This window comes from Streptomyces sp. CC0208, assembly GCF_003443735.1.
In the GTDB taxonomy this organism is placed as follows: domain Bacteria; phylum Actinomycetota; class Actinomycetes; order Streptomycetales; family Streptomycetaceae; genus Streptomyces; species Streptomyces sviceus.
The window spans coordinates 457,151-514,145 of the sequence record NZ_CP031969.1; the positions used below are offsets into that span (position 1 = coordinate 457,151).

Genomic DNA, 56,995 nt, shown 5'->3' on the forward strand with positions numbered 1-56,995 from the left:
CCGCGCCAGTCGTTCTCCCTGGTAGCGGATGGCCCCGGCGATCCGGTGGAGGACGCGGCCACGGTCGGCGGCACGCATCCCGGCCCACTCGGGGCTGGTGAAGGCCACGCGGGCGGCAGCCACCGCCTGGTCCACGTCCGCCTTCCCCGCCAGGGCCACCTGCGCGAGGGCCGTGCCGTTCGACGGGTCGAGGACGGTGAAGGACCGGCCGTCGGCGGCGGGGACCTGCTTGCCGTCGATCAGCAGCTCGGTCAGCTGCGGTTCGCCGCTCATGGCCGGATCTCCCCGAGCACCTCGCCGAAGATGACGACCTCGTCGCCCGGCCGGACCGTGCGGATCCGGCGGACCCAGAGCACGATGCCGTCCTGCGGGGCGCTGACCTCTTCCAGCGTGTTGCCGTAGTGGTCGGTGATGGTGGCGATCAGGTCGCCTTCCTTGCAGGTCTCCCCCGGCTCGGCGCGGGCGACGAAGAAGCCGCCGGCGGCGGAGCGGGCGAAGGTGCCGGCGACGGTCGTGTAGGTGTCGCGCAGCTCCACCTCGCCGTCGGTCATGCCGAGGCTGCGCAGGATGTTGCGGATCGAGTTCATGTGATGCGCGACGTTGGTCTCGCGGTACGTGGCGCCACCGCACTCGATGGTGATGGCGGGCTTGCCGGCCGCGAGCACGGGGTGGCGGACCGTGCCGCCCCACTTGCCGCCCTTCCAGACCAGCTCGTGTCCGGCGGCGAGCGCCAGGTCCGTCGCCAGGTCCTCGTATCCGCCCTGGAGGATGACCAGCGGGGCGATCTCGCCGTAGGCGCCGCCGGTGTGCAGGTCGACGACAGCGTCGACGGCGGGGACGACCTGTTCGACGAAGGTGGCGGCCAGCCGTTGCGAGTACGAGCCCTCCGCGTCGCCCGGGAAGATGCGGTTGAGGTTGAGGTGGTCGATGCCGCTCGCGCGGGCTGCCGCCTCGAAGGCCGGGGTGTTCATGCAGGGGATGCCGACGACGGTGCCGCGCAGCGTGGCCGGGTCGATCTCGGCGAGGACGCGCCGGATGGCCTCCTGGCCGTCGTACTCGTCGCCGTGCACGCCGGCGTCCACACACAGGACGGGGCCGTCCTGGGCGCCGTTGACGACGATCAGCGGAATGCCGAGTTCCACGCCGTAGGTGCTGGTGCCGACCGGGATGAGTCCCTGGGCGCGCTCGCCGGGGGCGACGGTCAGCGAACCGATGGAGTACATGTCGTTCCTTTCAGTGCATGGGGCGTGGTTCAGAGGCGGGCGGAGGCCTCGGCGAGGGTGCCCGCGATGATCGCGGCGATACGGTCGAGGAGCGCGCGGTCGCTGACCAGCGGGGGCGCGATCTGGACCAGCGGCGCGGAGCGGTTGTAGACGCGGGCCAGCAGGCCGGCCTCGCGCAGTCGACGGGGGATCAGGTCGGTGACGAGTTCCGTGCGGGCCCTGTCGCTGAAGCCGCCGCCGTCGAGGTCGCCCACGAGTTCGCAGGCGTAGAAGAACCCCGCGCCGCGGACGTCGCCGACGATCGGCAGGTCGGTGAGGGCTGTCATGCCTCTGGCCAGGTCGTCCTGGAGGGTGCGGACGTTGTCCAGGATCCGGTCCCGCTCCATGATCTCCAGGTTGCGCAGGGCGATGGCCGCGCTCAGCGGGTGCCCTGCGAAGGTGTAGCCGTGGTTGAGGACCGCGCCGGGCCGGTTGATGACGTCGGTGACCTTGGTGCCGACCAGGGTTGCCCCGAGGGGGGCGTATCCCGACGTGATGCCCTTGGCGACGGTGACCATGTCCGGGCGGGCGCCGTAGCGGCCGCCGCCGAACCACTCCCCCACCCTGCCGAAACCCGTGATCACCTCGTCGGCGACCAGCAGGAAGCCGTAGCGGTCGGCCAGCACCCGCAGACCCTGCCAGTAGCCCTTCGGCGGGGTGATGCAGCCGCCCCGGTTCTGCACCGGCTCGGCGATGAGCAGGGCGACGGTCTCCGGGCCTTCGGCCAGGATCGCGGCCTCCAGCTCGGCGAGCAGCCATGCCGTGTACACCTCGTCGTCCGCGAACTCCGGGGCCAGGCCGAAGCGGTTGGTGTTCGACACGAACCGGGTGCCGATCGCCGGCGGCCCGTACGGTTCCGTCAGACCGGGATCGTCGGTGAACGACATGGCCCCGACGGTCAGACCGTGGTAGGCGCCGCGCCGGGAGATCGCCTTGACCCGGCCCGGTTCGCCGCGCAGGCAGTGGTAGCGGCGGGCGATCTTCCAGGCCGTCTCCACGGCTTCGGCGCCGCCGCCGCAGAAGAAGGTGTGCTCGATGTCGACGGGGGCGATCCGGGACAGCCGCTCGGCGAGCTCGATCGCCGTGGGGTGCGCGGAGCCGGTCCACAACGGGCTGTAGCAGAGCTCGCGCAGTTGCTTGTCCGCCGCCTCGGCGAACTCGGGGCCGTAGGAGTAGCCGAGTTGGCAGCAGTACAGGCCGGAGAGGCCGTCGATGTAGCGCCTGCCGTCCGCGTCGTCGACGTAGGGGCCCTCCCCTCGCCGGACGACGAGGAGGTTCTCTCCCTCGGGGCCGAGCGAACCGTTGGGGGTCATGTGGAGCAGCAGGTGTCTGGCCGCCGTGGCGGACAGTTCACCGGCCGGACTGCGGGTGCCGGTGGTCATGACGCGGTCTCACTTCCGGCGGCAAGGCCCACGGCGGGCTCGGTGGGCAGCAGGCCGGCCTGCTGGCCGGAGCCGCTCAGCCTGCGCACCACGGCGACCAGGGTGAGGGCCAGGACGGCCACCCCGATGAGGATCGCGCTGATGGCGGTCACGGACGGGTCGACGTCGTACTGAAGGACGTTGAACACCTGGACCGGCAGGGTCACGGTCTCCACGGAGGACAGGAACTGGGAGATGAAGAACTCGTCGAAGCTGGTGATGAAGGAGAAGATCGCGGCGGCGATCAGGCCGGGCATGGCCAGTGGGAAGGTGATGCGCCGCGCGACGGTCAGACGGCTCGCGCCCATGCTGGCGGCCGCGTCCTCCAGCCGTTCGTCGATGCCCTTCAGCGTGGCCATGAGGATCATCACCGCGATCGGCGAGGCCAGCACGGTGTGGCCGAGGGCGATGGCGACGGGACTGCCGAGCATCGCGGCCGGTTCGAAGAACAGGAACAGGCCGAGCGCGATGACGACCTGGGGGATCACCAGGGGGGCGAGGACCAGGCCGTAGACCGCCGTCCGTAGCGGCAGCTCGCTGCGGACCAGGGCCGTGGCCGCCGTCATGCCCAGGATGAGGGAGAAGACGGTGGTCAGGCAGGCGACGAGGACGCTGAGCGAGAGTGCGGCCGGCCACTTGCTGCCGTCGGCGAACAGCACCTTGTACCAGTTGAGCGTCCAGGAGCTGGGCGGGAAGGAACCGAAAGCGTCCTTGCCGAAGGAGGTGACGACGATGACGAGGATCGGCAGCACCAGGAACAGCAGGATCAGCGTGGACAGGACGGCCAGGGTGGTGCGTCCGGCCAGGGTGGAACGGAGTTCGGTCATGACGCCGTACCTCGATTCCGGTACCTCTCGACTGCGGACTGCAGCAGCTTGAGCAGCAGCAGTCCGGCGAAGGTGAGCAGCAGCAGGACGATGCCGAGCGCGGAGGCGCCGTTCCACTGGTCCTGCTTCATGACCTGTGTGTCGATCAGCGAGGCGACCATGGTCTGCTTCGGCCCGCCCATGAGGGCGGGGGTGATGTAGTAGCCGAGGCAGAGGATGAAGCAGAGGATGCCCGCGTTGACCAGGCCGGGAGCCACCAGCGGGACGTAGACCCGGCGGAAGATGGTGATCCGTCCCGCGCCCATGCTGGCCGCGGCGGCCATCAGCCGTCGGTCGATGCCCTTCATGACCGCGTACAGCAGCAGCACGGTGTACGGCAGCATCACGGAGGTGGTGCCGATGACGACTCCCAGCTCGTTGTAGAGCAACTGGAAGGGAGCACCCGGGAAGTGAAGACCGGTCAGGGCGTTGTTCACGACGCCGTGTTCGCCCAGCAGGATGATCCAGCCGTAGGTGCGTACCAGAGCGCTGATGAAGTGCGGGACGACCACAATGACCATCACCAGTCCCGCCCACAGGGGCTTGAGCCGGGACACCGCGGCGGCCAGGACGAAGCCGACGACCAGGGCGAGCAGGGAGGTCTCGGCGGAGATCCGCAGGGTGGTGAGGAGGATCTCCAGGTTGGCGCCCTGGAAGGCGTCGGTGTACCAGTGGAGGGTGAAGCCTCCGCTCTCGCCTTTGAGGCTGAGCATCAGGATGCTGAAGATCGGATAGATGAAGAGGACCAGCAGGTACACGACGACGGGCGCGGCGTTGAGCAGTCCGAAGCGGGTGCGCCGGTCGGACAGCGCGCGGCTCAGTCGCTTCTTGCCTGGCGCCGTTGCTGGGGAGACCGGTGCGGGAGCGAGCACGGCCATCGTCCTCACCCCTCGTTTTCCGCGTCGGGGAACACGCTGACGTCGGCGGGGTCCGCGGTCAGGCCGACGTTTTCGCCGAGTGCGGGGGCGCGGCCGGCGGGCAGTTCCAGGCGTACGAGGTCGGTGTCCGTGGCGCCGAGGGGGCGGACGGTGACCCGGACCAGGGTGCCGACGTAGGTGACCGTCTCGACGGTGCCGGTACAGAACCCGTCGCCGGCGGGACACAGCAGGAGCCGGCCGGGCTGGACCGCGGCCCGTACCCGTGCGCCGTCCGGAGCGGCCTGCGGGCGTGCCTTGATCAGACCGCCGGTGTCCAGCCGCACGAGCGTGTGCTCCGCACTCTGTTCCTCGACGTGGCCGGGGAGGAAGTTGGCGGCGCCGAGGAAGTCGGCGACGAAGGGGGTGCGGGGGCGCTCGAAGAGCTCCTGCGGGGTGTCGAACTGGTCGATCAGCCCGTCCCGCATGACCGCGATCCGGTCGGAGAGGACGAGGGCCTCCTCCTGGTCGTGGGTCACGTAGATGACGGTGAGGCCGAGTTCCTGCTGGATGCGCTTGATCTCGGTCTGGAGCTGGTCGCGCAGCTTCTTGTCGAGGGCGCCGAGCGGTTCGTCCATGAGGATGACCGGCGGGCGGTAGACCAGGGCCCGGCACAGGGCGACGCGCTGCTGCTGGCCGCCGGACAGCTCACGCGGCCGGCGGCGGGCCATCTTGGACAGCCCGGCCATCTCCAGGGTCTCGCCGACCCTGCGGCGCTGCTCCGCCTTGGACACGCCGCGCAGGTGCAGGGGGAAGGCCACGTTCTCCCACACCGTCATGTGCGGGAAGAGCAGATACTGCTGGAAGACGAAGCCCAGTCCGCGCTTCTGCGGGGCCAGCCGGGTCACGTCGTTGCCGCCGACGACGATGCTGCCGGAGTCGGGCTCGCAGAACCCGGCGATCATCATCAGGGTGGTGGTCTTGCCGGAGCCGGAGGACCCCAGGAAGGTGACGAACTCGCCCGCCGCGATCTCCATGGAGACCTCGTCGACGGCCGTCACTCCCGCGTACGTCTTGCGCAGTCGCCGCACGGACAGGGCTTTGCCGCTGCCGGCCAGCGCCGCGGGAGCGGCGAGCGACGGCTCGGGCATCACGTGGATGTCAGGCATGCGTCCACTCCTGCCAGCGCTTGGCCACCACGTCGTCGTTCTCGTCCCACCACTCGACATCCATGTCGAAGCCGGTCTTCAGGTGCTCCGGGGAACTGCCCAGGTTCGCGGCCGTGGTGGTGGAGAGCTTCTTGTAGGCGGCGGGCACCGACGGGGCCATCGGGTACAGCTCGGCGTAGGCCGCCTGTACGTCGGGGCGCAGCGCGAAGTCGATGAGCTGGTAGGCGGCGTCCAGATTGGCGGCGCCCTTGGCGATACCGAGGGCGTTGCTCTGCCGGCGAGCACCGTTCCACTGGTAGGCGAGCGGCGAGCCCTGCTTGATCAGGGCGTCGAGGCGGCCATGCCAGACGTCGGTGGCGACGACCTCCTTGCGGCCCAGCAGTACCCCGGGCAGGGCCCCGGTGTCCCAGAACTTCTTGACCGAACCCTTGATGTGGTCCAGGGACTTGAAGGCACGGTCCAGGTCCAGGGGGTACAGCTTGTCCAGGGGCACCCCGTCGGCGAGAAGGGCGAACTCCAGCACGGGCCGGTCCGCGTCCAGGCCCTGGAGGGCACGGGATCCGGGGAACGCGTCGGTGTCCCAGAAGTCGGCCCAGGAGGAAGGTTTCTTCCCGCCGAAGGCGTCGGTGCGGTACGCCATCACGCTGGCCCAGTAGTTCTTGCCCACGGCGTTGGAGGTGACCAGGGCCTTGGCGATGCCGGCGTTCTTGAAGTTCTTCAGCCGGTCGTAGTCCAGGCTCTCGGTCGCGCCCGCCTTCTTGAAGCGCAGGAAGTCGGACATGGAATCGTCGATGACGTCGAACTGCGGGCGGCCCTGCTGGATCTGGGCGAGCATCTGCGCGTACTGGATGTTCACCACCTCGATCCGGATGCCGGTCTCCTTGGTGAACGCGTCGTAGATCGCGGTCTTGTTGGCGTCGCCGTACGTGCCGCCGCTGTCGCGGACGACCAGCGTCTTGGAACTCTTGCCACTACTGCCGGCGACGGACCGACTGGTGCCGGTGCCGCAGCCGCTGAGGGCGGTCGCAGCGGCGACACCCGCTGTGGCCCCGCCTATTGCGCGCAGGAACAGTCTGCGGTCGATCCGGGCGTCTTTCATCGTGTGCCTCCTGGTGCTGCCAAGCTGGGAAGGGGAGTAGCCGGGGGACGTGAGGGAAGAGCTGCTGAGGTGGGGGGCCAGGGGGGCGGGGTTCTAGGGACGGGGGTCCGCCTCGTCGGATCCGACGCCCGTACCGGGAGTGCGGAGAGTGCCGGATCGCGTGACCGTGTCGGGGTCCCACGGGACGGCCAGGGCGGCCAGTTCGGCTCCGGGGGCGACGGTCAGACCGTGCATTGCGTAGAAGATCCGCCCGTCGGCCGGGGCGTGGACCAGATGTTCCCGGCCGTCGGCCGGGTCGACGATGCGGCCGAGCACGTCACCTTCCGCCACTTCGCCGATGACATCGCCGTCGAAGGAGAACTCCGGGTACCAGAGGCCGGTGGCCTCGGCCGTGACACCTGCGGACCAGACCCACTCGCGGATCGGCGCCGGGGCCGAGTCGTTCGGGTCCAGCACGCCGAGGTGGCGCAGTGCCCGGCAGAGTCCGTCGACGCGGCGGCGGGCCGTGGCCGCGTCGCGCTGCCCGAGTGAGCCCACCTCGACCAGGACCGCCGAGATGCCCCGGCGGGCGGCGGCCGCGTGGCTGTTGCCCCCGTCGGGCTTCAGTCCGAGGATGACGTCCTCGATGCCGAAGGACCCCGCCAGCGCGGCCGTCGCCTTGTCGAGGTCCGGGTCGCCGGTGAGGCGGTAGCCGACGAAGTCGCGCAGGACCTGGTCGATGCCGCCGCAGTGCAGGTCGACGTAGACGTCGGCGCCGTCGACGAGGTGGCTGAAGAGCCAGGCGGCCAGCCGCTCGGTGGGGCTGCCGTCGGGGTCGCCGGGGAAGACCCGGTTGATGTTCACGCCGTCGACCGGGGAAATGTTGAGCCGGCCCTGGTACACGGCGTTGGGGTTGGCGACCGGGCAGATGATCACCTGCCCGTGCACCTCGGCGGGTTCCAGCAGCGCGATGAGACGTGCGGCCGCGTCGATGGGCGTGAACTCGCCGCCGTGCACTCCGGCGGTGATCACGACGCGGGGGCCGGGACGGACGCCGTTGATCAGAGTCACCGGGATCTCGACGGTGAGCGTGCCGAGCTCGGCACGGACGGTGCCGCGGGTCTTGGTGCCCGGGTCGGCCTGCAGGGGACCGACGGACAGGGTGGTGTCGTTCATGGTCACGCCTCCGTACGGCCGACGGTGGAGATGAAGTCGATGGGCTGGGAGGAGGTGCCGTCCAGCGCCAGGTCGGCGGCGATGTCCCCGAAGGCGGGCGAGAGCTTGAAGCCGTGGCCGGAGAATCCGGCGAGCAGGATCACGTTCTCGGCGCCGGGCAGGGGGCCGACCAGAGGACGGCTGCTCTCGGTGTAGCCCTCCATGTAGACGGAGAGCCGGGTCGGGTCGGGGTGCAGGTCCGGCATGTGACGCCCGATCAGCTCGGAGAAGATGTCCAGCTCTTCCGGCCGCACCGTCCGGTCCAGCTGGTTCGGGTCGCCCGCGGGCTGGTGCAGGGCACGGGAGAGGCCGAGCTTGACGGAGATGCCGTCCGGGGACGGCAGGCCGTAGCAGTGGGTGGGCGCCGTACGGATGAACGCCGGGCGCTCCTCACCGAACCAGGCCTCGGGAGTGGTGGGCACGTACCAGGCGCTCACGAGGCGGCGGATGTCCACCTCCCACGGCAGGTCCGGGAGCAGGTCGTTCACCCACGGGCCGGGCGTGACGACTGCGGTGTCGAAGTGCTCGGTGCCCGCGTCGGTGCGGATCTCGACGCCGCCCGCGACGGGGACGATCTCGCGGACCGTGCTGTAGCGGTGGATCAGCGCGCCCAACCGCTCGGCGCGGCGGGCGGCGGTCTGGATGGTCAGCTCAGGGCGGATGAAACCGGCGCGGCGGTCGAGCACGGCCGCGTCGCCGTCCTCGATGCGGTACTGGGGGAATCGTTTCGCCAGAAGCTCCGCATCGAGCACCTCATGGTCGAGACCGTGCTCCGCGATCGATTCGAGGACCGTGGCCATCTGCTGGTGCCCGGTCGGCCCCATCAGCAGACATCCGGTCAGTCGGCGCAGCTCACGGCCGGTCTCCTGCTGAAGCCGCTCCCACAGGGCGTCCGCGTGCTTGAGCAGCGGCACATAGCGGGAGTCCTCGAAGTGCGCGCTGCGAAAGATCCGGGTCTCGCCGCCGGCGGCACTGCGATCGTGGCCCGGGGCGAAGCGGTCGTAGCCGACGACCTCGGCGCCACGGGCCGCCAGCCGCCAGGCGGCCTGGCTGCCCATCGTTCCGACGCCGACGACGGCGACGCGCTTCCTGGCAGCTGACACAGGACTGTCCTTTCGTATCGTCGGGGCGCATGCTGGGCGCCCGACGTAGGGCTGGTCGATTCGAGGCGGTTCGGGCGGGGGCCGGGCCCCGGTTCGGGCCTACGGCTCACAGCCGCCGGGTCTCGCGATGCCGGCCACTTTTTCGGGATCTCTCCGCCGGGCCGTGCCACATTGTGGAATGCAGTGCTAGAATCTGGCACGAGAATGACAGCGGCCCAGAGGGGAGTCAAGAGGGTGTCCAGCAGAAATTCCGAGGATTAACGGGGGGAAACCGGATGGAAATGAAGAGCGTCACCAGGTCGCTGCGCATTCTGGAGGCGGTCGCCCAGCATCAGCCGGTCACCGTCGGGGAGTTGACGAAACTCTTCGGCCTGCCGAAGTCGACCGTCCAGCGCACCCTGGTCACCCTGGCCGAGGCAGGCTGGCTGCGCGCGAACCGCAAGGACACCACTCGGTGGGAGATCGGCGCCCGGGTACTGGCCGTACGACCCGCCGCCCTCCAGGGCTCCAGCCTGTTCGCCGCCGCCCGCGAACCCATGATCCGCCTCCGGGACACGGTGAACGAGACCATCCACCTCTCCGTACCCGACGCACTGCACAGCATGGTCGTCGTCGACCGCGTCGACTGCGACCACCCCGTACGGACCTTCCACACCGTCGGCGACACCTCACCGCTGCACGCCACGGCCGTGGGGCGGGCGATCCTCGCCCAGCTTCCGAAGCGGGACGTCGAGGAACTCATCGACCAGGGCCTGGAGCGCTTCAGCGACACAACCCCCGCCGACCCCGACGAACTGCGCGCCGAACTGGACCGGGTCCGCGCCGACGGCTACGCGGTCAACCGGAACCAGTACCGACCGGGCGTCTGCGCCCTCGCCGCATCCGTGCTGGACGAGAACGGGACACCGCTGGCCGCCGTGGCCGTCTCGATGCCCGACTCCCGGTACGACGCGGACCGGGAGCCCGAGTGGGGCCGCTTGGTCGTCGGCACGGCAGCGGAGATCAGCGGGCGCCTTCTGGGCCCCTGACCAAGGGGTGGTGACCCGAGAGGGCTCCGGACCGAGCGATGGCCGGCCCGCACGCGTCGGAGCGTGCGGGCCGGCCGTCGCCGTATGTCAGGACGGCTTCGCGCGGCCGCGACCGGGGGTGGCGAGCTGGGGAACACCTGATCATGCCAGATGGTGGAACGCCATGCTAAAGTCCGGCACGGCAAGGTGCGTGCATCGGAGGGGAGTCAACAAGTGCGCACGACGAAGACACACGACTGACGGGGGCACGAGATGGAGATGAAGAGCGTCACCAGGTCGCTGCGCATCCTGGAGGCGGTCGCCCAGCATCAGCCGGTCACCGTCGGGGAGTTGACGAAACTCTTCGGCCTGCCGAAGTCGACCGTCCAGCGCACCCTGGTCACCCTCAACGAGGCGGGGTGGCTGCGCGCGAACCGCAAGGACACCACCCGGTGGGAGATCGGCGCCCGGGTACTGGCCGTACGACCCGCCGCCCTCCAGGGCTCCAGCCTGTTCGCCGCCGCCCGCGAACCCATGATCCGCCTCCGGGACACGGTGAACGAGACCATCCACCTCTCCGTACCCGACGCACTGCACAGCATGGTCGTCGTCGACCGCGTCGACTGCGACCACCCCGTACGGACCTTCCATCCCATCGGCGACACCTCACCGCTGCACGCCACAGCCGCCGGGCACGCGATCCTCGCCCATCTCCCGCGTCCCGCGGTCGACGAGTTCGCGTCGGGCACGTTCGAGGGGTACGGCGAGCAGACCATCACCGATCCCAAGGAGCTGCGCACGGAGCTCCAGCGGGTCCGCGAGCGCGGCTACGCCGTCAACCACAACCAGTACCTCCAGGGGATCTGCGCCATCGCGGCCCCCGTCCTGGACGGTGACGACGCCCCACTGGCCGCCGTGGCGATCTCCCTGCCCGACTCCCGCTTCGAGCCCCGCCGACTCGCCGAGTTGGGGCGACTCGTGACGGAGACGGCGGCAGAGATCACCGCCCGCCACCTGCGCTGAAGGCGGAACTCCTGGCACAGGGTGGCCGTCGGCCGCGCGTCGGCCACTCCACGGGAACCGCGCCCGGATCACACGCCGGTTCCTGGAGCCGCTTCCGTGTTCCACCCCGGGGCTCGGCCACGCGCAATCGTGTCGCATCCATTGACTCCCTTCCTACCTCACCCTTACCTTCTGGTCGAAGTTCCGCACAACGTTCGCCATATCGAACACCCCTTTTCGTGTTCCCTCCTCTCTTGATCCGCCCCCGAAGGGACTTGTCGTTGGTCCGCATCCGAGTCCGTCACTGGGTGACGACAGGGGCCGCGCTGCTGGCCCTCTTCGCGTCACTCCTCACCGTCCAGTCGGCGTCACCCGCCGCCGCGGCCGACGGCAAGCCGTTCACCAACCCGGTCAAGTCCGAGAAGGGCGCCGACCCATGGCTGGAGTACTACAACGGCAACTACTACCTGGTGACGACGTCTTTCACCGGTGAACTGACCATGCGGAAGTCGCCCACGCTGGCCGGGCTGAGCACTGCGCCCAGCGTGCAGGTGTGGTCGGACACCACTTCCACCCGCAACTGGAACATGTGGGCCCCGGAGATCCACTTCTTCGACGGCAAGTGGTACCTCTACTACTCCGCCGGGCCGCGCAACACCGCCTGCTGCGACAGCCAGCGCACCCATGTGCTGGAGAGCGCCGGGGCCGACCCCATGGGGCCGTACACCTTCAAGAACACCTTGACCGGGGCCAACCTCGACCCTGGCGGCTGGCTCATCGACGCCGGCGTGCTCAAGCACAACAACAAGCTGTACCTGGTCGGCAGCGGTTCGGCCGGCGGCAGCAAGCAGAGCCTCGTCATCGCCCCGCTCAGCAACCCGTACACCCTCGCCAGTTCCACGTTCACCGTCATCTCCAGCCCGACGCTCAGCTGGGAGACCCAGAGCGATGAGGTGAACGAGGGCCCCGAGCCGCTGTACAAGAACGGGCGTACGTTCCTCGTCTACTCCGCGAGCGCCTGCTGGGGCCCCGACTACAAGCTCGGGCAACTGGAGTTGACCGGTTCCGACCCGCTGCTCGCCTCCTCCTGGACGAAGAAGCAGACTCCCGTGTTCCAGCGGAACGACGCCAACGGCGTCTACGCGCCCGGCCACAACGGGTTCTTCACCTCGCCCGACGGGACCGAGAACTGGATCGTCTACCACGCCAACGACGCGGCCGGCGACGGGTGCGACAACGGCCGTACGACCCGCGCCCAGAAGTTCACCTGGAACGCCGACGGCACACCGGACTTCGGGACCCCGGTCGCTCTCGGGACCACCATCGCCGGCCCCTCCGGTGAGACCGCGACCACGCCTACCGCGTACACGATCGTCAACCGCAACAGCGGCAAGTGCCTGGACGTCACCGGCGGCAGCACGGCCGACGGCGCCAACATCCTTCAGTGGACGTGCAACGGCGGGACCAACCAGAAGTGGCGGATCGAGGACCGCGCCGACGACACCAGCCGCCTGGTGAACGTGGCCACCGGCAAGGTCGCCGACGTCGCCGAGTGCGCGAGCGCCGACGGCACCGACATCCGGCAGTGGTCCTGGCTGAACAACAACTGCCAGAAGTTCCGCATGGTCTACCTCGGCGGCGACTACGTCCGGATCGTCAACGCCTCCACCGGCAAGGTCATGGACGTCGCCGACTGCGGCACCGCCAACGGAACCGACGTACGCCAGTGGTCCTGGCTCAACAACAACTGCCAGCAGTGGCGGCTCGTCCCCACGTCCGCCTGAACCAGGAGGCAACACCCATGACACGACTCGTCAGACGGGTCATCGTGGCCGCGGCGGCCGCGCTCGCCGTGCTCACCGGCGTGACCACCCCCGCCCAGGCCGCCGCCCCGGCGTCCCCGGCCGTCACCTTCACCAACCCGATAGCCGAACAGCGGGCCGACCCGCACATCTTCAAGCACACCGACGGCTACTACTACTTCACGGCCACCGTCCCGGCGTACGACAAGATCGTGATGCGCCGGGCCACCACCCTCCAGGGGCTGTCCACGGCCGCGGAGACCACCGTCTGGACCAAGCACGCCAGTGGTGAGATGGGCGCCCACATCTGGGCGCCGGAGATCCACTTCATCGACGGCAAGTGGTACATCTACTTCACAGCCGGCTCCTCCAACGACATCTGGAAGATCCGCCCGTACGTCCTGGAGTCCAGCTCCGCCAACCCGATCACCGGCACCTGGACCGAGAAGGGCCGCATCGCCCTGCCGCTCGACACCTTCTCGCTCGACGCGACGACCTTCACCGTCGGCAGCACCCGCTACCTGAGCTGGGCGCAGAACGACCCGGCGGTCGGGGACGGCACCAACATCTACCTGGCGAAGATGTCCAACCCCTGGACGATCAGCGGCACTCCGGTCATGATCTCCCAGCCCACCAACGCCTGGGAGAAGGTCGGCCACACCGTCAACGAGGGCCCGGCGGTCATCCAGCGCAACGGCAAGGTCTTCATGACCTTCTCGGCCAGCGCCACCGACGCCAACTACTGCCTCGGCCTGTTGACCGCCTCCGCCTCCGCGGACCTGATGAACACGGCCTCCTGGGTCAAGACCCCGAACCCGGTCTTCACCAGCAACGCCGCCACCGGGCAGTACGGCCCCGGCCACAACACCTTCACCACGTCCGAGGACGGAAAGTCCGACATCCTCGTCTACCACGACCGCAACTACAAGGACATCAGCGGCGACCCGCTCAACGACCCCAACCGTCGTACCCGCTACCAGAAGCTGTACTGGAACGCCGACGGCACGCCCAACTTCGGCATCCCCGTCGCCGACGGCGCGACCCCGGTCCGTCTCTCCTCGTACAACTACCCGGACAGGTTCATCCGGCACTGGGAGTACCGCGCGAAGCTGGAGGGCAACGTCGCCAACCTCGCCGACTCGCAGTTCCGGATCGTCACCGGGCTGACGGGCAGCGGCACGGTCTCGCTGGAGTCGGCGAACTTCCCCGGCTACTACCTCCGCCACAGGAACAACGAAGTGTGGGTGGAGAAGGACGACGGCACGGCCCTCTTCGACGCCGACGCCTCGTTCTTCCAGCGGGCCGGACTCGCCGACACCGCGGCCGGGGTCTCGTACGAGTCGTACAACTTCCCGGGCCGGTACATCCGGCACTACAACAACCTGCTCTACACCCAGCCGGTCAGCACGACCCTCGACCGGCAGGACGCGACCTTCTACAAGCAGTAAGCAGGCCCGAAGGAGCACGCCCCAAGGTGCTGGACCCAGGGGCCGGGCTGTTCGACGAACGCGCCTGCGCGTCGCCCGTGAGGCGGCGCGCAGGCGTGTTACCGGCGTCCGGTGTTGCGTCGGTGCAATGAGGAGCCGCCGTCACCTCACGGGCACCGCCAGGTACTGGTACTCCAGGAACTCGTCGATCCCGACCCGGCCACCCTCGCGGCCCAGCCCTGACTGCTTGACGCCGCCGAAGGGGGCCGCCGGGTTGGAGACGAGGCCGGTGTTGAGACCGACCATGCCGACGTCCAGGCGCTCGCTGACGCGCAGGGCACGGTCCAGGCCCTCGGTGAAGACGTACCCGACCAGGCCCCACGGGGTGTCGTTGGCCCGGCGGACCACCTCGTCCTCGTCGTCGAAGGTGAGGATCGCGGCAACCGGGCCGAAGATCTCCGTGTCCATGAGGCGGCTCTCGGGAGACACCTCCGTGAGCACGGTCGGCGGGTAGAAGCAGCCGGGCCCCTCCGGCGTACGGCCCCCGACGAGGACGCGTGCACCACGCTCCACCGCGTCGGCGACCAGCGCCTCCACCTTGGCACGCCCCGTCCTGTCGATCAGGGGTCCGACATCGACGCCGTCCCGGGTGCCGGGGCCCACGACGAGCGCGCCCATCCGCTCGGCCAGACGCCGCCCGAACTCCTCCGCCACCGACCGGTGCACGAAGAAACGGTTGGCGGCCGTGCACGCCTCGCCCATGTTGCGCATCTTGGCGACCATCGCCCCGTCCACCGCCTTGTCCAGGTCGGCGTCCTCGAACACGACGAACGGCGCGTTGCCGCCCAGCTCCATCGAGGTCCGTACGACCGCTTCCGCGCTCTGGGCGAGCAGCAGCCGCCCGACGGCCGTGGAACCGGTGAACGAGAGCTTGCGCATCCGCCCGCCGCGCAGGAGCGGTTCGCACACCTCCCCCGCACGGGAGGTGGTGACGACGTTCAGCACGCCGTCCGGCAGCCCGGCCTCCTTGAGGATCGCGGCGAGAGCCAGGCTGGACAGCGGGGTCTGCGGGGCGGGCTTGAGCACCATGGTGCAGCCGGCCGCGATGGCCGGGCCGATCTTGCGGGTGCCCATGGCGAGCGGGAAGTTCCAGGGGGTGATCAGCAGACAGGGACCGACGGGGCGACGTGAGAGCAGCATGCGGTTGCGGCCGTCGGGCAGGACGCCGGCGCCGCCCTCGATACGGACGGCCTCCTCGGAGAACCAGCGGAAGAACTCGGCCGCGTACGCCACCTCTCCCCTTGCCTCGGCGAGCGGCTTGCCCATCTCGGACGTCATCAGCCGGGCGAGCGCGTCGGTGCGCTCGATGACGATCTCGTAGGCCCGGCGCAGGATCTCGCTGCGCACCCGGGGTGCCGTACGGGCCCACTCCTCCTGCGCCCGCACGGCAGCTTCCTCGGCGAGCTTGGCGTCCTTGGGACCGGCGTCGGCGACATGGCAGAGGAGCTCACCGGTCGCGGGGTCCTCGACGGGCAGGGTGGCGCCGTCCGCGGCGTCCACCCAGGCGCCGCCGATGAACAACTGCGTGGGTGTGTCGGTCATGACGTCTCTCCTGGTTGATCGGGTCGATCGGCGGCGGGGTCGAGCAGTTCCGCGAGGTGCAGGGCACGGACGCCCTGGGCTCCGGCGAGGTGGTCGATCTGGGTCGCACAGCTGAAGCCGTCGGCGACGACCACGGTCGGGGTGTCCTGGTCGATGCCGTCGAGGCGGGGTTTCAGGGCCAGGTCGGCGACGGCCATGGAGGTGTCGTAGTGCTGTTCCTCGAAGCCGAAGTTGCCGGCGAGTCCGCAGCAGCCCTCGGCCTCGTCGACCTTGCGGACACCGAGGCGGGTGAGCAGGTCGCGGGGGTGGCGGCCCTTGAAGGTGGCGTACTCGTGGCAGTGGGTCTGCAGCACGACGTCGTCCGGAAGCGCGGGCGGGCGCCAGCCGGGTGCGGCCAGGTCGGTCAGGGCTCCGGTGAGGGTGTGGACGCGGGCCGCGACGCGCCGGGCGGCGTCGGTTCCGAGGAGTTCGGGCACATCACGCTTGAGGGCTGCGGCGCAGCTGGGTTCGGCCACGACGATGGGCCGGTCGTCGCCGTTGTCCAGGCGGGCGACCGTACGGGCCATGATGCGGCGCGCGAGGGACAGCTGCCCGGTGCTCACCCAGGTCAGGCCACAGCACAGGCCGTCCTGCGCCGTGCAGGGCAGGCCGGCGTCGGCCAGGACGCGGCTCGTCGCCCCGGCCACCTCGGGGCGGAAGGCGCGGGTGAAGCTGTCCACGAACAGCAGCGTCTTCGCCGGTTCGCCGCTCCTCGCCTCGCGCAGAGCCCGGCGCAGTGCCGGCCGGGAGGCGAAGGCGGGGATACGACGCCTCGTGGTCACTCCGCCGAGACGCGCGAGCAGCTTCCCGAGGGGACCGCGCAGCAGGGCGTTCACCGGCCGGGCCGCGTAGCCGGCGAGCCTGGACGTCAGAGGCAGCCAGCCCAGGGAGTAGTGGGAGCGCGGTCTGACTCTGCCCTGGTAGTGCTGGTGCAGGAACTCCGCCTTGTACGTGGCCATGTCGACGCCGACCGGACAGTCGCTGGAGCAGGCCTTGCAGGACAGGCACAGGTCGAGGGCGTCCCGGACCTCCGTGGAGCGCCAGCCGTCCTGGACGGTTCCGCCGCGCACCATCTCCTGGAGCAGGCGGGCCCGGCCCCGGGTGGAGTCGTTCTCCTCCCCCGTGGCCCGGTAGCTGGGGCACATCACGCCGCCGGCGTCGCTGCGGCAGCGGCCGACTCCCACGCAGCGGCGCACCGCTCCCGCGAAGCCTTCCTCGTCGTGCGGGAAGGTGAACTCCGTGGGCAGGGGCTGGATCTGGTGCAGCGCGAGGTCGGCGTCGAGCGGGGCGGGAGCCACGATGACGCCGGGGTTCAGCAACCCCTCGGGATCAAAGACCTGCTTGAAGACGGTGAACGCCCGGATCGTCCGGTGGCTGTACATGACCTCCAGCAGCTCGCCCCGGGCCCGCCCGTCCCCGTGCTCGCCCGACAGCGTGCCGCCGTGCGCGACGACCAGGGCGGCGGCCTCGCGCAGAAAGCGACGAGCCGCGGTACGCCCCTCGTCCGAGGCGAGGTCGAAGTCGATGCGCACGTGGACGCAGCCAGCGCCGAAGTGCCCGTACATCACGCCCGTGAGCCCGTGATCGGCCAGGAGCTGCCGGAAGTCCCGCAGGTAGCCCGCCAGGTTCTCGGGAGCGACCGCCGCGTCCTCCCAGCCGGGCCAGGACTCCCCGCCGTCGACGAGCCGGGCGGCGAGTCCGGCCCCGTCCTCGCGGACGCGCCACAGCGAGCGCCGCTCGTCCGCGCTCGCCACGACCCGGCCGTCGGTCATCCGGCCCTGTGCCTTGACCACATCGAAGAGTTCGGCCGCGCGGGCGTCCACCGTGTTCTGGTCGTCACCGTCGAGCTCGACGTACAGCCAGGCCCGCCCGTCGGGAAGGCCGGTGACGGAGTCGGGGCCCCGCCGGGCACGCATGGTGGCGACGATCGCCTCGTCCATGCCCTCCACGGCGGTGGGGTTCCAGCGCAGGATCTCGGGGACGTCCTCGGCGGCGTCGACCACGTCGTCGTAGCCGAGGGTGAGAAGGGTGGAAGCCTGTGCGGTCGCCACCAGGCGGACCGTCGCGGCGGTGACGACCGCACAGGAGCCTTCGGTGCCCACCAGAGCGCGGGCCATGTCGAAGCCGTGCTCGGGCAGCAGGTGGTGCAACTGGTAACCGGAGACCTGGCGGGGAATGCGGCCCAGCTCGGTACGGATCGGCGCCAGGTTGTCGCCGATCAGGCGCCGTACGTCCGCCTCCAGCCGGGCGATGTGCCGCACGGCGTCGGCGTCGTTCGGGTCGGCGGCCCGCAGACCGGTGCGGTCGGCGACGGCCCGCACGCCGTCGGCCGTCACGATCTCCAGCGCGGCGATGTGGCCGCTGGTCCGGCCGTGCCGCACCGACCGGTTCCCGCAGGCATCGTTGCCGATCATGCCGCCGAGGGTGCAGCGGCTGTGCGAGGAGGGGTCGGGGCCGAAAGCCAGGCCGTGCGGGGTGGTGGCGCTCTGGAGGGCGTCGAGGACCACTCCCGCCTCGACGCGCGCGGTACGTGCCCGTGGATCGATGTCCAGGATGCGGTTCATGTGCCGGGAGAAGTCCAGGACGACTCCGGGTCCGACGGCGTTGCCCGCCATGCTGGTGCCGCCGCCGCGGGCGGTGAGCGGCACGCCGGCCCCGCGGCAGGCCCGCAGCACCGCGACCACGTCGTCGGCGCCGCGGGGGAAGGCCACCGCCTGCGGCGGGACCCGGTAGTTGGAGGCGTCGTACGCGTACGCGCCGGTCCCTCCCGCACCGGTCTCGATCCGCAGGCCGGGAGCGGTACGGGCGAGCTCGTCGACCAGGCGCGGGAGGGCGTCCGTCATCGCCGTGCCGCTCCCGAGGTGCCGGCCTCGACCGCGGTCGCCCATGCCTGGAGGCCCTCGTCCACCAGGGTCTCGTCGATGACGAGCGCGGGGATCATCCGGACGACCTGGTTCCAGGCACCGCACAGCAGCAGGAGCAGGCCCTCGTCGACGGCGGCGCGCTGCACACGGGCGGCGGTCTCGGGGTCGGGGCTGCCGTCCTCGGTGACGAACTCGGTGGCAAGCATGAGTCCGAGTCCCCGTACGTCCCCGATGCCCGGTGTTCGGTCCGCCACCGCCTCCAGGCCCTGGCGCAGCCGCGCGCCCATCGCCTCGGCGTTCTGGACCAGCTTCTCGTCGCGGACGACGTCGAGGGTGGCACAGGCCGCGGCGCAGGCCACGGCGTTGGCGCCGTACGTGCCGCCCTGCGAGCCCGGCCAGGCCTTGACCATCAGCTCCTCGGGCGCGGCGATGCCCGACAGCGGGAAGCCGCTGGCCAGGCCCTTGGCGGTGACGAGGATGTCGGGGGTGACACCGAAGTGGTCGTGACCCCAGAAGCGACCGGTGCGGCCGACACCGGTCTGCACCTCGTCCAGGATGAGAAGGAATCCGTGGCGGTCGGCGCGCTCCCGCAGGCCCTCGAGGAAGGCGCGGGTGGCGGGCACGTAGCCGCCCTCGCCGAGCACCGGCTCGACGATGACCGCGGCCGTGTCGGCGGGTGCGGAGATCGTCTGGAGCGTGTAGTCGAGCTCCTTCAGGGCGAAGCGGGTCGCGGTCTCCTCGTCCCAGCCGTAGCGGTAGGCCGAGGGGAAGGGAGTGACGACCACTCCGCTCATCAGCGGCGAGAAACCGGAGCGGAAGCGGGTGCCGGAGGTGGTCATGGCGGCGGCGGCCACCGTACGTCCGTGGAAGCCGCCGTGACACACGATGACGTTCGGTCGGCCGGTGGCCTGGCGGGCCAGCCGCAGCGCGGCCTCGACCGCCTCGCTGCCGGAGTTGGTGAAGAACAGGCTGTCCAGGCCGGCCGGCAGTACCTCGCCGAGCTTGTCGACGAGGCGGCGCAGCGGCTGGTGCATGACCGTCGTGTACTGGCCGTGGATCAGCGTGCCCACCTGCTCCTGCGCCGCCGCCACGACCTTGGGGTGACAGTGCCCGGTGCTGGTGACGCCGATGCCCGCGGTGAAGTCGAGGTAGCGGCGGCCGTCCTGGTCGAAGAGGTGGACGCCCTCGCCCCGGGCCGCCACCACGGGCGTGGCCTGGCGAAGGTGCGGCGACAGTGCGGTCATGTTCGTCTCCCGGCCTCGGTGCTGCGGTGTGCTGCGGTGTGCCGAGCATCTCCGCGGAGCACGGGTGCGCCAACGTGCGATCTGTCCGGCCGGGCCGCGACATCCGGACGTTGTGTCAGCCTGATCGGGGGCATGCCGGATGCCGCCGGCTCCCGGACCGCTCTTGCGCAGGTCAGCGGCGCTTGTCACAGTGGCCGGGCACCCCGGGCGCTCCCGGACACGGAGCCGTGTTCGCGCAGGGGATTCCATGGAGAGACCGTGAACGACAACCGACCGGCCGGCCACAGGCCCGCCCGCGCGGTCACCGTCGCCGACGTCCTGGCCCTGCCCGTCCTGGCCGCCGGACAGCCCCAGGTCGTCACCGGAGCGTCCCACCTGGACCGGCCGGTCAGGTGGGTCCACATCACGGAACTGACCGACCCCGCGTCCTTCCTCAAGGGCGGCGAACTCGTCCTGACCACCGGAATGCCGCTCCCGGACGACGTGCCCGGCGTGCGCCGGTACGTCGACGAACTGGCCGGTATCGGCGCCGCGGCACTGGTCATCGAACTCGTGCGGCGCTATCACCGCCCGCCGAGCGCACTCGTCGACGCCTGCCGCCTACGTGGTCTTCCGCTGGTCACGCTCGCCAAGGACGTCAACTTCCTGGAGGTCACCCAGGTCGTGCACGCCCTCCTGCTCGGCAATCAGGCGGACGCGATGCGCCGCAGCCAGCGCATCCACGAGGCGTTCACCGCCCTGACCCTGCGCGGTGCCGACGCGGAGGACGTGGTGCGTGCGGCGGCGGAGATGTGCGGTCGCACGGTCGTCCTGGAGAACCTGGCGCACCAGGCACTGATCTGCGAACCCTCCGGAGGCACCGTGGAGGAGGCGCTCACCGGCTGGGAACAACGCTCCAGAGCCGCCGGGGCCGACGACCGCACGGCGACAGGCGGCCCGGCGGGCTGGCTCACCGCACCGGTCGAGTACCAGGGCGAGCGCTGGGGACGGGTGGTCATGCTCCCGGCCCGCACCGACGGCCCCGCCTTCGGGGCTGAGGACATCACCGTGCTGGAGAGGACCGCGATGGCACTGACCGTCGCCCGCCTCATCCACTCCACCCCCTGGGAACGCACCGCACACCGCAACGCCCTGCGCGACCTGGTCGGCCGACGCCACCGCTCCGCCGACGACGCCCGCGCCCGCTGCGCCGCACTCGGCCTGCCGACCGACCGAAGCCGGTTCGTGGCGACCCTGGTGGACCTTCGCACGGACAGCGGGGAGACCGAAGTCGAATCCCGCCTGCACCAGGAGCTCCGGACGGCAGGCATCCCGGCCCTCGTCGGCGCGCTGGCCCCCGGCCGCCTCGGCGTTCTGCTGGCGCTGCGCCCCTCCCAGCCCTGGCGTCCCGTCGTCGACCGGCTGTGCGGCACGGCACTGGGCCTGGCTCCGCGGGCCGTCGTGACCGTCGGTTCGGAGATCATGGATCTCTCCGACGCCGCTCGTTCCTTCCACGAGGCGACCCGCGTCGCCGAGGCCACCCCGCCCGGCCAGCCCCTCCCCCCGGGCCGGTCCTTCCACGAGCAGTCCGACATCGGCCTGCACCGCCTGCTGTACGCCCTGCGCGAGGACACCCGGATCCAGCAGTACGCCGAACAGCAGCTCGGGCGGCTCCTCGATCACGACGCGCAGCACGGCACCGACCTGCTGACGACCCTGCGCCACTACCTCGAAGCGGCCGGCAACAAGACCACCGCCGCGCGCCGGGGCGGTCTCTCCCGCGAAACCATGTACCAACGCCTGCGCACCGTCGAGCGTCTCCTCGACCGCGACCTGGAGTCCGGCGCACAGCGCACCGAACTCCACACGGCCCTCACCGCACTTGATGTGCTCCGAGATCACTGACAGCACACGCGGTGCCGTTGAGGGTGTAGGAGCCCGGCGCGGTCGTGTCACCGGTGTGGACGGCCTGGAAGCCGATGCCCACGGACGTGCCCGGGGCGATGGTCGCGTTGTGGGAGAGGTTCCTGGCCGTCACCTGGCCGGAGGTGGGCGAGTAGTCCGCGTTCCAGCCGGAGGTGATGGCCTGGCCGCCGGGCAGGGTGAAGACCAGGGACCAGCCGTCGATCGCGGTGGTTCCGGTGTTGGTGATGGTGATGGTGGAGGTCAGACCGCTGTTCCACGCGCTGACGGTGTCGGTGACCCGGCAGGTGGCGGTCCCCGGTGACGGATCGGATCCCTGGAACTGCGTGAAGAACTTCCACACCTCTCCCGGCAGCCAGGTCCTTCCGCTGTCACCGGGGGCCCCGTCCTGCGGAGCGGCGATGTGCCCTTCGTCGAACGCGGCCCAGGCGACCGGATGCCCGGCCGAGCAGCCCGCGTAGGTGGTGATCCGGTGCGTCAGGCTGCCCTGCGCGGGCTCGGGCGGGTTCTGGGGGGTGCAGCCGTTGTTCCTGACGAACCTGTCCCGCATCGCCCGTCCGCCGGAGATGGCGAGGACGTTGTCCCGGAGACCGTGCACCCCGAGGTAGGCGATGGGCTGCGTTCCGCCGCTGCATCCGCTCAGCTGCCCGCCGCTCTGGACCGCGACCGCGCGGAAGACCGTCGCGCGGGCACACGCGAGGGCGTACGACATGGCGGCGCCGTAGCTGAATCCCAGAGCGAAGCGCTGGGTCGTGTCGACGCACAGGTCCGCCTCGATCCGCCGGATCATGTCGTCGACGAACGAGACGTCCTCGCCGCCGGAGTTGGCCCAGCCGTTGTCGAGGCCTTGGGGCGCTACGAAGATGGCGCTGTTGTTCGCCAGCCGCTGGAGCCCGTAGTAGGCCCAGGTGCCCGTTTCCACGGTGCGGCCCGTGGCGACGTCGGTGGAGGTGCCGCCCCACCAGTGGAATCCGAGGACCAGCCGGTAGCCGCGGTTGCGGTCGTAACCGTCGGGGACCCGCAGGATGAAGCTGCGGTTCTTGCCGCCGCTCTGGATGGTGTACGTCCCGCTCGTCAGGCCGGGTGCCTTGCCGCAGCCGGGGCTCGCGGCAGCGGTGCCGGAGGCCGTGAGGGGGGTGTTCTCGCCCTGGCCGCGGCCCAGTGCCGTGCCGCCCATGCTCAGGACGACAAGCACCGCGATCAGGGCGGGCCATAAGACGGATCGTGTCCTCGCCATCGTGCAACTCCCCTTCTTGACTACTGGGTCGGGGCCGTGGTGGCGCCGGGGGTGAACTGCCACCAGTTCATGTTGAGCAGGTAGCCGCTGCCACCGGTGAATCGCAGGTAGAGGTCCTGGGTTCCTGCCGCACCGCCGACGGGGCAGGTCACCGTCGTCCAGGTCTGCCAGCCCCCGGTGTTCGGCACTGCGCACCGGCCCACGACGGTCCCGCTCGGGGAGCCGAGGCGCAGTTCGACGGTGCCGCCGCCGCTGCCGGAGGCCACGCGCGCGGTGAAGGAGGACGCGCCCGTCCCGAAGGCCACGCCCTTGACCTTGATGTAGTCGCCGTTGTCGATCCAGCCGACGTTCATTCCGCCCTCGGTGGACGGTTCGGTCTCGATGCCGGAACCCCAGGCGATCGTCTCGGCCTCCTGGCGTACGTATGGGTTGAGCGTGCCGGCCTGGGGGGCGCCCGAGTTCGTCATGTTGATCGTCGGGATGGTGCCGTCGGCGTTGTAGGAGAACTTCTCCACCGCGACCGAGCGGGTGAAGCCGCCGCCGCCCGGGAGTGCGCCGTTGTGGTAGAAGAAGTACGAACTGCCCTTGAAGTCCACGATCCCGGGGTGGTTGGTGAAGCTGCTGCCCTGGGTGGGCATGACCGTCCCGCGGTAGGTCCAGGGCCCGGTCGGGCCGGGTGCCGTGGAGTAGGCGATGAACTCCGAGCAGCACTTGGCCGCGAACACCAGGTAGTACAGACCGTTCCGCTTGTAGACCCAGGGGCCCTCCTCGTACAGCGTGGGGCGGTTGGGGTCACCGGTGCGGGTGCCGAACCCCGCGGTGGTGAGCGGGATCCTGGTGACACTGCCCGAGTAGGAGGTCATGTCGGCGTTCAGCCGGACGTACGACAGGTTCGGGTTGCCCCAGTACAGGTAGGCCTGGCCGTCGTCGTCGATGAAGACGGTCGGGTCGATCTCGCCGTTCTCCACCAGCGGACGGCCGAGCGCGTCCCGGAACGGGCCGGTGGGGCTGTCCGACACCGCCACGCCGATGGCCATCCGGCCAGTCGCCCGGTTCGTCACCGGTACGTACCAGTAGAACCGGCCGTTGCGCTCGACGGTCTGGCCCGCCCACGCGTCCTTGGACGCCCAGCTGAACGTGGCCAGGCTGAGCGGGGAGCCGTGGTCGGTCCAGTTGACCATGTCGGCGGTGGACCACACCCTCCAGTCCTTCATGGTGAAGTAGGTGGAGCCGTCCTCGTCGTGCCCGGTGTAGAGGTAGACCCGGCCGTCATGGACCAGCGGGGCCGGGTCGGCGGTGTAGACGTGCTGGACGATGGGGTTGTCGGCCCGGGCCGCGGTGGGCTGCACCGCGGCGGGGACGACGGCGAACACCAGCAGCAGGCCCACCACCCAGGCGGCGGCCCGGGAGAGCCTCGTACCGGTGGTGGGCAACGGTCGAGCCGTCATCATGGTCGCCTCCGGGGGTCGCTGGCTGGTGGGTGGGCTGCCGGCCGGTGCTCGGCGCCCCTCACGTACGGGTCCACTTCTGGTTGGCCTGGCCGTTGCAGGTCCACAGGACCAGCGGGGTCCCGTTGGCGGTGCCGGCCCCGTTGACGTCGAGGCACAGCCCGGCGCGGGTGTTGCGGATCGAACCGTCCGAGCCGACGGTCCACTTCTGGTTGTCCTGGCCGTTGCAGGGCCAGATGATGACCCGGGTGCCGTTGGTGGTGCCCTGGTTGTAGGCGTCCAGGCACTTGTCGCCGTAGACGCGGATCTCCCCGCCCGCCCAGGTGGTCCACAGCTGATTGGCGGCCGTGTGGCAGTCCCAGATCAGTGCCGTGGCCCCGGCGGCGGTGGAGGCGTTGTCCACGTCCAGGCAGCGGCCCGAGGCGTTGCCGCGCAGACGTGAGGTGGTGGCGGCCAGCGGGCTGCCGCCGCTCACCCGGAACACGGCCACGCCGTGCGCGGGGACGCTCGCCGAGATCTGCCCGGACGTGCTCGACGTACCGCCGGACCACAGGTCGGTGAGGGTGAACGGCCCGCCGGACAGGCCGACTTGTGCGGCCGTGGTGGTGACCGTCGCCGTGCCGCCGCCCCGGTTGAACAGGCCCACAGCGACCGAGCCGTCGGACAGCGGCTTGGCGAACACCTCGGTGTCGCCGTCGTCGCGCACCCTGCGCCCGCCCGCGCCCAGCGCATCCTGGTTCACGGCCAGCAGGCGGGGGTTGCGCAGGATCGCGCTCACGTCGGCGGACATGGTGCGGATGTCGTTGCCTGCCATGAGCGGCGCGCTCAGCAGGGCCCACAGGGCGAAGTGGGAGCGGGACTCGGTCAGTGACAGGCCGGGTCGGCCGACGACCAGCATGTCGGGGTCGTTCCAGTGCCCTGGGCCGGACTGCGCCGCCAGCGGCGCCGTGATGTCGAGGACGTTGCCGACGCCCATCGGATAGCTGTTGGTGTTGCCGTTCTGCCAGATGTCGAGCAGGTCCTCGGTGGTCCGCCACAGGTCGGCGACCTCACCCCAGTTGTACGTGGCGCCGGTGATGGCGTGGAAGCTGTTGGGGTTGATGCTGTAGACGATCGGCCGCCCGGTGGCACGCAGGGCGTCACGCATCAGCGTGAAGCGCGCGACCTGTTCGTCGCGGGTACCGCTCGACGAACACCAGTCGTACTTGAGGTAGTCGACGCCCCACGAGGCGAACGTGGCGGCGTCCTGCGTCTCGTGTCCCCTGCTGCCCGTCGAGCCCGGATAGGCGCCGCTGGTCTGTGCGCAGGTGCGGTCGCCCGGCACCTGGTAGATGCCGAACTTCAGGCCCTTGCCGTGGATGTAGTCCCCGAGGGCCTTCATCCCGCTCGGGAACTTGGTCGGATTGGCCCGCAGGTTGCCCGCCCCGTCACGCTGCGGGTCGAACCAGCAGTCGTCGACCACGACGTACCGGTAGCCGGCGTCCCGCATGCCCGAGGACACCATCGCGTCGGCGGCCTGCCGGACCTGCGCCTCGGTGACCCCGCACCCGAAGCTGTTCCAGCTGTTCCAGCCCAGCGGTGGAGTGAGTGCCGGGCTGCCCGGCGCGGCCGTGGCGGGGGTGTGGACAGCGGCCGTGACGGACGCGGCGACCGTCAGGACGGCGGACGCGAAGACACGAAGCAGTCGTCTGCCTGCTCGTCTGGGCACGATGGGTTCCTTTCGGGGCGGGTACTGCGGTGGTCGGAGTCCGACTCCAGACAGCGGATGACTGAGGCATTCCCGATGGCTCATAGCAGGTTCATGACATTCCCTTCCGTTCGAAATTTCGATCCCTTTCCGGACGTCGCCGCCACGGATACTAGGGAGGCTGCTGGGGTTGTCAACTCCGACGGTCGTGCCAAATTTTGCTCAGCACAGGTCCGCCGGGCTCGCTAACAGCGAAACATTTCGGTGTTCTCGACGAATCATGCGAGACATATTGACGGGAGCTCTCCACCCCCTAACATCCAGGATGTCCCCCGGCCGACTACCAGAGGGAACGACATTGGATATGTCATGCTCTCGTCAATCGATGGAGCGCCGCCGGGCACTGGCCGCCGGCGCCGGCCTGGTCACCGGCGCCTTCCTGCCTATGGCCGGAGCCCCCCGGACCGCCACGGCCGCCGCAGCCGCCTCGACGTACACGAACCCGGTCATCTGGCAGGACTTCGCGGACATCGACGTCATCCGCGTCGGCGCCACCTACTACGCCTCGGCCTCGACGATGCACTACTCGCCCGGGGCGCCCGTCCTGCGTTCGTACGACCTGGTGAACTGGGAGATCGCCGGTCACTCGGTACCCGTCCTCGACTTCGGCGCCAAGTACGACCTGAACGGCGCGCGCGGCTACGTCCGGGGCATCTGGGCCTCGTCGCTGGCCTACCGCCCGAGCAACAGGACCTTCTACTGGCTCGGCCAGATCGACTTCGCCAGGACGTACGTCTACACGGCCACCGCCGCCGAGGGGCCCTGGAACCGACTCACGACGATCAGCACCCCGTACTACGACGCGGGGCTGCTCGTCGACACCGACGACACGCTCTACGTGGCGTACGGGAACACCACCATCAGCGTGGCCCAGCTCTCGCCCGACGGGCGCAGCCAGGTCCGTACGCAGCAGGTCTTCACCACACCGTCGAGCGTCGGCACCCTCGAGGGCTCCCGCTTCTACAAGATCAACGGGCAGTACTACATCTTCCTGACCCGTCCCGCGAACGGCCAGTACATCCTGAAGTCGTCGAGCGGCCCCTTCGGCCCCTACACGATGCGGCAGGTCCTCCTCGACCTGCGCGGGCCGATCCCCGGGGGCGGCGTCCCGCACCAGGGCGGACTGATCCAGACCCAGGGCGGCGCCTGGTACTACATGGCCTTCGTGGACGCCTACCCCGGCGGCCGGATGCCCGCCCTGGCACCGGTCACCTGGACCGCGGACGGCTGGCCCGTCGTCCAACTCGTGAACGGCGCGTGGGGCACGACGTACCCCGTCCCGGCCGTGCCCGCCCCGCCCCGCCAGGTCACCCCGATGACCGGCGTCGACACCTTCGACGGTACGAGCCTCAAGCCGAGGTGGGAGTGGAACCACAACCCGGACACCACCAAGTGGTCCGTCGACAACGGACTGACCCTGCGGACCGCGACCGTCACCAACGACCTGTACTGGGCCCGCAACACCCTCACGCACCGCATCCAGGGGCCCACCTCCACCGCGACCGTTCAGCTCGACTACTCCGCGATGCGGGACGGCGACCGGGCCGGACTCGCGCTGCTGCGTGACTCCTCCGCCTGGATCGGCGTCAGACGCGACGGCGGCGCGACCCGGGTGGCCATGGTCAACGGCCTGACCATGGACAGCAACTGGAACACCACCGGCACCGGCACCGAGGCCGCGAGCGCACCCGTCTCCGGCGGCCGCCTCTGGCTGCGCGCGAGCGCGGACATCCGCCCCGGCTCGGCACGTCCCGGCACCTTCTCCTACAGCACCGACGGCACGAACTTCACCCGCCTCGGCCCCACCTTCTCGATGGGCAACGACTGGCGGTTCTTCATGGGCTACCGATTCGCCCTCTTCAACTACGCCACCCAGGCGCTCGGTGGCTCGGTCCGCGTCCCGCGCTTCGAGTTGTCGACGCCCTGACCCGATCCCCTCGACCGCACCACCCAACCCCCCGCACACCGCAGAGGAGAACCATGAACCCGCTCACGCGGCTCGGCCGTCGCCGAGCCTCGGTGTTAGCCCTGCTGGCCGTCGGCGCCCTGGTGACGCCAACGGCCGCGACGGCCGCCCCCGACGCGCCGGACGCGGTCCGGGCCTCCACGCTGGGAGCCCAGGCGGCCCAGTCCGGACGGTACTTCGGCACCGCGGTGGCCGCCGGAAGGCTGGGTGACGGGACGTACACCGGCATCCTGGACCGGGAGTTCAACTCGGTCACCCCGGAGAACGAGATGAAGTGGGACACCACCGAGCGCTCCCGCGGATCGTTCAACTTCGGCCCCGGCGACCAGATCGTCAACCGCGCGGCGTCCCACGGTCAGCGCATGCGCGGCCACACACTCGTGTGGCACAGCCAACTGCCCGGCTGGGTCAGCTCCATCAGGGACGCGAACACCCTGCGCAGCGTGATGAACAATCACATCACCCAGGTGATGAACCACTACAAGGGCCGGATCTACGCCTGGGACGTGGTCAACGAGGCCTTCGCCGACGGAGGCAGCGGCCAGATGCGCAGCTCCGTCTTCCGGGACGTCCTCGGCACGGGCTTCATCGAAGAGGCCTTCCGCACCGCACGGTCCGCCGACCCGGCCGCCAAGCTCTGCTACAACGACTACAGCATCGAGAACTGGAGCGACGCCAAGACCCAGGGCGTCTACCGCATGGTCCGCGACTTCAAGTCCCGGGGTGTGCCCATCGACTGCGTCGGCTTCCAGTCCCACTTCGGCGCCGGCGGCCCGCCGTCGAGCTTCCAGACGACGCTGTCGAACTTCGCCGCGCTCGGCGTGGATGTCCAGATCACCGAGCTCGACATCGCGCAGGCGTCCTCGGCCGCGTACGCGAACACGGTGCGGGCCTGCATGAACGTGGCACGCTGCACCGGCATCACCGTCTGGGGCATCCGCGACAGCGACTCCTGGCGCAGCGGTGAGAACCCGCTGCTGTTCGACCGGAACGGAAACAAGAAGGCCGCCTACCAGTCGACGCTCTCGGCGTTGGGCGGCGGTGCCGCGGCACAGCGGGCAGCCGTCTCCTCGACCCGGTCCGCCGCAGCGCTCCCCTCCTCCTTCCGCTGGAACTCGAGCGGCGCCCTGATCGCGCCGAAACCGGACTCCACGCACAACATCGCCGGGATCAAGGACCCGTCGGTCGTCTACTACAACGGCAAGTACCACGTCTTCGCGAGCACCGCGCGCTCCGCCGGGTACAACCTGGTGTACCTGAGCTTCTCCGACTGGTCCCAGGCGGGCTCGGCCACCCACCACTACCTGGACCGCACCGCCATCGGCTCCGGATACCGGGCCGCGCCCCAGGTCTTCTACAACGCCCCGCAGCGCCTGTGGTACCTCGTCTACCAGACCGGCAACGCCTCGTACTCGACCAACCCCGACATCAGCAACCCCAACGGGTGGAGCGCCCCGAAGAACTTCTACTCGTCGATGCCGGACATCATCAAGCGGAACATGGGCAACGGCGTCTGGGTCGACATGTGGGTGATCTGCGACAGCGCCAACTGCTACCTGTTCTCCTCCGACGACAACGGACACCTGTACCGCTCCCAGACGACTGCCGGCCAGTTCCCCAACGGCTTCACCAACACCGTCATCGCGGCCCAGGACTCCAAGTACGCCCTGTTCGAAGCGAGCAACGTCTACAAGGTGCAGGGCAGCAACCAGTACCTGCTCCTCGTCGAGGCCATCGCCGCGGACGGCCGGCGCTACTTCCGCTCCTGGACGTCGAGCAGCCTCGCCGGCTCGTGGTCACCCCTGGCCGCGTCCGAGGGCAACCCGTTCGCCAAGTCGAGCAACGTGACGTTCCCCTCGGGCAGTTGGAGCAAGGACATCAGTCACGGCGAGATGATCCGCGCGGGCTACGACCAGACGCTCACGATCCCGGCCTGCAAGCTCCAGTACCTGTACCAGGGCAAGGACCCCAACGCCGGCGGCGACTACAACAACCTCCCGTGGCGGCTGGGCCTGCTCACCCAGACCAACTCGACCTGCTGACCCCGTACCGGTGATGATCCTGACAGTCGGGATCATCACCGGCCGGGTCCGGTCAGCCGTTGGCCAGGAGCTCCAGCGTGTCGATCACGCGGTTCGAGAAGCCCCACTCGTTGTCGTACCAGGCGACGACCTTCACATGGCGGCCCTCCACGCGGGTGAGGGCCGAATCGAAGATCGACGAGGCGGGGTTGCCCGTGATGTCCGAGGAGACGAGCGGGTCCTCCGAGTACTCCAGGACACCGGCCAGGGGCCCCTCGGCCGCCGTGCGGTACGCCGCCAGTACGTCCTCGCGGGTCACGTCACGGGAGACGGTCGTGTTCAGCTCGACGATGGAGCCGACCGGGACCGGGACGCGGATCGAGTCGCCGGACAGCTTGCCGTCCAGGTTGGGCAGCACGAGGCCGATCGCCTTGGCGGCGCCGGTCGTGGTGGGCACGATGTTGACGCCGGCGGCGCGGGCGCGACGGGCGTCGCGGTGCGGACCGTCCTGGAGATTCTGCTCCTGCGTGTAGGCGTGCACGGTCGTCATGAAGCCGTGCTCGATGCCGGCGAGCTCGTCGAGCACCGAGGCGAGGGGCGCGAGCGCGTTGGTCGTGCACGAGGCGTTGGAGACGATCGTGTGCAGGCCCGGGTCGTAGGCGTCGCTGTTGACCCCGTACGCGAGCGTGACGTCGGCGCCGTCCGAGGGGGCGCTGACGAGGACCTTCCGCGCGCCGGCGTCGAGGTGGGCGCGGGCCGCCTTCGCCGAGGTGAACCGGCCGGTGGCCTCCAGCACGATGTCGACGCCGAGTTCGGCCCAGGGAAGCTGCGCCGGTTCGCGCTCGGCGAGCACGGTGATGCGGCGGCCGTCGACGACCAGGGTGTTCCCGTCGACGGTCACCGGACGGCCGAGGCGGCCTGCCGTGCTGTCGTAGGCGAGCAGCCGGGCGAGCGTGGCGGGCTCGGTGAGGTCGTTGACGGCGACGACCTCCAGCGCGCTGTCGCGTTCCAGGAGCGCGCGCAGCACATTGCGTCCGATACGGCCGAATCCGTTGATGGCGATGCGAGTCATGAATGGTGTCCCGTTTCCGATGTCCACTTCCTACGCCCACCAGGCTCGCGCGCGGCATCCACCGGTGACAGTGGCGCGATCGCCACGGTTCAAAAGGATCGCGCCAAGGCCGGTGCGGACGCGGGGAGGCTACTCGCCCCGGGTGAACGTGCGCCGGTACTCGCTCGGCGTCGTCCCCAGGATGCGCTGGAAGTGCGTCCGCAGATTCGCGCCCGTTCCCAGCCCGACGTCGGTGGCGATCTGCTCGACGCTCCGTTCGGACCGCTCCAGCAGTTCACGGGCCATGTCGATGCGGGCGCGCATCACCCACTGCATCGGCGTGTATCCGGTCTCCTCGACGAAGCGGCGCGAGAACGTGCGCGGTGAGACCGCGGCCTGCCGGGCGAGGAGGTCGAGGGTGAGGGGTTCGTCGAGTCGGCGCAGGGCCCATTCCCGGGTGGCGGCGAAGCGCTCGCCGAGGGGCTCGGGCACGCTGCGCGGCACGTACTGCGCCTGACCGCCACTGCGGTAGGGGGCCGCGACCAGGCGCCGGGCCGCGTGGTTGGACGCGGCCACGCCGAGGTCGCCGCGCAGGACGTGCAGGCACAGGTCGATGCCGGAGGCGGCGCCGGCCGAGGTCAGCACGCTGCCCTCGTCGACGAACAGCACGTTCTCGTCGACCCGGACGAGAGGATGCTTCGCCGCGAGCGCCCTCGTGTAGTGCCAGTGGGTCGTGGCGCGCCGACCGTCGAGCAGACCCGTCGCGGCCAGCGCGAAGGCACCCGTCGAGATGGCGGCCAGCCGCGCGCCCCTGCTGTGGGCGGCGACCAGCGCCTCGACGACGGCCGGCGGAGGATCCTCCCGGTCCGGGAACCGGTAGCCCGGAATGAAGACGAGATCCGCCCAGGCAAGCGCCCCCAGACCGTGGGCGACGTGGTACGACAGTCCGTCCCCACCGCTCACGAGCCCCGGGGCCGCGCCGCACAGCCGTACCTCGTACGGCATGCTCGCGCGCGTGGTGAACACCTGCGCGGGGATGCCGACGTCCAGGGGCTTCGCGCCTTCGAGGACGAGAACGGCGACACGGCGAAGGCGGGAGGCTGACACGGGGACAGGTTACGCAGCGGTCAGGCGTCCTCGACGGTCGCGGTGACCGGCGTGCCGATCTCGACCGTGCGGCTGACCGTGCACAGTCGGTCGTGGGAGGTCTTCACCGCCCGGGGCAGGATCGTGCGGGCCCGGTCCGCGCCCTCGCCGTCCGGGAAGGTGACGGTGAAGGCGACGGCGAGGTCGGTCAGCCGGTTGCCGAGTTCGTCGTTGACCTTGTTGCCGCTCACCTGGACGGAGAAGGCGTCGGGCTCGGCGTGGCGGGTGGTGGCGAGGTCGACGTCCACCGCCGTGCAGCCGCCGAGCGCGGCGAGCAGCAGTTCGACCGGGGTGAACTCGCTGTCGGAACCGGTGCCGAAGCTGATCGTGCCGCCCCGGGCGTTGGTGGCGACGAAGTGACCGGTGCTGGTGCGCTCGACGGTGACGGACCGCGCGGATTTTTCGCTCATGCCGAGGACATTAGTGCCAGGTCACCGAAGCTCGCAGGTCACCACTCGCCCCTCAGCGTCTCCGCCAGCCGTACGACGGCGGTCAGATCGGGCAGGCCGCGCAGCTTGGCCACGGCCTCACGGCTTCCGAACGCGCGCTGCTCGGCGGTCACCGCCGGATCGACCGCGCATTCGGCCTGTACGTAGACGTAGTTGAGGTCCGTCGCGAAGAGCATCGAGAAGGCGTCCACGCTCTTGACGACCGCGCGGCCGCCGGCGTCCCGGTAGGCACGCACCAGGCACCGTGCCGCGTCGGCGTCGAAGCGGTTGCCGCCCGACCATACGTAGACGGCACGGGCCAGTTCACGCTCCGCCGAGACGGGCCCGGCGTTGTCCCAGTCGAGCAGGACCGGTCCGTCCGGGCCGACCAGGACGTTCTGCGGACGCAGGTCGAGATGGGAGGTCACCACGTCACCGGGAGACGACGGGCAGACATGCCGGGCAAGGTCTACGGCCGTCGAGGTCACGAACCGGCTCAGTTCCGCCGCCCAGGGCAGGCCGGCCCGCTCCACCCTCCCGAGCAGTTCGGCCCAGTCGGACTCCGGGTTGCACCGTTCGTACCAGCCGCTCGGAGTCCCGCTGGGCCCCTCCCCCGCCGTGTGCAGGATGGCGAGCGTACGGCCGCACCAGCTCAGGATCTCCGGGTCCGACGGGTCGGCCGCGGTGCCGTCGACCCAGTCGTACAGCTTGGCCCAGGAGCCCTCGGGGAGCCGTACCACGTGGGAGCCGGTGCGGTCGGCCAGGAGACGGGGCGCGGAGATGCCCAGCGTCTCCGCCGCGTCGCGCAGCGCCGCCTCGGTGCCGACGTCCGGCTCGTCCTTCTCGAAGAGCAGCTCCTTCACCGCCCACGCGGTGCCGTTCCCGGACAGTTTCCAGATCTGTCCCAGCGCGCCGCGGGCGACCGGCGTCATCGTCCAGGGTCCCGCGCCGAGTTCATAGGCGTCCGCGATGAATGTGCCCGTGTCCCGCATGCAACTCCCCGCTGTCGTCGGCCGGTTGACGAAGCCTAACCGCAGCAGTCCGGCACGCCGGTGTCCAGTCGGCAGAAGCAGGACGCCTCGACCGGTACGTCGGCCAGCGCGCGGGCGATCCGCAACTGCTGGGCGACGATCCGCGCCTCCCCTTCCTTCTTCCCGCGGATCAGGCACTCGTGGAGGCCGTGCAGCGCCCATACGTTGCCCGGGTGCTGGAGCGGCCGCGGGAGGGTGTCGTCGAGGCCGAGGTCGGCGCGGTAGACGGCCTCGGCCTCGGCGATGCGCCCCTGTTCGAGCAGGAGGGCGCCGTAGGCGTGGCGGGTCGGCTGCATCCAGCCCCAGGGCTCGTCGTAGGGGAGGTTGTCGTCCAGTTCGACCGACCGTTCCAGCGCCGCGAACGCGGTGTCGAACTCGCCTTTGCGGTAGGCGAGTTCGCCGTCCAGCATCGCCGAGGCGATCGCCAGGACGTCGGCGCACGTGTTGTTGAAGAGCATCCGGGTCCCGGGGACCTGGGCGACCGCCTCGTGGAACAGCGCGCGTTCACGCTCGGCCTCGGTGACGCGGCCGAGGGCGGAGCAGGCGACGCCGCGGGCGTAGTGGAGCATCGCGGTCGTCACGCAGTACAGGCGCGGGTCGGTGGGCAACGGGAGGTCCAGGATGTCGGTCCAGCGGCCGAAGCGGATCAGGACGTGGACGCGCATCGCGAGGAAGGCCTCCAGCCAGTCGGCCATGGGCGGGCTCTCGACCCGCAGCAGGTCCTCCGGGATCGACTCCTCCAGTTGCGCGGCGGCCTCCAGGGCGGTCTCCGACTGGCCCAGGAACATCGCGCCGTAGATCTTGAAGTGGTGGTTGTGCGAGCGGTAGAGCGTGTAGAAGTTCATCGCTCCGGCCCGGGCAAGGGCCTTCTCGTCGGCGGCGATCGCGGCGCTGTTGTCCGCCACGACCCGCCGGTAGTCGCCGCACAGCACCTCCAGGTGCGAGGGCATGTGCAGGAGATGCCCGGCGTCCGGTACCAGGCCGCGCAGCCGGTCCGCGACGGGCAGGGCGACTTCGGGCGTGGGCGACATCTCCATGAGGTGGATGTACAGGTGCAGGACGCCCGGGTGGGTGCGGCCGCCGGCACCGGCCAGTGACCGTTCCAGCACGGTTCGGGCCTCGCGGGTGCGGGCGCCCGCGGCGGGCTCGCCGGTGCGCAGGTCCCACAGCTGCCAGGGCGTGAGGTTCATCAGCGCGTCCGCGTACAGAGCGGCCACGTCCACGTCGTCCGGGGCGAGTTCGTGGACGGCGCGCATGCTGTCGGCGTACGGCTCGTTCCACACCGCGCAGTTCTCGGCGGGCTTCGCCTGCGGGTAACGGGAGCGCAGGGCGCCGATCAGGGCCCGCTCCACCACGGTGGCCCGGACGGCCGCCTTCTCGTTCGCCGTCTCGACGGCCGCATGGGTGCGCTGGACGGTCCGGGCCAGGTCCCGGTCGTCGAAGAAATCCCAGGGCTTGTTGTAGTTGGGGCCCAGCGCGTAGGCGATCCCCCAGTGGGCCATCGCGCAGTCCGGGTCGGCGGCGGCCGCCTTCTCGAAGCAGGCCACGGCCTCCTCGTGATGGAAGGCGTACGTCCACACCAGGCCGCGGTCGAACCAGAGTTGGGCCTCGGCGGAGTCGGTGGTGACAGGCCGGCCGTGGGAGCCGAGGTCGTAGTACTCCATGCACCACGATTCTGCCCGAAGAAGGGCTTGTCGGCCGCGTGGGAGCCGATCTGTCCCCCGAACGAACGCAGGTGCCGGAGAGGGGACTCGTGAAGCCGTCAGTCCGCTCTCCGGCACCTGCCGGCCGGTGCTAAGCCGTCACACACGGAAGATCTCGAGGAAGCTGCTCCAGAAGCCCTTCTTGGCCGGCTTCTGCGATGCCGGGGCGGGTGCGGGAACACGCGCCGCCTGCTGGGGCTGCTGGACGACGGTCGGGCGGGGCGCGGTGGGCACGCCGTACGCCGAGGCCATCCGGGTGGCGGGGGTGGGGCTGAACTGCACGGGAAGGGTGGCCAGGGCGCGGTGGAAGGGGCCGGGACGCCACTGCAGTTCCTGGGCCGGGACGCTCAGGACCAGGTCGGGCAGCGCGTTGAGGATCAGCTCGATGGCCGTGACCGCGATGACCTGGGCCGGGCTCTTGGCCGGGCAGGCGTGCGGTCCCGCACCCCAGGCGAGGTGGGCGCCGCGGCTGTGGGCCTGGCCCGAGGAGGCGAGCGCGGGGTCGCTGTTGGCACCGGCGAAGCTGATGACCAGGGGGGAGTTCGCCTGGACCACCACTCCACCGAGGTCGACGTCCTGGAGCGGGAAGTGCGTCGCGTAGTTGGCGATGGGCGGGTTGTTGAGCAGGACGTGGTCGAGGGCGTCCTCGATCTGCATGCTCGGCCCGTCCTCGCCGTCCCGGTCCAGGAGCAGGAGCAGGGCGTTGGCGATGAGGTTGCGCTCGGGCTCCACGCCGGCGCCGATCAGCATCACCAGCTGGTCCTTGAGTTCCTCGTCGCTGAGGCCGGCGGGGTGCTGGACGAGCCAGGAGGTGATGTCGTCGCCGGGTTCGCGGCGCTTGAGGGAGACCAGCTCCATGAAGCAGGCGGTGAGTTCGTCGCTGGCCTTCAGCGCGTCCTTGCCGTCGAACATGTCGGCCATCGCGCTGGTCACCCGGTCGCCGATGCTGGCGGGACAGCCGAAGAGCTTGTTGATCATCAGCATCGGCAGCAGCTTGGCGTAGTCGTTGATCAGGTCCGCCCGGCCCCGCTCGCTGAACTGGTCGATGAGGTAGGCGGCGATCGGCTCGACGTCGCGGCGGATGCGGGTGACGTTGAGGCGGTCGAGGCTCTCGGTGACCGCCTTGCGCAGCCTGAGGTGCTGGGCGCCGTCGGTGAACAGGCAGTTGGGCCGGTACGCCATCATCGGCAGGACGGGGCTGTCGAGGGGGACCCGGCCGTCGTTGAGGGCGGTCCAGCGGCGGCCGTCGCGCGCGAACAGGTTGGGGTTCTGCAGTACCCGCAGGGCCGTCTCGTGGCCGACGACCAGGGTGGCGTCGACACCGGGGGCCAGTTCGACCGGGCCGGCGGGGCCGTGCGCCCGGAGGTAGTCGTAGACCTTCTGCGGGTCGGCCGCGAAGGAGTCGTCGTACATGGGGCATCTGGCCGCACCGGTGGCGGCCGTGTCGTGAACGTCCATGTCTGTGTCCTTTGGTGGCCCGGACCGTGCGGTCCGGGCGGGGGGTGGTGGTTCAGGCGGCGCGGTCGAGCAGGTGGCGCACGAGGGCGATCAGGGCGCGGGCGGAGGAGCGCTGGTCGCGGGCGTCGCAGTAGATGACGGGAGTGTCCGGAAGCAGGTCGAGTGCTTCGCGGATCTCGTCCTCCTCGAAGTGGCTGGTCTGCGAGAAGGTGTTGACGGCGATCGCGTACTCGAGGCCGTACTCGTCGATCAGGTCGATGACCGGGAACGTCTCCTCCAGCCGGGAGGGGTCGACCAGGAGCAGGGCGCCGAGCGCGCCGCGCGCCATGTCCTCCCACAGCTGCATGAAGCGCTGCTGTCCGGGGGTGCCGAACAGGTACAGCACCAGCTCGTCGCTCAGGGTCAGCCGGCCGAAGTCCAGCGCCACGGTGGTGGTCGCCTTCTCCGGCGCCCCGCGCAGGTCGTCGACGTGCATCGACGCCTGGGTCATCTTCTCCTCGGTGCGCAGCGGAGTGATCTCCGACAGGGACCCGATGAAGGTCGTCTTGCCCACGGCGAAGTGTCCGACCACCAGGATCTTCGCGGCGGTGGTCACGTCGGCGGAGACGTAGATGGAGCCGTTCGCCCCGGGGTCAGCCGATGTTGAGGGTTTCGAGTCCATGCAGAACCTTCTCGAGTATCGCTCGGGGAACGTGCTGGGCGGGGGCCGGTTCAGCGCGGCGCAGGAGGTGCCCCTGCTCGAATAAATCGGACAGCAGCAGTCGGGCCACGCCGACCGGCAGTCCCAGATGGCCGGCGACTTCGGCGACCGACAGGTAGCCGCCCGAACAGAGCTCCCAGATGGCCCGCACCTCGGGTCCGGCCCCGAGCGGCAGGGTCCGGTCAGGGGCCAGGCACACCAGCGTGTGCAGGGCCAGGTCGTCGTCGGAGGGGAGACGACGGCCGCCCGTGATGACGTAGGAGCGGACGAAGTCGCTGGTTACCGGAGCGTCCTCGCCTGGCCAGGTCATGCGTCTACGCCGGTGTTCTGGCGCGGCGTCGCGCTCATCGCCTTGGTCAGCGCGCCCACCGTCTTCTGCATCCGGATCGACATGGCCTCCATGTCGACGTCCAGCGCGGTCGAGACGGCGAGGTAGGAGCCGCTGCCCCCGGCGATGAGGAAGATCCACCCGCCGTCGAACTCGATCAGTGTCTGCTTCCACAGGCCCTTGCCGCCGCCCACGAAGGGGGCGACGCTGCGGCACAGGGACTGCAGGGAGCTCATCGCGGCGGCGTTCCGCTCGGCGTCGTCACGGACGATGCCGTCGGACCGCTGCATCAGCAGGCCGTCCGCCGAGACGAGGATGGCGTGCCGGGCTCCGCGTACCTCGAGCACGTCGTTCAGCACCCACGACAGGTCGGGATTCACTGGTTCTGAGGTCCTTCCGTGTTGTCCGAGTCCCGCCCGAGCAGGGTTCCGCGAGCGAATGCCTTGAGCCGTGAGGCGGTCTCCTCGCCGGCCGCGTCCAGGTCGGGAACCTCCGCGCCGGGCGTGGCGACCACGGAGACGGCGCCGTTGCGGCGCCGACGGCGCTTGGGCAGGCCTCCGGCTGTCTGTCCGACGACGAGGGAGGCGACCGGGGTGGGCTTGGCCGCCGCGGGCAGGCCCTCGTGGTCGTCGAGCTCGACGGGCGCGGGTGCGGGCACGTCCGCCGTCAGGAGGTTCTCCGGCACCCGGATCACAGCGCGCACACCGCCGTAGGGGGAGACCGCGTCGACGGAGACGTGGAATCCGTAGTGGGCGGCGAGCTTCCCGGAGAGGGCGAAGCCGAACTTGGGCGGGTCGCCGAGGCTCGTGATGTCCACGGATCCGCCGGTGGTCAGCAGGGACGCGGCGCGGGCCTTGGTCTCCTGGTCCATGCCGAGTCCGGCGTCGTCGACGATCAGGCAGATCCCGGTGGGTACGGCCTGGATGTTGATCTCGACGGGGGTGCCGGGGGCGCTGTACTTGGTGGCGTTGTCCAGCAGTTCGGCCAGGACCATGGCGACCGGTTCGACCGCCCGGCTGGTGATCGCGACGCTCGCCTGCGAGTGGACCTTGACCCGCTCGAAGTCGCGGATCCGTCCCTGGGCGCTGCGGGCGACGTCGTACACGGAAGCATCCCGGTCACGTCGGCCGAGCCAGCCGCCGCAGAGCACCGAGATGCCCTTGGTACGCCGGCTGAACTGGCTGCCGGTGTGGTCGACCAGCATCAGGTCGGCGAGGACCGCGTGGTCGTCGCCGTACTTCTGCTGGAGTCCGTCGAGCAGGGACAGCTGCTCCTCGGCGAGGGTCGCCAGGGTGCCGACGGCCGACTTCAGGGTCGCCTTGGTCGCCGACTCGGCGTCCTTGCGCACCTCTTCCAGATCCGCGGCATGCCGTGCGCTCACCGACGAGTAGGTCGTCTGGAGCTCGGCGAGCTGACCTCGCACACTCGCCATGTCGCCGTGCAGTTTGTTGTTGTTCGCGCGGAGCTGGAGGTTGGTTCTCCGTGCGCGCATCACTGCGAAAACCGCAGCGATGAGTACCACGAGCAGGACCCACAGGAGTGGATCTTCGAACAATGACGTCATGAGACTCTCTTCAAGTCGCCTCGCGTCGGGAGACTGACCGTGCATGGGACCCCCGGAGCCGCCCGCCGCCTGCGGCGCGGGCTTTACCGGCGGACCAACCGTCACTCCTTCACGATGGGGCCGTTTTGGCTGTCCCCCGTACGCGCGTATGACGCGTCATCAGCCTACTGAAAAGTGTAATGATCTTATCAGTCGTCACAGTGTCAACAGGCGTACCAGACGCCACACTTGACGACTCTCCACAAAGATCCCGCAAAGGCCCTGCAGGCGTTCATGATCAACAGCCGCAGCCTACCAAGGCCGTGAGAACGCCTTCCCCCCGCTCGCGCAAAACTCGTTTGCGGCCGTCGCGCCCGCGCCCGACCCTTGCCTCATGCCCTACCTGCTGCGCCCTGCCGCGCCCACCGACGCGCCGGCCGTCACCGAGTTGCTCAACGAGATCGACCGGATCGAGATCGGACGGCCCGAGACCGATCTGCACTCGGTGGAGGCGGATCTGGGCCGGCCCGAGACCGACCTCGACCGCGACTCCTGGCTGGCCTTCGACGGACCGCGCCTGGTGGCGTACGCCCTGGTGTGGGACGACTCGAAGGGCGAGCGCATCGACGCCGACCACTACGTGCTGCCCGACCACCAGCGGGCCGGTGAACGCCTCCTGGAGGCGGTCGAGACCAGGGCGCTCGAAAAGGCCCGGGCGAACGGCGCCTCGAAGGCCGTGCTCCATCTGCACCTGAACGCGGCGCCCACGACCGACCTGGCGCTGATCCGGGCGCGCGGCTGGTCGGTCGTACGCCGCTATCACGTGCTGGAGCGGGCGCTGCGGTCCGGCGCGGACCTGCCGCCCGAGCCGCCCGCGGGCGTGCGGGTACGGGCCTGCGCCGACGAGGCGGACCGCAAGCAGGCGCACGCCCTCCACCAGGCCGCCTTCGCCGAGCACTTCGACTTCCAGCCGCGCTCGTACGAGCAGTGGCTGGCCGACATCCACGCCGACCGGCTCGACTGGTCCCTGGTGTGGCTCGTCTCCACCGGGGACCTCGGGGACGTCGGCTTCCTGATCGCCCGCGACGACCGCGAGGCCATGGGATGGATCCGCAGCCTCGGAATCGTCCGCGAGGCCCGCGGCCGGGGCCTCGGCGGGCTGCTGCTGCGGCAGGCGTTCGCGGCCTTCGCGGACCGGGGGCGGCAGACCGCGGGACTCGGCGTGGACACCGAGAACACCACCGGCGCCCCCGCGTTGTACGCACGCAACGGAATGTCGGTCCATTACGCCGTCGACACCTGGGAAATCGTGGTGAGTTGAATTCCTACGGCCGGGTAAAAGCGCCTACCGATTCTTTCCGTGCAGCAATGCGCAGACGAAGTTCTCTTCAATGGCCCGCATTTTCCCCAGCAGTTCCGCGTCGGAGGACTGGGTGATCTGAGCGGTGACCGAGAAGGTCAGTGAACGGCGGCCGTCGGGGGTGGCCGCGATCAACTGGGTGTACCCGAGCGTGTTGCCGGTGTGGCCGAGGACGACTCCGCATCGCGTCTCGTACCGGAAGAGGGCCAGGCCCGCGGAGTTGCGGCCCGGTCCTGCCGGTTCGGACGCGCCCCCGACCCACTTCCGCTGCTGCTCGACGACGGACTTGGCGTACAACCGTCCGCCGGCGTAGCCCCGGATGAAGCGGGTCATGTCGGCCGGGGTGGACACGATGCCTCCGGAGGCCCAGACGCCCGACATGCCGATGACCTCGCTGACGTCCTCCGGGGACGCGGGTGAGCTCACGTCGTAGCCGTGCAGGTAGGGCACGGGCATCCGGTAGCCCTGCGGGAGGCTGGTGGAGTGCAGCTGCAGGGGTGCGTAGACGAGCTCGCGCAGGAGGTCCTCGTACGGCGTGCGGGTCGCCGCCTCCGCCATGAGGGCTACGGCGATGTTGTCCGAGTTCGAGTAGCGGTACTGCGTGCCCGGCTTGAAGAGCAGGGGTTCGTCGGCGATGTAGTCGAGCAGGCGCCGGGAGTCGAAGTGGTGGTGCGGGTCGGCCCGCAGCTCGTTGACGAACCCGTCGCTGCGGGAGTAGTCCGGCAGCCCACTGGTGTGATTGAGGAGTTGGCGGAGCGTCACCGACCGCCACGCGGCGGGGAGCCGGGGAAGCCGTTTGCCCAGGGTGTCGTCCAGGCGCAGCGTGTGGTGGTCGACCAGGGTGAGGGCCACCGCCCCGCTGAAGGCCTTGGCCGTGCTCGCGATGCGCATGTGATCGTCGGGGCCGGGCGAGCGGCCCGTGCGGAGGTCGGCGGCTCCGGCGCGCACGACGCGGGTCCCGTGCTCGGTCCGCAGGACGGCGATGGCTCCGGGTGGTCCGCCGGAGCGGTGCACGAATTCGTCGAGCTGGCGCTGAAGCGTCCGGTCACCTGGCGGGGCGGTGGTGGCACCGGCCGTGGTCGGGGCCAGCGCGGTGAGGCAGACCGCGAGGGCGGACGCCGCTCGCAGGCGGGGTCGGCGCAGAGGCATGGGCACTCCCGGAAGGGGGACGGCATGGCCCGTCAAGCCGCACCGGGAGCCATGAACCCCTGCTTCCCGTGCTGCTGCATACGGACCAGTGGCAGGGCCACTCAGTGGTGCCGTGAAATTGTCCCGCGGGTATCAGCGGTCGCCCTTGTTCAGCTCGGCTCGCGGATACCAGTGCATATCCCGAGGCGGCCGCCGGGGGTACGGTCCGAATTCGGTTTCCCAGACCAAGAATAACCACCTCGATCTCGAGGTGGCATGTCGGCGGGGGGCCGAGCAGGGGTGGCTGTCCGCCGGTGGAGCTGCGCGGCGGACAGCCACTCTGCGCTTCTGGCTCGTGCCGGTCGGTGTCACATGGAGCGGCGGCTGGTGCGTCGCAGGAGAACGAAGCCCGAGATCAGGAGGATCGCGCCGAGCGCGGCCGGCCACAACTGGGTGCCGGTCTCGGCGAGGCTGCCCTGGTTGCCCTGCGGTGCGGGCTGTGCGGCGAGCGGGGGCTGGGCGACGGCTCCGGGGGCGTCGGTGGTGGTGTCGGCCTGGGGGGTGGGCTGGGTCGCCTGGTCGTTGCCGGTGCCGGTCCCAGTCCCGTTCCCGTTGCCAATCCCGGTCCCGGTCCCCGTCTCGGTCTTGGGCGAAGGGGCGGTCGTGCTGTGGGTGGTGGGTGAGCTGTAGGTCTTCGGCTCGTTGTCGGCCGGGGCGGTCGTCCGGCCGCCTGCCGGGGCTTCGGCGGTCTGCGTCGGCTGCTGCTGCGGCTCGTCGCTGTTTCCGGGGTTGTCCTCGGAGCCGTTGTCGCCGCCGTTGCCGTTGCCGTCACCGTTACCCGGGTCCTGGCTGGCGCCGGGGTCCGGGGCGGAGCCGCCACCGTTGCCGTTGCCGTTGCCGCCGCCACCGTTGCCGTTGCCGTTGTCCCCGCCACCGGTGTCGCCGTTGCCCGGGTCGTCCTGGCCCGTGCCCGCGCCGCACTGACGGCCGTCATTGATGCAGCCGACCATCTCGTTCATCAGGTTCTCGTCGAAGACGTTGATGAAGTCGCCGTGGTCGGTGACGGGCTTGTGCAGCTGCTCCGGGAAGGAGTCGACCGCGAACAGCGGAGTCGTGCGGCCGCCGTCGTTCAGGCTCGGCGCGTCGACGTCGTAGACGATCCGCTGGACCAGCTGCGGAATGGCCTTGAAGCCGTTCGGGCAGGTGCCGTCGTTCTGGGCGAACGCCACGTGGGTGCGGTGGTTGGCGCTGTCGATGTTGCGGCCGTCCCAGCAGCTCTGGAACTTGAAGGTGCGCACCACGTCACTGCCCTGCGGGCACAGCGGGTACTTGTCCTTCAGCTGCCGGTCCTCGAACCCGGTGCAGCTCCAGGACGCGTTCGCGTTGGCGGTGCCGTTGACGAATGCCTTGGCGTCACCGGTGATGATGCGCAGCAGCCGCGGCATCGCGGTGACCTTGCTGCGGGGGTTGCCCACGAACGTCAGCGTCACCTCCTTCGGCGTGACGATCTGGCCGGCGTTGCCCTCGATGCCGCCGCCGGGCTTGGCGGCGTCCTGTTCCTGCGTTCCGTTCTGGAGCCGGATCACGGGCCAGTAGTACGTGGACTTGTCACCCTGGTCGACACAGCTCGTCTCGGCGTTCGCCAGGTCCTGGTCGCTCGCGAAGGCGGTGTTGGACTGGTTGCCGATGTAGTCGTGGAAGTGGTGTGCGCCGTTGGAGACACCCGGGGCGACGATGACGTTGTCCGAGTTGAACAGGCCGCCCGCGTTCACACCGCAGCTGGTGACGAAGGTGCCGCGGGAGGCGTCGCCCTGAGCCGGCGGCGCCTGTGCGGCGGGTGGGGCGCTGTTGATGTCGGCGTAGTCGGCGGCGACGGGACCATTGCCGGCCTGCCCGCCGTTGCCCTGCTGCTGGCCGCCCTGGTCCTGACCTCCGCCTTGCTGGCCGTCGCCCTGCTGCTGGTCCTGGTTCTGGCCGTCCTGGTTCTGGCCATCGCCCTGCTGCTGGTCCTGACCGTCGCCGTTCTGGTTCTCGGTCTCGCGCAGGGTGCAGCCGGCCATGTCGCCGAGGCCGTCCGGCTTTTCTCCCGTGCGTTCGAGTGCCGCGGTGATGCGATCGATCGTGGCGGCCCGGTTCTCCTGGAGCGGGTCGACGATACGGCTCTGCGCGGACTCGCGGTCCTGCACCGACGGGTCCTGGAGCTGCTGGTAGGCCTCGGCTATCTGCTGGTCCAGCAGCGCGAGTTCCTTGTCGACGTCCGCCCTCGACCCGTCGGGCACGTTGGTGAGCGTGTCGCCGACGTCAGGGCAGTCGATCGTGACGGCTCCCCACGACGTCTGTTGCGGTGTGCCGCTCTCCGTGGCGGAGGCGTACACGTTCACCGCGACCAGGCCACCACCCCCGAGCATCAGGGCCACTGCGGCGAAGGTCGCACGTCGTGCGCCTGTCTGTCGTCTGCGATTGCTGCGTCCCACGGATGTACTCCTGCGCGTGTCGGCTCTCCGGGCATGCAAATCCCCCGCCCCATACGGACGACGGGCCCCCCGCGTTCAAGCGCCTCGGAAATTCACAGCACTCTCATACGGAACACCGGGTTCCACCACCCCTCCCGAACCTCCGTACAGGGAAAACGAGATGACTCGCACACATCTGCCCCCCTACGGTTCTCGGCATGGACAGCACGGGCGCCGAGCGCCTCCTGAACGTGGTGGACGTCGAAGCCACCTGCTGGCCCGGCTCCCCTCCCCCGCACGCGATCTCCGAGATCATCGAGATCGGGCTGACGGTCGTCGACCTGTCGACCGCCGAGCGCGTCGAACGGCACCGGATCCTGGTGCGGCCCGCCCGGTCCGAAGTGAGCGACTTCTGCACGGAGTTGACCGGCCTCACCCAGGACGAGGTTGACGGGGGCCTGTCCTTCGGGGAGGCCTGCCGCCGGCTGGCCTCCGAACACGCCTCCGGCGCCCGCCCGTGGGCGAGTTGGGGCGACTACGACCGCAACCAGTTCACCCGGCAGTGCGGAGCCACGAAGACGCCGTATCCCTTCGGCCGCCGCCACACCAACGCCAAGGCGGTCTTCACCGAGGTGTACGGCCTGCGCAAGCGCCCCGGGATGGCGCAGGCCCTCGGCATGGCCGGACTGTCCCTCGACGGGCGTCATCATCGCGGCGAGGACGACGCGTGGAACATCGCGGCCCTCGTGCTGCACCTGGCGGGTCGGGACGGCTGGCCCTCGGAATGAGCGAGCCCGTCACCGGGCCGCGTCGCCCTGGCCGCGGCCCCAGCTATCGGCCGAAGACCGACGCCCACACCCCGAAAGCCGGCGCAACCCCGCCCGGAGCCGCCTCCTCCTCCCACCGGCCGAAGGCGATGGACGGCCCCAAGCCCGATGTGCCGCCGTGTCGAGGGCCGAGCCCCGGGTACTCGAGGCTCGCCGTCCCCTCCGGTGTGGGCCGGCCAGGAAGGGGGCACTGATGACGCAGCACGCCGACGACGACGTCGCCCGCCACGGGGGCGCCGCCGGACTGCGACTGGCGACGGGGAGCGCCGCCGACGCGTTCGCCGCGAGCCTGCCCGTCGACCGCAACCAGGCGATCCTGGAGGCGGCCAAGCAGGTCGGCGCGATTCTGAAACGGGAAGGGCACCCGTTCGCACTCGCGGGCAGTGTCGCCGTGTACGCCCACGGCGGCGCCCAGAATCTTCAGCACGACGTCGACTTCGCGATCCTCCCCGAGGACGCGCCGAACGTGGCCGAGACCCTCCGCGAAGCGGGGCTGGAGGTGCGGACACCCCCGGAGGACTGGCTGCTGAAGGCCGACTGCATGGGCCAGCAGGTCGACCTGATCTTCGAGCTGGCCCACCAGCCGGTCACCAGGGACCTGCTGGCGCGGGCCGACGAACTCTCGGTGGACTCGGTGTTCATGCCCGTGCTGTCCCCGACCGACCTGCTGCACAGCCTGCTGTCCGCGTTCTCCGAGCACCACTGCGACTTCGGGGCCGTCCTGCCGATCGCCCGCGCGCTGCGGGAGAAGGTCGACTGGGACGCCGTACGCCGAGGCTGCGGGGACGCGCCGATGCCGGACGCGTTCTTCTACTTCCTGGAACGGCTTGAGGTCATCGAGCCGCGGAGCGAGGAGCAACGGTCATGAGCGGTTCCGCGCCCGACCGGTCCGAAGAGAACATCGAGTACCGCGTCGCCCACCTGCGCGACCGGCTCGCCGCGGAGGAACTCGGCGAGCTGGGCGTCCGCGCCGAGGTGCGGGCCGGGGCCGTCGTGGTCACCGGCACCGTGCCGTCCGCGCAGTGCCGGGAGACCGTACTGCGGACCGTCCACGAGGCGCTGGCCGGACTGTCCGTGCACACCGACGTGGTGGTCGCGGAGACCGCCACGCCCGACCATGCGGAGGAACTGCCGTGATCCGCGTCGCCGCCGTGGGGGACATCCACATGGGCCTGGAGAGCCAGGGCGTGCTGCGTCCCGCCTTCGAGACCCTGCCCGACTGTGCCGACCTGCTCCTGCTGGCCGGGGACCTCACCCGGCACGGCACGCCGGAGGAGGCCCGGGTGGTGGCCCAGGAGGTGCGGGACCTTCCGGTGCCGGTCGTGGCGGTGCTCGGCAACCACGACCACCACGACGAGCAGCCCGAGAAGGTCACGGCCCTCCTGGAGGACGCCGGTGTGCGGGTTCTGGAGGGCGAGGGGACGATCGTCGAGTGCGGCGACACGCGCGTGGGCGTGGCCGGTACCAAGGGGTTCGGCGGCGGGTTCGTGGGCCGCAGCGCCGGGGAGTTCGGCGAGCCGCTGATGAAGGAGTTCGTACGGTACTCACGGCGCTGCGCGGACGGACTGCGCACCGCGCTGGAGGAACTGGAGCGGCAGGGCTGCGGGACGCGGGTGGCGCTCACCCACTTCTCCCCCGTCGCCGACACGCTGGCCGGTGAGCCGCCGGAGATCTATCCGTTCCTCGGCAGTTATCTGCTGGCCGAGGCGATCGACACCGCGGGGGCCGACCTGAGCGTGCACGGACACGCCCACGCGGGCACGGAGCACGGGATGACGGCCGGCGGCGTGCGGGTGCGCAACGTGGCCCAGCCCGTGATCCGGCGGGCCTTCAACGTGTACCACCTGCACACCGACTGACGGTTCCTTCGCAAGCCGACCAGGGGGCGCGCACCCGCTGCGCGCCCCCCTCAGCTGCGGACGGACGCCCGGTCGTGGTCCTCCCACGCCGCATCGCGCAGCTCCGGGCGCAACAGGACCTCGACCGCGGTACGGGCCAGCGCCTCCGCCGCCGCGAGCATCACCTGTCGGCCCCGCTCGGAGCCGGCCGCCACGGCGAACTCGGGAGTGTGGTCCGAACCGTCCTCCTCCATGATCGCCACGAAGGGGTGGATGGCGGGCACCCGTCCGCTGACGTTGCCGACGTCGGAGGAGCCCAGGTAGACGCCCGGCGCGGGCGGTGTCATCTCGATGCCCGTGCCCGCCAGGTGCCGGGCGAACCGGGCCGACAGCACCGTGCTGTCCCGGAAGTGCTCGTAGCGTGGCGTGGCCCGTTCCACCGTGACCGTCGTGCCCGTCGCCCGCGCCACCCCCTGAACGCAGGTCAGCAGCTCCCCCGCCAGGTCCTCCAGGGCGGCCGTGGTCACCGCGCGCAGCCCGAAGAGGCCCTCCGCGTACTCGGGGACGATGTTGGTGGCCGTGCCGCCGTCCGTGACGATGCCCTGCACATGCGAGCCCTCGGGCAGCCTGCGCTCGACCACCGCCAGTGTGTTGAACAGCTGGATGAGCGCGGCGAGCGCGTCGATGCCCTCGGTGGGATTCCCGGTCGGGTGGGCGGCGCGCCCGCGGAACCCGACCCGGTACTGGGCCTGCGCGGTCAGCGGCGCCCACTGCCAGCTGTGCACACCGGGGTGGAACATCAGCGCCGCGTCGATGTCGTCGAACACCCCGGCGTCGGTCTCGGCGACCTTGCCTCCACCGCCCTCCTCCGCGGGCGTGCCGATGGCCCACACGGTGCCCGCGTCCCGGTCGAGCACCGCTCGGGCGGCCAGCGCCGCGCCCAGGCCCGCCGCGGCGATCAGATTGTGGCCACAGGCGTGGCCGAGGCCGGGCAGGGCGTCGTACTCCAGCATCAGGGCCACCGCGGGGCGGGCCCTGGTGCCGGAGCGCGCGGTGAACGCGGTGGGCAGTCCGGCGACGTCCCGCTGCACCGTGAACCCCGCCCATTCGAGTTCCCCGCACAGCAGAGCGGCCGCCCGGTGCTCCTCGAAGGCGTACTCCGGATCGGAGTGCAGCATCCGCGCCATGTCCCACAGCCGATCCGCCCGTGCGGCCACCTCTCCGCGCACTCGCGCAAGCACCTCGTCCACGGCGTCGGTCACAAAGGCCTCCCCAGAGCGTCGTTCGGCTGTGTCCTGGTGCGGGTTCCTTCCAGCGGCCCGCCTTACACCCGGGGACCGTTACCGGCTCCGGGGCAGGACCGGATCGCGGATCCCTGGGGCGCCCGGACGCCGTAACGGCGCCTTCCGGCGAGGGACCTCCGGGGCTGCTGCTCCCGCACGACCTGCGCGCCCTGCACCTGGCCGCCACGGAGAACTCGTTGCACTGGGAGATGCTCGCGCAGGCCGCCCAGGCGACCCGGGACGAACGGCTGCTGGAGCTGGCGTCGGCGTGCCACCCGTGCGGACGCTTCGGCAGACGCGCTGGACCAACACGTTGATCAAACAGTTGTCCCCACAGGTCCTGACAAGCCTGTGACCAGGCGTAGAGCGTGCGGCACAGGGCACTCGGGGGGCGGAGGTGGAAGAACATGGGACACGGAGGAAACGTCATCGACGAGCTGGTGACCGATCACCACGAGGTCGAGGAACTGTTCGCGAAGATCGAGGCGCTGGCGCCCGGTGAGAAGAACCGGAAGGTGTACGCCGAACAGGCCACCATGGAACTGATCCGGCACTCGGTCGCGGAGGAGGAGTACCTCTATCCGGCGGTGCGGGAGCACCTGGTCAACGGGAACACCATGGCCGACCGGGAGATCGAGGACCACTCCAAGGCCGAACAGCTCATGAAGGATCTGGAGGGCTGCGAGGCGGACGATCCCGAGTTCGACCGGCTCATCGGCGAGCTGATGAGCGAGGTCCGCTCGCACATCGCCGAGGAGGAGGAGACCCTCTTCCCGCAGCTGCGTGTCGCGTGCTCGGAGAAGGAGCTGAACGACCTGGGCGAGAAGGTGCGCCGCGCCAAGAAGCTGGCGCCGACCCGCCCGCACCCGTCGGCTCCGGACACTCCTCCCGCGAACAAGCTGCTCGCTCCGGGAACCGGCCTGGTCGACCGACTCCGGGACGCGGTCTCGGGCCGTGGCAAGGAGGACTGAGGTCCGCTGAGGTTCGGGACGCGGGCGGAGGGCTGGGGCAAGGGACAGCCGGCGTAGGTCTCGTCACCTTGTCCTGCCAGGCCGCCCGCCCTGCCTTGTCCTCACGCGGCCAGCGCCTCGTCCGGCCCCAGCCGGTCCAGCAGCTCGCCCCGGTGCAGCCCGGCCACCGATGCGAGCAGGTCGGGGTGGCGGAGCAGGGCGGCGGCATTGCGGTCCGTCGCGTCCGGGGCGAGCAGGCGGCGGAACGCGGCCGGTGAGCCCGTCGAGTGCTCGCCCCGCGCGAGGTCGGCCACCGCCCGTTCGGCCAGTTCGGGATCTGCGAGCAGACAGGCCGCCCAACTGGCCACGACCTCGTCCACCCAGGTACGCCAGGCACGGCCCTCGGCGTCCCGGTCGCCGGCGTCTGCGCCGGTGACCCAGTCGAGGCGGTCGGAACCGCCCGGACCCGCGATCCCGACGAGCGCGACGTCCATCGCCGTCGGATAGCGCAGCCAGGCGGCGACCGTCACGGCCTGCCGCGCCTGCACCTCGCACAGCGCGGCGGCCAGGGCGCCGCCCGCGGGTGGATAGGCGCGCGTAAGCCAGTGCGTTGTCGCCGCGATGACCGGGGAGAGATCTGCTTGCACTGCCGGGCCGCCCGAGCTGCTGGGGTTAGGGACTGCGCGAACGGTAGCCCGCGGTTCCGCCGGGACGACATGGCTCCGGCCTCCTCCGGCACGTGGCTTCGGCCACACCTGCCCCCTCGCGCGCCTACGCCTCCAGCCAGAAGCGGGTGCGCCTCAGCCACAGGTCAAGGAGCTCCGAGTCCCCCCGCGTCTCGACACCGGGCGCCGGGCGGGCGTAGAGGAACAGGAGCAGGTCGGTGACCGGCCCGCGTACGCTCACGGCGGCCGCGCCGGTCCCGCGCCGCCACACGGGTCGGTCTCCGCCGAGGTCGAGCAGCCACTGCCCCGCGGCCCCGGCGTCGAGGCCCAGGGTCCGCCCGTTCCCGAGCAGCTCCGGCAGGCCCGGCAGCGGGTCGTAGGCCTCGGGGACGGTGGAGAACTCCAGCCACTCCTCCACGGCGTCCACCGCCAGAGACTCCTCGACCACGAACTCCGCCCCGGTCACGAGTGCCGCGTCGGCCCGGTGCAGCAGGGTCTCGTACGTCATGCGCCGCGCCCAGAACATCGCGGACTGCTGGACCAGTTGCTCGTCGGCGGGGGTCCACACCGGCACGTCTGGCCCGGCCGCGCGCAGGGTGCCGGCCAGCCTCGTGGCGCCCTCGACCAGCCAGCCGCCGATCGCGCAGTCGTCGAGGCCGGCGTAGGCGGCGGGGTCGTTGACAGGGTCGTCGTCGATCGGCCCGGTGGCCCGGGTCCGTACGATCTCCTCCGCCCAGCGGTGATCGCCACCCACGTGCCGCAGCAGCCGGCCGAGGTCCCAGCCGGGGCAGGTGGGCACCTGAGCGGCCGGGTCGGCGCCCTTGACGTGCCGGGTGAGCAGATCGGTCTGGGCGACGATCGCGTCGCAATACTCGTCGAAGGTCAACAACGCTTCCCCCCTCGCTGCACGATTCGTTATTCCTGCCACCTAACCTGACTCCTTCGAGTACCACCACTGAATAGAGGGAGTCACGACCATGCTGGTCAGGGCGGGGAACACGTGGCTTCGGATGGCCCATGGGGCGTTGCTGGCGGGGGTGCTGACGGGCTGTTCGGAGGCCGCCGAGGGGGACGACTCCGCGGCGTCCGGGCGCCCGTCGGTGACCGCGGAGACTTCCGGCCGGGACCGCACGGCCGCGAGCAGCGGCGGCACGATCGGCGCCGCCGGCTCGGCGTGCGAGCTGCCCGTCACCTTCGACATCGCCAGGAACTGGAAGGCCGAGGCGGTGAAGGCGCCGCTGGGCCAGGGGCCCGTCACCTTGGCATGCGAGATCGACGCCAAGCCCGCGGGCAGCATCGGCTTCCTGCGCGTATGGACCGGAAAGCCCGGTGACGCGGACACCCGGACCGTGCTGGAGGCCTTCGTCGCGGCCGAGGACGGAGTGAGCAAGGAGCAGTACAGCGCGTTCACGTCCGGTGGCCTCTCGGGGACGAAGGTCGAGTACCTCTACGCGAGCGAGCTCCTGGACGAGACGAAGAAGGAGAGCGCCTTCGCCGTGACCACCGCGGACGGGCCGGTGGTGGTGCACCTCGGCGGACTCGACACCGACGAACACGAGGAGATGCTCCCGGCGTACGAGCTCGCGCGGCGCACCCTGCGCGTCGCCTGAGCCGGGGCCGGAGCCGGAGCCGAGGCGTCAGGCTCCCGTTCCCGTTCCCGTTCCCGTGTAGAACGCGATCGTCGCGGCCGCCGTCCTCGCCGCCGTCTCCTGGTCCGCGCCGGAGGCGGCGTACGCCTCGCCCCACCCCTCGCCCGAGCCGGTGATGAACGCGCTGCCCTCGGGCGTGGTGTGCCAGGTCGCGGCCTCCTCCTTGTCGAGGCCGCCGCCGGCGAGGTGCAGGGCGAGTCCGTAGAGCCCCAGGTCCCAGCCGACTCCGACGGCGCCGGGCCCGAACTGGTCCCAGAAGTCGTCCGGTACGACGGCCACGTGCTCGAGTTCGAGGACCGTGCGCTCCCCGTCCTCGGCGGTGAGGCGCACCTCGACCTCGCTGAAGCCCGGGTCGGGGCCGTACAGCCAGCTCACCCGCAGCCGTTCGGGCTCGACGCACTCGAGGATCTCGCCGCCGGCGTTGCCCTCCAGCTGGTAGCGGCCGCCGACCTTGAGCTCACCGCTGACCGGCATGAACCAACGGGCGATCCGCTCGGGAGAGGTCACGGCGTCCCACACGTCGGCGATCTCGGCGTCGTACGTACGGCGCAGCAGGACCGTGTGGGCCTCGCCGGTCTCGACCTGCCGGGTGCCGACCCGCCGGTGCATACGGTTGATCGCGTCGGCGATCTCACTCATGCTCGCTCACCTCTCCTTGCAGCCTGCGCTCGCGCTTTCCTCGCGCGAGCTCCGTTCCGAGTGCGTCGAGCCGCTGGTCCCAGAAACCCCGGAAGCGCTCCAGCCAGGCATCCACCTCCCGGAGCGGGGCGGCCTCGACGGCGTACAGCCGCCGGTTGCCGTCGGCGCGCACCGAGGCGAAGCCGCTCTCCCGCAGCACTTTCAGATGCTGCGAGACGGCCGGCTGGGAGATCCCGAACTCGTCCCGGATCACGGCGCTGACCTCGCCCGACGCCTGCTCGCCCGAGGCGAGCAGTTCCAATATCCGGCGTCGGACCGGATCTCCGAGTACGTCGAACGCGTGCACATCACCCACTATGCCATCCATCACTTATATAAGCCAAGCCTTAAATAGAAGCCGGGTCGCGGAGTGTTCCGCGGCCCGGCCTCAGCACATGACGGCGACCGTCACGCCGGCACCACCTCGGATCGCAGCGCCGGATGGCGCTCGGTGATCTCGTCCAGCACGGCGAAGGCACCGGTGAGGGTCAGGGCGTGCGGCACGAGCGCGGCGACGGTGGCCTCCAGGACCTCCGGCAGGTACCGGACCTGCTCGGCGGTGAGCCGCTCGTGCGCGAGCAGTTCACCGCTGTGCGCGGCCACGTAACGCAGGGCGAACAGCCGGTGGAGGTGCTCCAGCAGGAGAGCCACCTGCGGATCGGTCGCCTGCGCCGCCGCGGCGAGGAGTTGCTGTGCGGCCAGCCGGTGGACGTGGGCGTCGACCAGGGACAGCGCCGCGCCGGAGGCGCCGTTCCAGCGGTCGAGGGGCGAGCCGGCCCGTTTCGTGCGCAGGCGGCCACGCGCCCGCTCGTGACGTATTCGCTCCAGGTCGCCCATCAGGTCGTGCAGGTGAGCCGGATCGTGCAGGCTCCGGGTGGCCGGGGGCACCTCGCTGGGCGGCATCGGGCTGAAGCCGCCCAGCAGCATCTCCCCGGCCGCCTTGACCCAGATGACGGTGTTGTCGCCCTCCGCGGTGATCGTGCCCTCGTTGGCCGCGAGCTGGCCCGCGATCCCGTTGGAGAGCAACAGACCCTGTGCGCCGCAGCGTTCCCGGCACTCGGTCATCACGGCTCTGGCCTGCCAGGTGATCCAGCCCTTGGCCACGGCCACCAGCCGCTCGGCCTCCTCGCGCTCGTCCTCCGCCGCCTGCGCCCATCGCCGCACGACCTCACGCTGCAGCAAGGTGGCGGCGTAGGTCGTGGCGAGCGCCTCCACGAGCGGGGCGTGGTGGGTGCGATGCGCGAACAGCGGCACCCGCTGCCCGCTGGTCATGCCCGAGGTGACCCGCTGGTGGGCGTGGCGCACGGCGACGGTCAGGGCGTGCCGTGTCACCCCGAGGCTGTAGGCGCTCATGCACAGTTTGCCCATGGTCACGCGGCCGATGGAGCGCAGGAACCGTTTGCGCGGACTCCCCAGGCAGGAGACGAGCTCGCCCTCGTCCGTGAGCCGACCGTGTTCGCCCTGGAGCATGGCCGTCCGCGGCAACCGCACCCCGTGGAAGGAGGTGGCGCAGTGGTCGACCGGGCTGCTGGCCGTCTGGGGCAGCAACTCGACCTCCACGCCCGGCAGATGACGGCCGTTCCCGTCGGTCAGCGCGGTCAGGAAGAGGAAGACGCCCTGGTCCTTGCCGTCGATCACCAGACGGGCCGCGACCAGGGCGTCCTTCGGGCCGCCGGCCACGGAGGTGTTGGGCATCCACTTGCGGGCTCCCCGTGTCGGGGTGGTGAGCACGAAACCCCCCGTGGCCCGGTCCAGGGTCGCGGTGGTCTCCAGTTGGGGGGCGTCGTTGCCGTGCGCCTGCTCGGTGCACAGGAAGGTGCCGATGCGTTCCATCCGCAGATAGGGGCCCAAGTCCCGCCCCTCGTGGTCGTGTTCCAGCAGGCTGCCGAGGAACAGGTTGTAGTGGATGCTGGCGAGCGTGGTCATACCGGCGTCCGCCACCCCGGCCCATTCGTGCAGGGCGCTCAGGGCGACCGGGTCGCGCGCCAGGGCCTGGGGATCGGGCACCGCCGCGTTCACCGTGCGTAGGCGTTGATAGGACAGTTCCGTGCGCTCCTGGTGGGTCAGCCCCTCGTGGTAGGCGAACACGTCGGAGCTGAACAGGCGTCGCCAGGGCTCGTGGATCTCGGCCTGCGCGCCGAAGAGGAGGTGCCGGATCGCGGCCGTCTCGGTCAGCGGGGGTGTCGTTACGGGGAGTTGAGAGGTGATCACAGCGGCAACGTAGTCCGGGACGCCCTCTGATCACATCATGATCATCACCACGATTGAACACTCACGCGTGGTGGTAGTTACCCCTTAAACGGCCTCTCCAATACCACAAGTCACGACCTGCACAGGGGTGATTCCCCTCCCACGGGGAACTTTACGCCGACGCCTCGGAGCGACATCGGTCACGGCCTCGGCGTGTCGCACCCACGGGGCCCACCGCCCTGACCCGCCGGCACCCCAAACACCCTACACAACCGCCCACTTGACGGAGATGACGGGTATGAGGGTGACGAGGGGGCACGGGCACGACGAGGACATGGGGACGACGGGGCGAAACGCCTCGACACCTGGAGGTGGCAACCGGTCACCACCCGCTGACGCGGCTCCAGAAGGCCTGGACGACCTGTGCGCCGGCCGTCGTCGTCCGCGTGCCGTCGACGACGTGGTAACCGTGGTGCTGGGCCGCCGTGGCGCAGGCGTGGTTGGGCAGGATACGCAGGCGGGTGCCGAGGGGCAGCTCGGGCAGCCGGGTGCCGTCGCGGGCGGTGAGCGTGCCGTGTTCCTGGCTGGCGGCCGTCATGACCAGGCCCGGGATCGGGTTGCCGGCCAGGTCGGTGACCAGGCCGTATCCCTGGTCCTGCGCCTGGGCCGCGGTGCCGCGGTCGCGGGACATGGCCATCCAGCCGCCGTCGGTGAGGATCCAGCCGTACTCGGGGCGGTGTCCGATGACGGTGACGACGACCGACAGGGCGAGGTCCTCGACGCGGCAGACCCCGAGGCCGGCCATCACCAGATCGAAGAACACGTAGTTGCCCGCGCGCAGTTCGGTGACCCCGGTGAGGTCCTCGGCGGCATGGGCGGTGGGAGTGGAACCGACGCTGACGGTGGACACGGTCAGGCCCGCCGCGCGCAGCCGCTCGGCCGCGGCGACGGCACTGTCGCGTTCGTTCTCCGCGGCCAGGCGCTGCTCCGCGGCGGTGCGGGCGAAGTAGGACTCGCCGGCGTGGGTCAACACCCCGTCCAGGCAGCCCGCTTCGTGCAGGATGCCGCCGATCTCGGGAAGACCTGGAGCGTCGGGTTCGAGACCGCCGCGGTGCCCGTCGCAGTCGATCTCGATCTGGGTGGGGACGCGAAGTCCGGCCCGGCGGGAGGCCTCGGCGACGGCCTCCGCCTGCTCCGCGCTGTCCAGCAGGACGCGCAGGGTGACACCGCGACGCAACAGGGCGACGACGCGCGGGAGTTTGTGGGGGTCGATGCCCACGGCGTAGGTGATGTCGCGGTAACCGCCGTCGGCGAACGCCTCCGCCTCGGCCAGGGTCGACACCGTGACCGGGCAGGGCCGGTCGCCTGCGTGCAGGAGGGCGGCGACGTCGAGGCTCTTGGCCGTCTTCACATGGGGCCGCAGGGTGACACCGAGCCGCTCGGCCCTGGTCGCCAGCCGCTCGACGTTGCGCCTGACCTTGTGGACGTCGACGACGGCGAACGGGGTGTCGGGATCGGCCAGGGTCCGCACGGCGGCGCCCGCAGGGGTCTGAACAGGGCTCACAGGGAAATGTCCATCTTCTCGAGTAGGGCCAGGCCCGGACACAGGTCCCGCACTCCGATCCCGGAGCCGTCGAAGACCGTGATGTCACTGCCCGCGATACGGCCTTCGGCCCGGCCGGTGAGGACGTCTCCGAGCGGGGTGAGGACCGTGTCCGCGAGCGCGTGTCGACTCTCGCCCATGCGGCGGGCCTGTTCGGGCAGGTCGCAGAACACGCGGGCGCGGGCGAACAGTTCGGGCGGGAGTTCCCGCTTGCCGGGTGCGTCGGCTCCCATGCAGGAGAGGTGCGTACCGGGGCGGATCCACGAAGCGTCGAACAGCGGCGGGGTGTCGGACCGTGCGGTGGTGGCGGTGGTGATCACGTCGGCCCGGGCGCAGGCTTCTTCGGCGCCCGTGACGCGGGCCTCGTGGCCTCGCGCGGCCAGTACCGCCGCAGTCCGCTCAGCGCGTCCGGCCGTACGTCCCACCACCAGGACCGCACCGACGGCCCGGACCCGGCTGACGGCCCGCACCTCGTGGGCCGCCTGGTGCCCGGTGCCGAAGACCGCGAGGGTGGTGGCGTCCTCCAGAACGGCCGCGAGCCTGCCGGTCGTCTGGTCGAGCAGCAGCGGGGTGAAGTGGTGGCGGGGCAGCCCGTGCGCGGTGTTTCTTGACCAGTACGTGCCGATCTTCACGCCGGCGTGCGTGGCGGACGCGGACGGCTTGAGGGTGAACCGGTTGCGCGGATCGGAACCGTGCACGGCGAGCGA

At 70.5% G+C, this 56,995-nt stretch carries 49 protein-coding genes and 1 pseudogene (2 of these 50 cut by a window edge); 15 read left to right on the forward strand and 35 right to left on the reverse strand.

The window, feature by feature from the left end; all coding sequences use genetic code 11:
- The 9 genes from D1369_RS02160 to solA form a co-directional block, all read right to left on the reverse strand.
- A protein-coding gene (locus tag D1369_RS02160) for an aldehyde dehydrogenase family protein (RefSeq protein ID WP_007386788.1) crosses the window boundary here: on the reverse strand, positions 1–273 show its 5' end (the start). Its footprint begins 1,188 nt before the window's first position; 273 of the gene's 1,461 nt are visible here — the first part of the coding sequence; it begins with the start codon at positions 271–273; the stop codon falls past the left edge of the window.
- Positions 270–1,223: a succinylglutamate desuccinylase/aspartoacylase family protein gene (locus D1369_RS02165; RefSeq protein WP_037902447.1), complete on the reverse strand. Its 954-nt coding sequence runs from the start codon at positions 1,221–1,223 to the stop codon at positions 270–272. Before D1369_RS02165 ends, D1369_RS02160 begins: the two co-directional genes overlap by 4 nt.
- A gap of 29 nt (positions 1,224–1,252) precedes the next feature.
- Positions 1,253–2,644: an aminotransferase class III-fold pyridoxal phosphate-dependent enzyme gene (locus tag D1369_RS02170; RefSeq protein WP_007386786.1), complete on the reverse strand. Its 1,392-nt coding sequence runs from the start codon at positions 2,642–2,644 to the stop codon at positions 1,253–1,255.
- Positions 2,641–3,510 carry an ABC transporter permease gene (locus tag D1369_RS02175; RefSeq protein ID WP_037902444.1) on the reverse strand — a complete coding sequence of 290 codons (870 nt, stop codon included), beginning with the start codon at positions 3,508–3,510 and terminating at the stop codon, positions 2,641–2,643. Before D1369_RS02175 ends, D1369_RS02170 begins: the two co-directional genes overlap by 4 nt.
- The gene (locus D1369_RS02180) at positions 3,507–4,427 is read right to left on the reverse strand and encodes an ABC transporter permease (RefSeq protein WP_050789812.1); all 921 of its coding nucleotides are present in this window, start codon (positions 4,425–4,427) and stop codon (positions 3,507–3,509) included. The genes D1369_RS02175 and D1369_RS02180 overlap by 4 nt, the downstream gene beginning before the upstream one ends.
- A gap of 5 nt (positions 4,428–4,432) precedes the next feature.
- Positions 4,433–5,572: an ABC transporter ATP-binding protein gene (locus D1369_RS02185; protein ID WP_037902443.1), complete on the reverse strand. Its 1,140-nt coding sequence runs from the start codon at positions 5,570–5,572 to the stop codon at positions 4,433–4,435.
- Positions 5,565–6,671, reverse strand: coding sequence for an ABC transporter substrate-binding protein (locus D1369_RS02190; RefSeq protein WP_007386783.1), 1,107 nt, complete (start codon positions 6,669–6,671; stop codon positions 5,565–5,567). The genes D1369_RS02185 and D1369_RS02190 overlap by 8 nt, the downstream gene beginning before the upstream one ends.
- 93 nt (positions 6,672–6,764) lie before the next feature.
- A complete protein-coding gene (locus tag D1369_RS02195; protein WP_240436042.1) occupies positions 6,765–7,826 on the reverse strand; it encodes a succinylglutamate desuccinylase/aspartoacylase family protein in 1,062 nt (353 codons plus the stop codon).
- Positions 7,827–7,828: 2 nt separating this feature from the next.
- A complete protein-coding gene (solA, locus tag D1369_RS02200) occupies positions 7,829–8,968 on the reverse strand; it encodes an N-methyl-L-tryptophan oxidase (RefSeq protein ID WP_007386781.1) in 1,140 nt (379 codons plus the stop codon).
- Between the two features lie 281 nt (positions 8,969–9,249).
- On the opposite strand from solA, the gene D1369_RS02205 reads away from it, so the two are divergent.
- From D1369_RS02205 to D1369_RS02220, 4 genes are all read left to right on the forward strand, one after another.
- Complete coding sequence (locus D1369_RS02205; RefSeq protein ID WP_118082211.1) at positions 9,250–9,996, forward strand: IclR family transcriptional regulator; 747 nt, start codon at positions 9,250–9,252, stop codon at positions 9,994–9,996.
- 258 nt (positions 9,997–10,254) lie between these two features.
- The gene (locus tag D1369_RS02210; RefSeq protein WP_118083104.1) at positions 10,255–10,998 is read left to right on the forward strand and encodes an IclR family transcriptional regulator; all 744 of its coding nucleotides are present in this window, start codon (positions 10,255–10,257) and stop codon (positions 10,996–10,998) included.
- Positions 10,999–11,285: 287 nt separating this feature from the next.
- Positions 11,286–12,761 carry a family 43 glycosylhydrolase gene (locus tag D1369_RS02215; protein ID WP_240436043.1) on the forward strand — a complete coding sequence of 492 codons (1,476 nt, stop codon included), beginning with the start codon at positions 11,286–11,288 and terminating at the stop codon, positions 12,759–12,761.
- 17 nt (positions 12,762–12,778) lie between these two features.
- The gene (locus D1369_RS02220; protein WP_007386779.1) at positions 12,779–14,227 is read left to right on the forward strand and encodes a family 43 glycosylhydrolase; all 1,449 of its coding nucleotides are present in this window, start codon (positions 12,779–12,781) and stop codon (positions 14,225–14,227) included.
- 141 nt (positions 14,228–14,368) lie between these two features.
- Here the strand turns inward: D1369_RS02220 and D1369_RS02225 are convergent, their stop codons facing one another.
- From D1369_RS02225 to D1369_RS02235, 3 genes are read right to left on the reverse strand one after another with little or no spacing between them, the layout of a single operon-like run.
- Entirely contained in the window at positions 14,369–15,808 is a 1,440-nt protein-coding gene (locus tag D1369_RS02225) for an NAD-dependent succinate-semialdehyde dehydrogenase (RefSeq protein ID WP_118082212.1), read from the reverse strand.
- Positions 15,805–18,690, reverse strand: coding sequence for an FAD-binding and (Fe-S)-binding domain-containing protein (locus D1369_RS02230; protein ID WP_118083105.1), 2,886 nt, complete (start codon positions 18,688–18,690; stop codon positions 15,805–15,807). Before D1369_RS02230 ends, D1369_RS02225 begins: the two co-directional genes overlap by 4 nt.
- On the reverse strand, positions 18,687–19,955 hold the full coding sequence (locus D1369_RS02235; protein WP_118082213.1) for an aminotransferase class III-fold pyridoxal phosphate-dependent enzyme: 1,269 nt from the start codon (positions 19,953–19,955) through the stop codon (positions 18,687–18,689). Before D1369_RS02235 ends, D1369_RS02230 begins: the two co-directional genes overlap by 4 nt.
- Positions 19,956–20,213: 258 nt before the next feature.
- Between D1369_RS02235 and D1369_RS02240 the strand changes: the two genes are divergently transcribed.
- Complete coding sequence (locus D1369_RS02240) at positions 20,214–21,839, forward strand: PucR family transcriptional regulator ligand-binding domain-containing protein (protein ID WP_037902434.1); 1,626 nt, start codon at positions 20,214–20,216, stop codon at positions 21,837–21,839.
- On the opposite strand, the gene D1369_RS02245 is transcribed toward D1369_RS02240, so the two are convergent.
- From D1369_RS02245 to D1369_RS02255, 3 genes are all read right to left on the reverse strand, one after another.
- Complete coding sequence (locus tag D1369_RS02245; protein ID WP_240436044.1) at positions 21,808–23,034, reverse strand: cellulose binding domain-containing protein; 1,227 nt, start codon at positions 23,032–23,034, stop codon at positions 21,808–21,810. The genes D1369_RS02240 and D1369_RS02245 overlap by 32 nt on opposite strands.
- Before the next feature lie 80 nt (positions 23,035–23,114).
- A complete protein-coding gene (locus tag D1369_RS02250; RefSeq protein ID WP_007386773.1) occupies positions 23,115–24,545 on the reverse strand; it encodes a glycoside hydrolase family 43 protein in 1,431 nt (476 codons plus the stop codon).
- Between the two features lie 58 nt (positions 24,546–24,603).
- A complete protein-coding gene (locus tag D1369_RS02255) occupies positions 24,604–26,250 on the reverse strand; it encodes an RICIN domain-containing protein (protein WP_007386772.1) in 1,647 nt (548 codons plus the stop codon).
- A 364-nt stretch (positions 26,251–26,614) separates the two neighbouring features.
- Between D1369_RS02255 and D1369_RS02260 the strand changes: the two genes are divergently transcribed.
- Positions 26,615–28,216 carry a glycoside hydrolase 43 family protein gene (locus D1369_RS02260; protein WP_007386771.1) on the forward strand — a complete coding sequence of 534 codons (1,602 nt, stop codon included), beginning with the start codon at positions 26,615–26,617 and terminating at the stop codon, positions 28,214–28,216.
- Between the two features lie 53 nt (positions 28,217–28,269).
- Positions 28,270–30,297, forward strand: coding sequence for a non-reducing end alpha-L-arabinofuranosidase family hydrolase (locus D1369_RS02265; RefSeq protein WP_007386770.1), 2,028 nt, complete (start codon positions 28,270–28,272; stop codon positions 30,295–30,297).
- A gap of 52 nt (positions 30,298–30,349) precedes the next feature.
- On the opposite strand, the gene gap is transcribed toward D1369_RS02265, so the two are convergent.
- From gap to D1369_RS02315, 10 genes are all read right to left on the reverse strand, one after another.
- Positions 30,350–31,348 (reverse strand): type I glyceraldehyde-3-phosphate dehydrogenase, encoded by a 999-nt coding sequence (gene gap, locus D1369_RS02270; protein ID WP_007386769.1) that lies wholly within the window; start codon positions 31,346–31,348, stop codon positions 30,350–30,352.
- Positions 31,349–31,477: 129 nt separating this feature from the next.
- Positions 31,478–32,434, reverse strand: a complete 957-nt coding sequence (locus D1369_RS02275; RefSeq protein WP_007386768.1) for a helix-turn-helix domain-containing protein — start codon at positions 32,432–32,434, stop codon at positions 31,478–31,480.
- Between the two features lie 20 nt (positions 32,435–32,454).
- Positions 32,455–32,883, reverse strand: a complete 429-nt coding sequence (locus D1369_RS02280) for an OsmC family protein (RefSeq protein ID WP_007386767.1) — start codon at positions 32,881–32,883, stop codon at positions 32,455–32,457.
- A 38-nt stretch (positions 32,884–32,921) separates the two neighbouring features.
- Positions 32,922–33,893, reverse strand: coding sequence for a phosphotransferase (locus D1369_RS02285; RefSeq protein WP_007386766.1), 972 nt, complete (start codon positions 33,891–33,893; stop codon positions 32,922–32,924).
- 35 nt (positions 33,894–33,928) lie between these two features.
- On the reverse strand, positions 33,929–35,596 hold the full coding sequence (locus D1369_RS02290; protein WP_037902427.1) for a hypothetical protein: 1,668 nt from the start codon (positions 35,594–35,596) through the stop codon (positions 33,929–33,931).
- Between the two features lie 138 nt (positions 35,597–35,734).
- On the reverse strand, positions 35,735–37,093 hold the full coding sequence (locus D1369_RS02295; protein ID WP_007386764.1) for a cytochrome P450: 1,359 nt from the start codon (positions 37,091–37,093) through the stop codon (positions 35,735–35,737).
- A gap of 52 nt (positions 37,094–37,145) precedes the next feature.
- The gene (locus D1369_RS02300; RefSeq protein WP_007386763.1) at positions 37,146–37,754 is read right to left on the reverse strand and encodes an ATP/GTP-binding protein; all 609 of its coding nucleotides are present in this window, start codon (positions 37,752–37,754) and stop codon (positions 37,146–37,148) included.
- The gene (locus tag D1369_RS02305) at positions 37,726–38,103 is read right to left on the reverse strand and encodes a DUF742 domain-containing protein (RefSeq protein WP_007386762.1); all 378 of its coding nucleotides are present in this window, start codon (positions 38,101–38,103) and stop codon (positions 37,726–37,728) included. The genes D1369_RS02300 and D1369_RS02305 overlap by 29 nt, the downstream gene beginning before the upstream one ends.
- Complete coding sequence (locus tag D1369_RS02310; RefSeq protein ID WP_007386761.1) at positions 38,100–38,501, reverse strand: roadblock/LC7 domain-containing protein; 402 nt, start codon at positions 38,499–38,501, stop codon at positions 38,100–38,102. The genes D1369_RS02305 and D1369_RS02310 overlap by 4 nt, the downstream gene beginning before the upstream one ends.
- A complete protein-coding gene (locus D1369_RS02315; RefSeq protein ID WP_007386760.1) occupies positions 38,498–39,685 on the reverse strand; it encodes an ATP-binding protein in 1,188 nt (395 codons plus the stop codon). Before D1369_RS02315 ends, D1369_RS02310 begins: the two co-directional genes overlap by 4 nt.
- A gap of 373 nt (positions 39,686–40,058) precedes the next feature.
- On the opposite strand from D1369_RS02315, the gene D1369_RS02320 reads away from it, so the two are divergent.
- Positions 40,059–40,985, forward strand: coding sequence for a GNAT family N-acetyltransferase (locus D1369_RS02320; RefSeq protein WP_007386759.1), 927 nt, complete (start codon positions 40,059–40,061; stop codon positions 40,983–40,985).
- A 24-nt stretch (positions 40,986–41,009) separates the two neighbouring features.
- On the opposite strand, the gene D1369_RS02325 is transcribed toward D1369_RS02320, so the two are convergent.
- On the reverse strand, positions 41,010–42,173 hold the full coding sequence (locus D1369_RS02325; protein WP_037902424.1) for a serine hydrolase domain-containing protein: 1,164 nt from the start codon (positions 42,171–42,173) through the stop codon (positions 41,010–41,012).
- Positions 42,174–42,520: 347 nt separating this feature from the next.
- Entirely contained in the window at positions 42,521–44,626 is a 2,106-nt protein-coding gene (locus D1369_RS02330; RefSeq protein WP_240436045.1) for a DUF1996 domain-containing protein, read from the reverse strand.
- Positions 44,627–44,823: 197 nt separating this feature from the next.
- Between D1369_RS02330 and D1369_RS02335 the strand changes: the two genes are divergently transcribed.
- From D1369_RS02335 to D1369_RS02350, 4 genes are all read left to right on the forward strand, one after another.
- Complete coding sequence (locus D1369_RS02335) at positions 44,824–45,393, forward strand: 3'-5' exonuclease (protein ID WP_007386756.1); 570 nt, start codon at positions 44,824–44,826, stop codon at positions 45,391–45,393.
- A 232-nt stretch (positions 45,394–45,625) separates the two neighbouring features.
- Positions 45,626–46,300: a nucleotidyltransferase family protein gene (locus D1369_RS02340; protein WP_037902422.1), complete on the forward strand. Its 675-nt coding sequence runs from the start codon at positions 45,626–45,628 to the stop codon at positions 46,298–46,300.
- Positions 46,297–46,569 carry a BON domain-containing protein gene (locus D1369_RS02345; RefSeq protein WP_007386754.1) on the forward strand — a complete coding sequence of 91 codons (273 nt, stop codon included), beginning with the start codon at positions 46,297–46,299 and terminating at the stop codon, positions 46,567–46,569. The genes D1369_RS02340 and D1369_RS02345 overlap by 4 nt, the downstream gene beginning before the upstream one ends.
- Entirely contained in the window at positions 46,566–47,291 is a 726-nt protein-coding gene (locus D1369_RS02350) for a metallophosphoesterase (RefSeq protein WP_007386753.1), read from the forward strand. Before D1369_RS02345 ends, D1369_RS02350 begins: the two co-directional genes overlap by 4 nt.
- 50 nt (positions 47,292–47,341) lie before the next feature.
- Here D1369_RS02350 and D1369_RS02355 read toward each other — a convergent pair whose 3' ends face one another.
- Positions 47,342–48,532, reverse strand: a complete 1,191-nt coding sequence (locus D1369_RS02355; RefSeq protein WP_007386752.1) for an amidohydrolase — start codon at positions 48,530–48,532, stop codon at positions 47,342–47,344.
- Positions 48,533–48,690: 158 nt separating this feature from the next.
- Here D1369_RS02355 and D1369_RS43685 point away from each other — a divergent pair.
- Together D1369_RS43685 and D1369_RS02365 are read left to right on the forward strand one after the other, a co-directional pair.
- Positions 48,691–48,908, forward strand: a pseudogene (locus D1369_RS43685) (hypothetical protein); the annotation flags it as partial.
- 52 nt (positions 48,909–48,960) lie between these two features.
- Positions 48,961–49,524 (forward strand): hemerythrin domain-containing protein, encoded by a 564-nt coding sequence (locus D1369_RS02365; protein WP_007386750.1) that lies wholly within the window; start codon positions 48,961–48,963, stop codon positions 49,522–49,524.
- 101 nt (positions 49,525–49,625) lie between these two features.
- On the opposite strand, the gene D1369_RS02370 is transcribed toward D1369_RS02365, so the two are convergent.
- Together D1369_RS02370 and D1369_RS02375 are read right to left on the reverse strand one after the other, a co-directional pair.
- Entirely contained in the window at positions 49,626–50,150 is a 525-nt protein-coding gene (locus D1369_RS02370; protein ID WP_007386749.1) for a hypothetical protein, read from the reverse strand.
- Positions 50,151–50,274: 124 nt separating this feature from the next.
- Entirely contained in the window at positions 50,275–51,054 is a 780-nt protein-coding gene (locus D1369_RS02375; protein ID WP_237557702.1) for a maleylpyruvate isomerase family mycothiol-dependent enzyme, read from the reverse strand.
- 91 nt (positions 51,055–51,145) lie between these two features.
- Here D1369_RS02375 and D1369_RS02380 point away from each other — a divergent pair, with 91 nt between their 5' ends.
- Entirely contained in the window at positions 51,146–51,778 is a 633-nt protein-coding gene (locus tag D1369_RS02380; protein ID WP_007386747.1) for a lipoprotein, read from the forward strand.
- Between the two features lie 27 nt (positions 51,779–51,805).
- On the opposite strand, the gene D1369_RS02385 is transcribed toward D1369_RS02380, so the two are convergent.
- The 5 genes from D1369_RS02385 to D1369_RS02405 form a co-directional block, all read right to left on the reverse strand.
- Positions 51,806–52,456, reverse strand: coding sequence for an SRPBCC family protein (locus D1369_RS02385; RefSeq protein ID WP_007386746.1), 651 nt, complete (start codon positions 52,454–52,456; stop codon positions 51,806–51,808).
- Complete coding sequence (locus D1369_RS02390; RefSeq protein ID WP_007386745.1) at positions 52,449–52,811, reverse strand: metalloregulator ArsR/SmtB family transcription factor; 363 nt, start codon at positions 52,809–52,811, stop codon at positions 52,449–52,451. Before D1369_RS02390 ends, D1369_RS02385 begins: the two co-directional genes overlap by 8 nt.
- Positions 52,812–52,903: 92 nt before the next feature.
- Positions 52,904–54,706: an acyl-CoA dehydrogenase gene (locus D1369_RS02395; protein WP_037902419.1), complete on the reverse strand. Its 1,803-nt coding sequence runs from the start codon at positions 54,704–54,706 to the stop codon at positions 52,904–52,906.
- Positions 54,707–55,067: 361 nt separating this feature from the next.
- Positions 55,068–56,249 (reverse strand): DSD1 family PLP-dependent enzyme, encoded by a 1,182-nt coding sequence (locus D1369_RS02400; RefSeq protein ID WP_037902417.1) that lies wholly within the window; start codon positions 56,247–56,249, stop codon positions 55,068–55,070.
- Positions 56,246–56,995, reverse strand: the 3' portion of a protein-coding gene (locus tag D1369_RS02405) for an ornithine cyclodeaminase family protein (RefSeq protein ID WP_037902414.1). 168 nt of this gene lie beyond the right edge of the window; only the last 750 of its 918 coding nucleotides appear in the window; the start codon falls outside the window, past its right edge; the stop codon is at positions 56,246–56,248. The genes D1369_RS02400 and D1369_RS02405 overlap by 4 nt, the downstream gene beginning before the upstream one ends.

What these genes read in the sequence shown, in the direction of transcription:
- D1369_RS02165 (WP_037902447.1), bottom strand. Translation starts at nt 1,223, where the DNA reads ATGTACTCCATCGGTTCGCTGACCGTCGCCCCCGGCGAGCGCGCCCAG.
- D1369_RS02170 (WP_007386786.1), bottom strand. Translation starts at nt 2,644, where the DNA reads ATGACCACCGGCACCCGCAGTCCGGCCGGTGAACTGTCCGCCACGGCG.
- D1369_RS02175 (WP_037902444.1), bottom strand. Translation starts at nt 3,510, where the DNA reads ATGACCGAACTCCGTTCCACCCTGGCCGGACGCACCACCCTGGCCGTC.
- D1369_RS02180 (WP_050789812.1), bottom strand. Translation starts at nt 4,427, where the DNA reads ATGGCCGTGCTCGCTCCCGCACCGGTCTCCCCAGCAACGGCGCCAGGC.
- D1369_RS02185 (WP_037902443.1), bottom strand. Translation starts at nt 5,572, where the DNA reads ATGCCTGACATCCACGTGATGCCCGAGCCGTCGCTCGCCGCTCCCGCG.
- D1369_RS02190 (WP_007386783.1), bottom strand. Translation starts at nt 6,671, where the DNA reads ATGAAAGACGCCCGGATCGACCGCAGACTGTTCCTGCGCGCAATAGGC.
- D1369_RS02195 (WP_240436042.1), bottom strand. Translation starts at nt 7,826, where the DNA reads ATGAACGACACCACCCTGTCCGTCGGTCCCCTGCAGGCCGACCCGGGC.
- D1369_RS02205 (WP_118082211.1), top strand. Translation starts at nt 9,250, where the DNA reads ATGAAGAGCGTCACCAGGTCGCTGCGCATTCTGGAGGCGGTCGCCCAG.
- D1369_RS02210 (WP_118083104.1), top strand. Translation starts at nt 10,255, where the DNA reads ATGAAGAGCGTCACCAGGTCGCTGCGCATCCTGGAGGCGGTCGCCCAG.
- D1369_RS02220 (WP_007386779.1), top strand. Translation starts at nt 12,779, where the DNA reads ATGACACGACTCGTCAGACGGGTCATCGTGGCCGCGGCGGCCGCGCTC.
- D1369_RS02225 (WP_118082212.1), bottom strand. Translation starts at nt 15,808, where the DNA reads ATGACCGACACACCCACGCAGTTGTTCATCGGCGGCGCCTGGGTGGAC.
- D1369_RS02230 (WP_118083105.1), bottom strand. Translation starts at nt 18,690, where the DNA reads ATGACGGACGCCCTCCCGCGCCTGGTCGACGAGCTCGCCCGTACCGCT.
- D1369_RS02235 (WP_118082213.1), bottom strand. Translation starts at nt 19,955, where the DNA reads ATGACCGCACTGTCGCCGCACCTTCGCCAGGCCACGCCCGTGGTGGCG.
- D1369_RS02245 (WP_240436044.1), bottom strand. Translation starts at nt 23,034, where the DNA reads ATGGGCGGCACGGCACTGGGCCGCGGCCAGGGCGAGAACACCCCCCTC.
- D1369_RS02250 (WP_007386773.1), bottom strand. Translation starts at nt 24,545, where the DNA reads ATGATGACGGCTCGACCGTTGCCCACCACCGGTACGAGGCTCTCCCGG.
- D1369_RS02260 (WP_007386771.1), top strand. Translation starts at nt 26,615, where the DNA reads ATGGAGCGCCGCCGGGCACTGGCCGCCGGCGCCGGCCTGGTCACCGGC.
- D1369_RS02265 (WP_007386770.1), top strand. Translation starts at nt 28,270, where the DNA reads ATGAACCCGCTCACGCGGCTCGGCCGTCGCCGAGCCTCGGTGTTAGCC.
- gap (WP_007386769.1), bottom strand. Translation starts at nt 31,348, where the DNA reads ATGACTCGCATCGCCATCAACGGATTCGGCCGTATCGGACGCAATGTG.
- D1369_RS02280 (WP_007386767.1), bottom strand. Translation starts at nt 32,883, where the DNA reads ATGAGCGAAAAATCCGCGCGGTCCGTCACCGTCGAGCGCACCAGCACC.
- D1369_RS02285 (WP_007386766.1), bottom strand. Translation starts at nt 33,893, where the DNA reads ATGCGGGACACGGGCACATTCATCGCGGACGCCTATGAACTCGGCGCG.
- D1369_RS02290 (WP_037902427.1), bottom strand. Translation starts at nt 35,596, where the DNA reads ATGGAGTACTACGACCTCGGCTCCCACGGCCGGCCTGTCACCACCGAC.
- D1369_RS02295 (WP_007386764.1), bottom strand. Translation starts at nt 37,093, where the DNA reads ATGGACGTTCACGACACGGCCGCCACCGGTGCGGCCAGATGCCCCATG.
- D1369_RS02300 (WP_007386763.1), bottom strand. Translation starts at nt 37,754, where the DNA reads ATGGACTCGAAACCCTCAACATCGGCTGACCCCGGGGCGAACGGCTCC.
- D1369_RS02305 (WP_007386762.1), bottom strand. Translation starts at nt 38,103, where the DNA reads ATGACCTGGCCAGGCGAGGACGCTCCGGTAACCAGCGACTTCGTCCGC.
- D1369_RS02315 (WP_007386760.1), bottom strand. Translation starts at nt 39,685, where the DNA reads ATGACGTCATTGTTCGAAGATCCACTCCTGTGGGTCCTGCTCGTGGTA.
- D1369_RS02320 (WP_007386759.1), top strand. Translation starts at nt 40,059, where the DNA reads ATGCCCTACCTGCTGCGCCCTGCCGCGCCCACCGACGCGCCGGCCGTC.
- D1369_RS02325 (WP_037902424.1), bottom strand. Translation starts at nt 42,173, where the DNA reads ATGCCTCTGCGCCGACCCCGCCTGCGAGCGGCGTCCGCCCTCGCGGTC.
- D1369_RS02335 (WP_007386756.1), top strand. Translation starts at nt 44,824, where the DNA reads ATGGACAGCACGGGCGCCGAGCGCCTCCTGAACGTGGTGGACGTCGAA.
- D1369_RS02340 (WP_037902422.1), top strand. Translation starts at nt 45,626, where the DNA reads ATGACGCAGCACGCCGACGACGACGTCGCCCGCCACGGGGGCGCCGCC.
- D1369_RS02345 (WP_007386754.1), top strand. Translation starts at nt 46,297, where the DNA reads ATGAGCGGTTCCGCGCCCGACCGGTCCGAAGAGAACATCGAGTACCGC.
- D1369_RS02365 (WP_007386750.1), top strand. Translation starts at nt 48,961, where the DNA reads ATGGGACACGGAGGAAACGTCATCGACGAGCTGGTGACCGATCACCAC.
- D1369_RS02380 (WP_007386747.1), top strand. Translation starts at nt 51,146, where the DNA reads ATGCTGGTCAGGGCGGGGAACACGTGGCTTCGGATGGCCCATGGGGCG.
- D1369_RS02385 (WP_007386746.1), bottom strand. Translation starts at nt 52,456, where the DNA reads ATGAGTGAGATCGCCGACGCGATCAACCGTATGCACCGGCGGGTCGGC.